A 57671-nucleotide genomic window follows, 5' to 3' on the forward strand; every position below is an offset into this window, starting at 1 on the left:
TTTTTTGATTGCCAACATTCCGAAGAACAGAAGACAATTTCGAATAACTCAATACCTGTGAATGTCCACACAGATTACTTGATAAATTGTTAAAGAGCGTGATGTCAATTTTTCAGACATCGCCGTAAGACGCTAGGTCGTTGGCTTGGGCTGCGTATTCTACGCAATCCCTTTATGGCGTCAAGTGTTTTTTCAAACTTCTTTTTGCCTGTTATCAACACCACTAAGTGGTTGCTCATAACGCTAACCGGTTTTTGCTTTCGCTGTCTGCCGTGTCAGTGGATGCGCATTATAGGCAGCTTAAGATTTAGTGCAAGCGCTTTTATTAATGAAATCTTTTGAATGCCCAACTTTTATGCAGATTGATTCTTTTTTAACTTTTCCGGTTAAAGAAGCATCTTTAACTAAATAGCAAAATGGTTATTTTTGATATTAAAGTTACTTTTGAGCTCAATTTTTCAACAGTAGTCTGGTTTATCTGGTAATTTTTAATTAGTATGTAATAGTATTTAACAGTTATTTATCATTTTTATATTCATTAGAGATTATTTTATGCAGAAATCATTCGTGATTGTTTTGATTGCGGCGCTTCTTGGCGCTTTTGTTTTTTTTCAGTTTAACGGTACACCATCTTCGGTTGCGTTTATTGCTGGTGTAGTCGTTGCGACGTTAATTTTCACCTTTATACCTTCTAGCGGTTCAAGCTCGTCTGATGAACCTTATGTTGGTCCTACTATGACACTATATGTAGGTAACTTGCCTTACCGTGTTCATGAAGGAGAAGTAAAGGCATTGTTTGGCGAATACGGACCGGTTAACTCAGTTCGTTTAGTGCGAGACCGTAAAACAGGGCGTCGTAAAGGATTTGGTTTTGTTGAGATGTCTGAATCAGGTGCACAGAAAGCCATGTCGAAATTAAATGACTACAGCTTTCAAGAGCGCACATTAAAGGTAAGAGAAGCTAAATCACAAGAATCTGATTCAGAAAATAGCTAATCGCTATTGAAGCTGATTCTTAGTACTCCTTAAGCACTGTTGTTAGTCGGTTATGGTTACCAGCGAAAAATCACTAAAACCATAATCGACTAATGTTGCTTTAAGCCCTTGGCTAATCTGTTTGGTATAACATGCCTGTAGTTGTTTATTACCATTATGTTCTTTACTCAGTAGAAACCTCACCCGCTTTGCTATCGCCTCTCCAGAATCTAGTAGTGTTACCCCATCACCGAGATAATGACTAATTTCTGCTGCTATCATTGGAAAATGAGTACAGCCCAGTACGAGTACATCAATATTCGATGCAGCAATGGGTGCTAGGATATGATTGAGTTTGTCTATATCAATTGGTTGTTGAGCGACATAAAGCTCTGCAAGTAAGACTAAATCTGACGTGCCAAATAATTCAACCTTACAGTTTCCTGCAAATTGATTGATTAACGCTTGAGTATAATCGCGTTTAACCGTACCTGGTGTGGCCAATAAACCAATGTGTTTTTTCTTTGATAACATGGCTGCTGGCTTGATAGCGGGAACAACCCCAACTACTGGTATAGTTAATTGTTGACGTAATAATGGCAATACTAGGGTACTGGCAGTGTTACAGGCAACCACCACAATACTGGCATTAAGACGCTGAGCATGATGGGTGATCAATGCAACACAGCCTGTTATTAACTCTTGCTCTGACAAATTGCCATAAGGTAAACGTGCATTATCGAATAAGTAACAATAATCATGCTGTGGCAGTTGTTTTCTAATTTCATTCAATACCGACAATCCGCCGATACCAGAGTCAAATACTAAAATAGGTCCAGACAATATGGGCTCCCAATATGAATGTGCGCAGCATTAATGTTCATGATATTTTATACTTAGGTGCGTAGCACTAGACATCAGCGTCATTTAGTATAATATTTGCGCCCTTTTTTACAGCCTTTGGTGGACGATATGAATTTAGCTGCAATGGATCCTAAAAACTACGATGCACAATTACAACAAAAGCGCATCAAGCTAGAAAAGACCTTTGCCGATTTCAATCCACCAGCGCTTGAAGTCTTTGCTTCTGAGCCTATGCATTACCGCATGCGTGCTGAGTTTAGAATGTGGCATGATGGTGATGACTTATATTACTACATGTTTGATAAAGCACTGAATGCAAAAGTGCGTTGCGATCAATATTTACCCGCAGGTGTGATCATTAATGAAATGATGGCAGAGCTGATTGCGGAGTTAATCCCCAATCCAGCGCTACGTTATAAGCTGTTTCAAATTGATTTTTTATCGACCTTGAGTGGCGAAATATTAGTGTCTTTATTGTATCACCGCCAGCTTGATGAAGAATGGCGTGAGCAGGCGACGCTCTTGAAAGCAAAGTTATCGGCTCAATTTAATGTCAATATTATTGGCCGTGCGCGTAAGCAAAAAATCGATTTAGACAAAGATTATGTCACCGAGACGCTAACAATCAATGCTAAGCAATTACATTATAAGCAGATAGAAAATAGCTTTACCCAGCCAAACGCTAAAGTATCGGTAAAAATGTTGGAGTGGGCTATCGATGTCACTCAGAATAGCCAAGGTGATTTACTTGAACTGTATTGTGGCAATGGCAACTTTACCATTGCATTAGCGCAAAACTTTAAGCGTGTATTAGCAACCGAGCTGGCAAAACCTTCGGTTGATGCAGCGCAATATAATATCGATATTAATCAAGTAAATAATGTTCAGATTATACGGATGTCAGCAGAAGACTTTAGTGATGCAATGGCTAAAAAACGTCAGTTTAGACGCTTAGAAGGTATCGATTTAGACAGTTACGATTGCAATACGATTTTTGTCGACCCACCACGTGCAGGCATTGATCCTGAAACATTGAAGCTGATCCAAGGTTATGAGCGGATTTTATATATCTCTTGTAACCCAGAAACACTCAATGACAATTTACAGACCTTAAGCCAAACCCACAAAATTTCTCGCTTCGCGTTATTTGACCAATTTCCTTATACCGACCATATGGAGTCGGGAGTATTGTTAGAACGCAAGTAACGCAAATTAACCAAACAGGGCGCTAATGATTAGCGCCCTGTTTGTTTCTGATGTGCTTAGAGTGAGTTTATATCGTAATCGTTTATGCTCGGTTATCCATTTTATGCTGCAAAGCTTCAGCACCAGTAGCAACCATACGCAGTTGTAACACTAATTGGTCAGCCAAAGCTCTTCGCTCGCTGCGTTTTGAATCTAACGCTGATGCTCCAGCATTAAAGACTAAAATAACTAAAGATTCAGCTTGAGCACGCGCAAGTAAAGGTGTGCGCTTAGCTTGTGCTTCAGTGTAATGAGCAAGCTCAGAAATAAAATGTTCAATTTCACGTTCAACTGCAGCTCTAAATGCAGCAGAGGTGCCAGAACGTTCATGTAACAATATTCGAAACACGTTTGGATTTGATTCCAATACTTCCATAAAAGTGTCAACAGAAATACGGATTACACTGCCACCAGCCTCAGCACGTTGGCGACCTTTTCGCATCATTTGCCGTAAGGTTAATCCACCTTCATCAACCATGGTTAAGCCAAGCTCGTTCATATCTTTAAAATGACGATAGAATGATGTGGGGGCAATACCAGCTTCTCGCGCAACTTCACGTAAGCTTAAGCTGGAAAAACTTCGCTCTGCACTAAGTTGATTAAATGCTGCGTCTACTAATGCACGACGGGTTTTTTCCTTTTGTTGCGCTCTTACACCCATTTACTAATCCATTCAGTCAATATTAATTCAACGATAATACCGTTTTTAAAACAGAAACACAGCCCTGTTAAGCTTGACCATGACTAGCCGCCCAAGTTAAATTAGCGTACAATTGTACGCTCAACTTATTTAAACCTATTATTGGAACCCTATTAAATGAAAAAACCTCCAATCATTTGGCTTAATACCTTGTTATTTGCCATTACTTTCATCGGCGCTGCGGTATTAATCCCTTGGCGTGGTTTTACCCATGGCTTTGATGGCATTGAATGGATTGCATTTGTTGTTTTCGCTTACGCAAGTGGTCTATCGATTACTGCGGGTTACCACAGATTATGGTCACATAAAGCTTATAAAGCTCACCCATCCGTGCGATTTTTATATGCATTAGGTGGAGCATTAGCATTACAGAACAGCGCACTACATTGGTGTAGTGATCATCGTATTCATCATAAACATGTTGATAATAATGATAAAGACCCATACTCCGCTAAAATGGGATTCTGGTACAGCCACATAGGCTGGATGCTGCGCGAATACCAAGCCAGCCGTTACAGTGACTACAACAACGTACGTGATTTACAAAATGACCCTATCGTTATGTGGCAACACAAGCACTATTTAGCCTTAGTGATTTTAATGAATATTGCTTTGCCTGCATTTATCGGCTGGTTGAATGGCGATATTTTATCAATGGTACTCATGGCAGGCTTATTGCGTTTGGTGGTAGTACATCACTGTACCTTCTTTATCAACTCATTAGCTCATATCTGGGGTAAACAACCATACACAGATAAAAATTCCGCCAAAGATAATGCTTTTCTAGCATTGCTGACATATGGCGAGGGCTATCACAACTTCCATCACATTTTTGAAAATGATTATCGTAATGGCATTAAGTGGTGGGACTATGATCCAACCAAATGGCTCATCAAACTAATGAGTTGGTTTGGCTTGGCAACTGATTTACGTAAAGTGTCGCAAGAGCGTATTGAAAGTGCACGTTTGCAAATGCAGTTGTTACAAGCACAAAATAAGGTGGCTCACTTACCAAACTGCGATGAAATTATAGAAAGTTTTCAAGCAGAGTATGAGCTGATGAAGCAACACTTAGTTGACTATTATCAAGCTAAAAAGAGCTTGTTAGAGGCGAAACGCAAGCAACTTACAGATCACAATCTGAAACAACAAGTACAATTATTGCGTAACCAATTTCTTGAACAACAACGTAATTGGAAAAGCCTAACAGCTGCTTATACGTCGTAAGTTTTTAACAATATACAAAAGGTCACGCATATGCGTGACCTTTTTTGTTTTGAGCAACTAAACTCGAACATAGTGTGTTAATTAAATTGCTGTGTCACCTGCTGTTGCAACACTTTACAATTGGTGAGACTGCCATCAACGGAAGGCGCAATACTTACCGAGACTTTAGACCAAAAACGTTTAGGTAAAGTAGTAAGCGCATGCCCGCCTTTATGGCTAAAATAAGATCCCCACAATCCAGTTAATGCTAACGGTATAACAGTAACGGGATCACGTTGTAATATTTTGTCTATACCAGGTCTAAACTCACCTATATCTCCATCTGGGGTTAACCTGCCTTCAGGAAAAATACACACCAACTCATCATTAGCCAGTGCTTGGTGTATCTGTTCAAACGCATTAAGGTATGTCGCCTCACACTTCTTAGGTGAACAAATCGGGATCACGCCTGCATGTCTAAAGACATACTTTAATAATGGGATCTCGCTAATCGACTTATCCATCACAAACCGGATTGGCCTTGTGGATGCGCCCATAATAATAAGAGCATCGACATAACTCACATGATTACTGACAATAATGCCAGCCCCCTGCAATGGAATATGCTCTCGGCCAGACACTCTCACCCGGTACATCACATGACTGAGTAAGTAACTAATAAAACGTTGGGTAAACTCAGGTACTTGTGAATACACATATAGCAGCACAATAAGGTTTAGTGCACCTATGAGTGTAAACAACTCAGGTATGCTCCAATTGAATACACTTAATAGCACCATAGATAATATGGCAGACCCCACCATAAAAAATGCATTGATAATATTATTTGCCGCAATCGCCTGAGCACATTCTTGCTTCTCTGCACGAGTTTGTATAAAAGCGTACAAGGGCACAATAAACAAACCACCACTTAAACCAACCAGAAATAAATCAATCATCAACCGATAATGTTGGGCGTTAGCAATGAAGGCTTCAAAACTGTACACAAACCCCAATTCAACCGATGCAGTTGGAATGGCGCTGATCATATCAAAACTGAATACGCTCAGGCCCAAAACCCCAAACGGTAATAGTCCCAGCTCAACATGGCCAAAAGAGAAACGTTCACACACGAATGAACCAACGGCAATACCAATAGAAAAAAGCGCTAATAACAATGACACTACCGTGACATCTGCATGTAAATGCAATTTGGCAAAATTAGGAAACTGAGTCAGATAAGTCGCACCCAAAAACCAAAACCAACTAATGGCTAAAATGGCCATCCAAATTGAAGTGGTTTCACGAGCTTTATTGATGCAGCGCCACGTACCAGAAAACAGAGAGAACTTATTAGGGTTAAGCTCCCCTTGCGCGGGCAATGAAGGTATAGCACGACTAGCAAGATAACCTGCAACGGCTAATACGGTTACCGTTATGGCGGCCCAAACTAAACCATTTTCGTTTGACACTACGAGGCCGGCGCTTAACGTCCCAATGAGAATCGATAAGAAGGTACCCATTTCAACTAACGCATTACCTTTTACCAACTCTTGTTCACTAAGTGCTTGTGGTAGTAATGAATACTTTACTGGGCCAAAGTACGCCGACTGACTGCCAGTTAAAAACAGGAGTACTAACATAATCATGTAACTTTGGGTCACGATCGCAATCGCGGCGGTAGACATGATGATTAACTCTAACAGCTTTAATCGTCTTATCAGCTTTGCTTTATCCATATTATCGGCCACGATACCGGCATGGGCTGAAAACAGAAAAAACGGTAAAATAAATACCCCTGCCGCTAAGTTAACAAATAAATTAACATCAATTGGTAATGCACTTAATTGGCTGTAGGTCACCAATAACAGCAACACATTCTTATAAAAGTTATCATTTAACGCACCTAAACATAAGGTGGCAAAATAAGGGAAAAATCGTTTCGTTAGTAACATGTAAATTCCTTTTTAATGCTCATTCCTGCGATATAACTCTGTACATGACTGATGAGCATGTCCTGTAAACACGATTGCTCCTCAAATAATTTACCATCTAGTGCTAAAGATGTTAACCCATGAATAGCGCCCCACAATACTCTGCTCATCATTTCAATTTTTTGGCTGTCGGCCTCTGGAAAGTATTGTAATAATTGTGATTCAACTAGACCAAACAATGACTTTATTAAGCTTAAATGCGCAATTGGTAAAGGCTGATCATCGGGCATACTTAACTCAAATACTAAACGAAAACAACGCCGATTCTGCAAGGCAAACTCACTATAAATTGTCGCCATCTGCTGAATATTCAACAGTGGATTATCATTCATCTCCAACGATAACTTGTTGGCCAGCTGCGCTAATGTCTGCTCTGACACCGCTAATAATAGATAATGATAACTACCAAATATATTAATCAGTGTACTTGGTACATAGCCTATTAGACTGGCCACCTTCCTTAAACTCAACGTTTCAATATTGTCATGCTGCAGATGCATTACGACGGCTTCAATAGCCATAGTCTTTATTTGCTCATGAGTATGTTCTTTACGTCTTGCCAAAGTAATCACCTAACATCAGTTATCTTGATTGGAAGGTAAGTTAACAGCAAACAAAATAAAAAACAACGTTCACAATAATATTTTTATCCATTTTAAATGGTCGACTAAATTTGATAAACGGCTAAAAAACAAGATATTTGGGCCAATAGTGATTATAATTACCGCTCAATACGCCATCAAAGATCAACCAATATGTCTCAGCAAGCAATTAAACTTACCGAATATAGCCATGGCGCAGGCTGCGGCTGTAAGATTTCTCCTAAAGTGTTAAGTACCATTCTTGCATCACAACTCCCCGTCTTTACTGATCCTAATTTATTAGTTGGTAATCAAACTCGTGACGATGCTGCCGTTTATAAGCTTAACGAACAAACTGGCATTATCAGTACTACAGACTTCTTTATGCCTATTGTGGATGATCCGTTTACCTTTGGTCGAATTGCAGCCACTAATGCCATAAGCGACATATACGCTATGGGTGGTACTCCGATTATGGCAATTGCCATTTTAGGTTGGCCTATTAATATATTACCCGCAGAAATTGCCCAACAAGTTGTTGATGGTGGACGCCAAGCCTGTGCAGATGCAGGTATTATGCTGGCTGGCGGTCACAGTATTGATTCTCCAGAGCCGATTTTTGGTTTAGCTGTAACAGGACAAATTCCGCTTGAGCGAGTAAAGCAAAATAATACTGCTAAAGCAGGCGATCGTTTGTACCTCACTAAACCCATTGGTATTGGCATTCTGACTACCGCACAAAAACAGAAAAAACTTCGAGAGGAAGACAGTCAAATTGCACCTGATGCTATGTGTCAGCTCAATATGATAGGGGTTGATATCGCTAAAATAGATGGTGTTAACGCGCTAACTGACGTAACAGGATTTGGACTTGCTGGCCACTTGATTGAAGTCTGCCAAGGCGCACAACTTAAAGCTAACTTAGTGTTATCCAAAGTCCCTCTTCTTGCTAAAGTCAGTGACTACCTTGCATTAGGTTGTATACCAGGCGGGACCCATCGTAATTTTGACAGTTACAGTGAGTATTTACCGCCCTTAACTGATCATCAAAAAGCCATTATCTGCGATCCACAGACTAGTGGCGGGTTATTAGTTAGTGTCAGTGCAGAGGCTGAACATGAACTGACACAATTATTAGAAACCAATGGCATTGAAGCGATTTGTATCGGCATGCTCAATACCTATGAACCTCATACTAGCGGACACAATATCCTTGTGGAATTAAGCTAATGAGCATGGTCATCCCCAGCTCAGAATATGGCAGACTTTTATTAGAAAATCGTTCATTAATCGACGTACGTGCACCCATTGAATTTACTAAAGGAGCCTTTAGTCACTCGATTAATTTACCATTAATGCAAGATAGTGAGCGCGAAAAAGTCGGTACTTGCTATAAAAAGCATGGCCAAGATGCTGCTATCGCATTAGGTCATGAGTTGGTAAAAGGTAATGTTAAGCAACAGCGTATAGATGCTTGGCTCACTCAGTTGACACAACATCCGGACAGTTATTTATATTGTTTTCGTGGTGGCTTACGCTCAAAATTATCCCAGCAATGGATTAAAGAATCTGGCATGCATATCCCTTATATTGAAGGGGGTTATAAAGCCATGCGTACTTTTTTAATTAATACTATTGAGCAAGCACCCAGTCACTCTAAAGTACTTATCTTGAGCGGCATAACCGGCAGTGGTAAAACGGAAGTGATTAATCAACGAGATGAGTCGGTCGATCTTGAAGGTATTGCTAATCATAGAGGATCGAGCTTTGGTAAGAATATCGACCCTCAACCCAGCCAAATTAACTTTGAAAATACCTTAGCAGTGGCACTACTCTCGCATCAACAACAGCATCATCGTCATTTATTATTAGAAGATGAAAGTATTCTGATTGGTCGCTCTGCACTACCACACAGTTTTTACCATGCCATGCAACAAGCTGATATTATTTTGCTTGATGAGCCATTAGACGCACGTTTGCCGCGTTTACTCCACGACTATGTAGAAAGTAAACTCGCTGATTACGTGTCTCTTTTAGGTGAACAAGCTGGCTTCGATGCATTTAAAGCTTATTTGACTCGAAGCTTATTAGGGATCCGTAAACGTTTAGGTGGTAAACAACATCAAGAATTACAGATCTTGGTTGACGATGCACTTAATATGCAACAAAACCAAAATGATACCAGTAAACATTTAGACTGGATAAGCCTGTTACTCGATATTTATTATGATCCTATGTATCTGTATCAACTTGAAAAGAAACGCGACAGAGTTATCTTTCAAGGCGACAGACAAGCGATACATCAATGGTTAGATAGTCATCAATCAACCATTTAAACAAAATGCCCTCAAATGAGGGCATTTTTGTGTGTATCTGAGCGGGTATAATTAAATCTAGTCACAGTAGTGGCAAGCACACTGGTATTAACGGATAAAACCTCACACTGCCATCAGTGTTTACACCATATGGTTGCATTTTATGGTTTCGGATGACTATCGTTGTATGTTGTTACTGATATCGTTGCTAAGTATGTTACTAATAAATTAACACCTGTTCGAAAAAACAACACATCCAAAGAACCAATCAACACCCATTAAAAAACATATAAATTAATTAGTTAACAATATATCCCACGGAAGATTAGCGCTACCTACTACGATGAAGTTTGGATTTTCAAGTGTTTCTCGTTCATTATAGGTCAAAGGCTGTAAATTAATATCAATCAAGGCTCCACCCGCTTCTTCAATAATAATCTGCGCAGCACCAGTATCCCACTCACCTGTCGGCCCTAAACGGACATAGCAATCGGCACGCCCTTCTGCAACTAGACAACTTTTTAATGCTGCACCACCCATTACCACTAACTCACAACGATTGGGTTTGTTAAGCAGCTTTAATACCGATTGCGGATCTTGGCGACGACTGACCGCCAAACGTAAATTCTCAGGTTCATCACCGGTTAATTGTTTACTGGTAATACGGATCTCATTTTTACCATCTCGCTTATAAGCACCTAAGCCCGCAATAGCGTAATAGCACACTTTAGTCATCGGCACATAGACCACTCCCATGATAGGTCGGTTATGTTCCACCAAAGCAATAATGACAGAAAAATCACCACTTCCAGCAATAAATTCGCCAGTGCCATCTAATGGATCAACTAACCAATAGCGCTTCCACGTTTCGCGGACACTCAAAGGAATATCAGCGGCTTCTTCACTTAGGATGGGGATATCAGGAGTTAGCTCAGCTAACTTACGACAAATAAGATCGTGGGCAGCTAAATCTGCAGACGTTACAGGGGTATTGTCTGACTTAGTTTCGCGTTTAAAGTTACCTTTGAGGTAAATTTCGCGAATCGTTTGCCCAGCTTCCGTTGCAATGTCTATGACTTGCTCGATTACATCTTCTGGCTTCATTACTACTCCAATTGCTGGATTCGATAAGGATGACCTGACAAGGACACCTATAAACAAGGCTATCGCCTACTGTATGTATGGTTATATGCAGAATTAATACACCAAATGAATTGACTCATTAGTTAGCAAAATTCACCCTCAACTATTTTCATCGGTAAGGTTATGCATTGATATATTCAAATATTGCTGAGTTAAAAAAAGTGCGCTCACACTGCGAGACTCTGAAAAGTCGACATTATCGAGTAATAGCTGCCAATCAGATAGTGGCCAAGGGATCACGTCAATCGGTTCAGGTTCATCACCTTCTAAACGACTAGGATACAATTTTTCAGCAACAAAAATATGCATTTTGCTGGAAAAGTAGCCTGGCGCAAGCGATAGCTCTTTTAGATGGGTTAATTGATAACTGCCAAAACCAATTTCTTCTTGAAGCTCACGATTGGCGGCTTCAACTGCCGTTTCACCGGGATCGATCAACCCTTTAGGAAAGCCTAGTTCATAATTATCAGTGCCGGCAGCATATTCGCTAGCTAATAATAAATTACCTTGATGAATAGGCACAATCATCACAGCACCTCTGCTACCGCCTTTCATTCTTTCATATTGACGTTCTACGCCATTAGAAAACTTAAGGTGTACCTGCTCAATTTGAAACAGTCGGCTTTTGGCAACAATTTCGGTATGCAGGATTTCCGGCTTTTTATGCCGCTGTGTCATTGAAGCCTCGTCAAATGATGTCGTTTTCGCAAGCTTCAATCTTATACCAAACACAAAAATAATGTGACCTGTTTTTATCGGCAGAAAACGTCTTACACAGCGATAAATGGTGATGATATAAGCTGATAACGACTCAAAACAGAGAGAGAATAACGACATAAAAAATATCCTCTTATCTAAGCATTAGAAATAACATGCTGATAAGAGGATATAAAAACCACTAAAAATTAGAACTGATAGCGAAGATTGAATTGATAGCTCAATATATCGTTAGGTGCCAAAGCGATATAATCCATCCCTAAACCTGCAGACCAGTTGCGAGTAAATTGATAATCTAAATGCATACCTGTGTACCAATCTGTGCCGTCAAACTAATGCACACCCGCAAAGTTTAGCGCTTAAGTTAATCCATACCAACTTAGACCAAGGTTTAGACCTGATGCTGTCTAGCCATGAAAGCGGTTATCCCAAAGAACACCCGCAATTTTGGCAATATGCATTTGATAAATTTAACTTAAATCCATCGCGGTGTTTATTTATTGATGACAGTGAAGTGATTTTAGCTGCATCGAAAAAAGCAGGCGTGGGTTATCAACTCGGAATTAGCAATCCAGACAGCCAGAAACCTCATATTGATTTTAATGACTTTCCTGCGATTACTGATTACCAATTATTATCATCGGCACTTTTATTGCTGTAGCCCGCGATAACATTGAATCATCACCATATAAAAGCAGAGTTCTCTCAAAGTCGGTTTATAAACCAAATGTATAGATGACTTATCATTGATATAAAAAAACGCCTTGATAGTGATATCAAGACGTGAGTTTTTCATTACTCAAAACATTATAAACCAGGCACAACACCTTGATAGTTTATAGGATAATATCCTTGGCTATCTTGTCGGCCCAAGAATGATAACGCTTCACGTAAATCTTTAGGTTGGGCATCTGTCGGTTTAATTTTAGCACTGACTTTAACCAAGTTTGACTCGCCTAAAATAGCGCTCCCAGTTAAGCCTAATACGTTTTGGGTTTCATCTGTGGCTATTTTTAACTGGCCATCAAGACAACTCAATCCTAATGAGATGTTACCCAAAGGGTAAACACCATATTGATTTTTAACGTTGGTGTTATTTAAAAATAATTTACCGCTTAATTGCTCACACCATGGCTTACCTTGCTCTAAGATTTCAACCATTAAACTTACATCGCCATCAATTTGGGTTTTAAATGGTAAACGAGCGCCTGCGAGTAAAAAACTATCCGGCAGGTCAAAACGAATATTGTTTGCTCTCAGTCCAGAAAATGACCAACTAATACTGCCTTTACCGCTCACTGGCGTAGCACGATTGCCGATTTTAAAATCAATATCAGCTTTACCAACTAATAATCCCCAAGGACTTAATTGCCAACTGACTTGCTCTATCTGGCGCTGGTCGATGGTAACTAAGGACGCTTGCCCTTGCCAAAGAGTACCTTCTGCACCACTGATGGCAACATTATTGGGTAACGGAGCAATACTGACTAACCAGTTTGCTGGTAAATAAACCAATAAAAACACTAGGTAAATAATGACGCCAATGACTATTTTTGAAAATAAACTCACAAAGAACCCTTACTGAGAAAGCTGAATACGTCTTACTTTTACAAAGCCAGCAACGTCTGATTCCGTTAAATCAACACTGTCTAACGTTAACCCTTTTTGCTCGACTAAGTCATGTAAGTAACCCAGTAGCGCATCAAATGGTACATCATCCATCCATAGCTGGATCTTATCGCCTTGCGGCTGCATACGCGTGATCTCTAATTTATATAATCCAGCGGTTTGATTAACAATGGAACTTAAACTTCCGCGAACTTTCGCTTGTGCACCCGCTTGTTTCAGACCAGCAATTTTATTGGCCGTTTGTTTTACATAATTTAACGTTTGTTGAGCGGCGCTATTATTGCGCTCTGCTGTTTCTTGGGCATTGGAAATCGGTGTCCAAATGCCCCAATAAAAAATACCGATCACCAGTATTGCGGCACAAAAACCAACCAGCTGTTGCTCTCTAATGGCTAAACTTTGCCACCAACTACGCATATTTTCCATGTTATTTAATCCTTAACGTCAGCGTACTGGTAACGCTTTCTTCGTTACTGTTCATGGCTCCACCTTCGAGGAGGTAGTCTTTCATGACAATCTCTTTAAACTTATCGATTTGAGCATAATTTTTTGCAGTCACTTGCATCCGTAATTCATTACGATTGGCCTCATAACGCAAAGTATTGGGTTTTAATTCTGGCACCTTGCTAAATGCAGGCTTTAATCCATCTAGCATTTCAAAAAATACTGCACCACCGCCTTGGCCTTGCATGCTGCGCAATTCACTGCCCATTTGTGAGCGCATATTAACGATACGATTAACCCCAGGGACAGATTGTTTAAAAAGCATTTCGCTTTGAGCTTCTATCTCAGCGGTATGTTTATTAAGTTGATGAATAGCTAAACCTTTATTCGTCAATGCTAAAACAATCGCCACCACCACCACAATCGCAGTATTTTTCCAGGTTAATAGCTGTTTGCTGTACTCACTCTTAGGTTTATAAATGCCACTTAATAAGTTCATTGGCGCATTTAAGATGCCCTTGGCTAATATCATCATGGGTAAATCTAAACGCTTGGCTTCAACTGTAACGCCAACAAAATCAATATCATCACTATAACCCGCTACCAAAAGAGGATCTGCATCGGTGTGGTTTAGCATCGTTTGAGCTAATAACTGCGGTAATGCAAATTCAGCCCATGCTTTAGGTACGCTAACACCGCCGCCTTCTGAAGTTCTGATTAAATATTCACTACCAACACTCATTGCTGCCCAACGACATTGATCTAACGGTAATGCTAAACAATCTGGCACGATGCGTTTCACTTTCAAGCCTGCATCATACAACCATTGAAGCCATGTTTGCATTTGCTCATGCGCAACCGCAGCCACATTGAGTAGTTCACCTTCACGAGGGCCCACCACAAAGTGCATGTTATCGACATTAGTCGCTAATGATTCTTCAAGCATGTAAGGCAATGCCTTTAATGCTTGGCGTTGACCTTTTTCGGGTAACATAATTTGTGTCAATGTCATGTTGGCCGCAGGCACAAGTACATCAACAGGACGATTACCCGCGCGATCAGCTAAAGTGCTGAGACTTGCAGCATAAGATAACTCACCAGAAGCGATAATTTCTTGCTCTTGTTCAGACCATACCAGCCATGAACATGGGTGTTCTGATGTTTTTCCTAACCGGATAAATAGCCGTTCAGACACTGTTATTCTCCACCGATCTCAATACGTATTGTTACGCAATGAATTTGTTATTATTGTTGACCACCGTACTGCCTAGTGAGCACATCTAAATCTTTACCATTGCGCTTAAGTACGCTTTCCATTCTAAATATTGCATTATCGACTTTGGCGCCAGCTTTTAATAAAAAATACTTGCTATCGACCACAAAACTCGACTTTACGTTCGCTTCTGATTTGATGCCACTCAGAGACGAACTTTCCCAAAAGTCATCAATTTTTTCATATCCATCAGCTGGGCGATTATTAATAATATTTTCAGCTTCACTGACTGAAATTTGATTTTCTAACATCCCGGCGAGTAAAGCGGCTTGCTCAACTTTAATGGTGTTCACATTCAATAACTGGGTATCTTCGCCCGGTATTGCACACACATAAGGCAAAATGTTCAGATAAACATTTTGGCTAAAGCCCATTACAGCACGTAGCTCACTTCGATGTTGCATCAAGGTATTGGCTGCACGATATGGCACGTTACGCGACTCATATTCGGCATCCTCAGCCCCGTATGGGCCAGATAACGTATCTTCGTCAATATAGTCTTTTAGAGTATACGTCAGCTGCTCTGCACCAAACTCATCGACACCTAAACTGATCAGTAACGATTGGAACTGTTTAGCGGCTACGGTCATTTTGGGCTGACCATTGTCATTCTCTTTTGATGCTTGCCCAACAGCATTAATGTTAAAACATGCCCGCATATCTTGTATTTCACCGACGATTTCACCATATTCAGCCGGAAATGCCACATTCGCTAGCGCCCAGTACTGTTGTAAATGTACTGTACCTTCTGAATCTTCAAAATCTTGCTTGAGCACTTTCATCGCCAACTCTTCGGCAGAAAGCGCATACCAATAGGCCTGATCATATTGGGCTAAATTAAGCGTTCGGCGCATAGAAAGCTGATTACGACTGGTAATATTGGTCGCGATAATCACTACCATAGCCACAATCAACATAACCACGATGAGCGCCACACCACGCTGCTTTTGGCCACCCATTATGAGTTTTTCCCATTATCTATTTTAGGATCAGTTTCGCTATTATTGTCTTCTTTATTATTTGAATCGTTAGGATCGTCTTTATCAGACTTAATCGCTGGTGCACCTTTGGGCAATAAAAATCGACGCTGGATTTTACCTAAACCTTCTAATTCTATTTCCATCGCAATCCCTTTTGGCATTACGCTTCCATCAACTTGTTTCTGCCATTTATCATCAATATAAAATGAATACTCAATTGATAACACATGATCAATGACCACACTTTTTAGTGGCTCTGCACCCGATACGGGTTCAGGATAAGGATAATACCAGCGCTCTAGACGACCATTTTGAACCACATAGGCAACCGACTGTAAACTGCCTCTGGGTAACATGCCATCAGGGTTTAACCAGCCTAAACGGTAAAATACCAATGCTTGGGTTTCTGAGTCGAGAATATTGTCACCAACTTGGAAAAATCGATTGTTACGTTCGCCTTCAAATGATCGCGGTGTACGCGCCACCATTTGGCCCAGATCACGTTCTAGCGCGCCAAAACCTTGCTGTAATGACTTAAGTCGAGTCGCAAACCCTTGGGTCACTTCATCATTTTTCATCACCGCCGACAATACCGAGTTAGCCGCAATCCCCAGCATGGCAAATATCGCAATCGCAATAAGCATTTCCAGTAACGTAAAGCCGCTTGAATGCTTAGGCTTTGTTATGTACATAACTACTCACCTGGGCAACAACACGCTTAAATTTATCATCGTCACTGACGCTAATACGGATCATCCTGAACTTATCATCTGTCGTTTTAATCACTTCTTGACGCCAATACCATTCACGGCCTGCAAGTTCTGACTGACCGGTTTTTTGGCCAATGTCTGGAAAAGTACCTGGTAATCGCACATCAACCATTTGGTTGCTGGCCACCCATTGGGCTAACGTACGCTCTTCTAAAATGGGCATATTCGCCATTTGTTCACCCAAACTTTTGGTGACCGATACTGCTGCAATAGAAAACACTGCTAGGGCAACAATAACTTCAAGTAATGTCATACCACGGTTTCGAGTCGATAAACGCTTATTACTTAGGTTTAGCGGGCGTCGATATGCTGTGAATTTACTCATCTACACGCCCTAATGTTAAGCGGCCTAACGCATCACCAACAACCAGCACATTAACGGGCTGAAGGTCATCATTAACCGTATTAAAACCTAGCTCAAAGGGGGTCATCTCACCGCTGGGAAATAATAAAATTTGCGGTTCAGGGTGTTTCTTTTTTTCTTCTTCGCTCGGTTCATCGATAAAAGGTTCATCAAACCACGACTCATCTTGCTCGTCTTCTTGAACTAATGGCATGCCATCAATAACCACATCTAAGGTAATACCGGCCTCCATTTTTTTAGCCGATAACAGCCGGTCTTGATCAACAGGCATCCATTTGCCTTCTTTGTAGAACACAAACTGATATTGATCTTCGTCAATCACAATCCCAATAAACTGGCCACTTAATACACTTTCATCTAGCACCATCTCGGTGGCAGACATAAAACGTTGCGCCTGTTTTTTGAGCATTTGTTCCGGCCCAGCAACACTAATCGATAAGGTTACCGCTGAGGCAACCAAACCCATTAGCAATGCCACAATTAACACTTCTAATAAAGTGAAACCGGCTTGACGATGTTGAGCCATTTTATTGAAAATCTTGTAAATTCCAGCTTCCGATATCATCTTCAGAACCTGGCTGTCCGTCTGGGCCAGCACTGAAAATATCAATTTTGCCATTTTCACCAGGGCTTAAAAGTAAATAGTCATTGCGCCATGGATCTTGTGGTAAACGCTTAACATAGCCACCTTCGCGGAAATTACGCGGCTCTGGCGACGAGCTAGGCTTTTGCACTAAAGCATCAAGCCCTTGCTCTGTTGTTGGGTAAATACTGTTATCTAACTTGTACATATCCAATGCATTTTCTAGCGCAACAATATCTGACACCGCTTTTTGTTGATCTGCTTTATCTTTGTTCCCCATCAAATTCGGCACAACCATTGACGCTAAAATACCTAAAATAACAATCACCACCATTACTTCGAGTAAGGTGAAACCACGTTGTTTATTATTATGTTGCATTGATTACTTCCTCTAAAAATTGTCTATATATTCATGCGTAAAATCGGTGTTAAGCTTGGTTTACCCAAGCAAGGTCAAGGTTAGTCCTAGCCGCTGATCAAGTTGTTTAACTCTAAAATAGGCTGCAGAATAGCCATTACAATAAATAATACAACCGATGCCATACTCACGACTAGCATGGGTTCAAACACCCCCAAAGCAATGTTGACGTTAGACTCAAACTCTCGGTCTTGGTTATCAGCAGCCCGTTCAAGCATATTCTCTAATTGACCACTTTTTTCCCCTGACGCAATCATGTACAACATCATTGCAGGGAATAGCTTAGTATTAGTCAACGCAGCCCCCAAACTAGTTCCTTCGCGGACTCGCGCCGTCGCCTCATCAACGGCGGCACGCACTTTGACATTCTGTAATACTTCGCTGGCAATACGCATACCATCAAGTAACGGCACTGAGCTTGCTGACAAAATACTTAATGTACGCGCAAAACGTGCGGTATTTAATCCTTTACTGACTTTACCAATAACGGGCATTTGCAATAAGGCGGTGTCGTATTTCATTCGCAGTTGCGGATTAGTCAGCATACGCTGAAACACAATCATACAACCGAAGATAATCAGTACCACCACCACGCCCCAATGCTGCACAAAATCCGATGCGAGTATTAAAAACTGGGTCGTGCCAGGTAACTCTTGGCCCATATGTTCAAATTGGCCAACAACCTTAGGTACTACAGCCGCCAATAACACGGCTATCACGCCAATGGCGACCACAGTCAATACGATGGGATATATCATGGCTTGTGTTAGCTTTGTTTTGAGCTGTTGACGGCGTTCGGTGTAATCAGCTAAACGATTAAGTACCACTTCTAGATGGCCTGATTTCTCACCGGATGCCACCATTGCACGGTATAAATCATCAAACACATGCGGAAATTCAGCCATTGAGTCAGCTAAGGTGTAACCCTCAACCACTCGAGATCGCACCGCCATAATCATGCTGCCTAAACGATCTTTTTCAGACTGTTGTCCAACCGCTTTTAGTGCTTCTTCAATCGGTAAGCCCGCAGCTACCAGTGTCGCAATTTGGCGCGTGATCAGGGCCAGTTCGGCAACAGATATACGTTTTTTAAACACGTTCGCGAGATTAAACCCACCACGCTGTGAGCGAGCTTCTTTCTCGTTAACCGGCAGAAGTTCCAGTGGCATAAGACGCTGCTCACGCAGCTGGCTTCTTGCATGGCGTGCCGTATCAGCTTCAATCACACCTTTTTGTTGTTTGCCTTTGCTATCAAGGGCTTTGTATTCAAACGCCGCCATTGATTACTCCTCGCGTGTCACTCGCAATACTTCTTCTAGGGTGGTCACACCGGAGAGTACTTTACTCATACCGTCATGGCGGATACTTGGAATCGATTTACGCACATATTTTTCAATGGCTAATTCGCCCCTGCCGCCATGAATTAACTCGCGGACATTGTCATCAACGATAAGTAGCTCATGAATACCGGTTCGACCTCGATAACCATTTTGGCCACAAGCCTTACACCCTTTAGCGCGATAAATAATACGGGTGTCGTTCGCAGTAATACCCAGTAACTCACGTTCACGCTCATCTGGCTCATGTGCTTCTTTACACTGTGGGCATAATGTACGAATTAGACGCTGAGCGAGTACGCCAAGCAAACTAGATGACACTAGAAAGGGTTCTACCCCCATATCTTGCAAACGGGTAATAGCCCCTGATGCGGTATTGGTATGTAAAGTTGAAATCACTAAGTGACCGGTTAATGATGCTTGCACCGCAATTTGCGCGGTTTCTAAATCACGAATTTCACCAATCATCACCACATCGGGATCTTGACGTAAAATTGCGCGTAATCCTCGAGCAAAAGTCATGTCGACCTTAGTATTGACCTGAGTTTGACCAACGCCCTCTAATTCATATTCAATCGGATCTTCAACCGTTAAAATATTAGTATCTTTAGAATTAATTTCCGTTAACCCGGCATACAAGGTAGTACTTTTACCAGAACCGGTAGGCCCTGTAACAAGAATAATTCCGTGAGGTTTACGAATTAGTTCATCGAATTTTTCACGAATGCCTGGTGTCATACCCAGTTGTTGTAAGTCTAAGTTACCGGTATTTTTGTCCAGTAAACGCATTACTACGCGCTCACCATGACTCGATGGCATAGTTGATACCCGCACATCGACAGCACGACCAGCAATACGCAGTGAAATACGTCCATCTTGTGGGAGGCGTTTTTCGGCAATATCTAAGCGCGCCATCACTTTAATCCGCGACACCAACAAAGATGACAACTTACGATTTGGCTTTAATACTTCTTTCAACACACCATCAATACGGAAACGAACAATTAATTGTTTCTCATAGGTTTCGATGTGAATGTCTGAGGCTTCTTCTTTAATGGCTTCAGACAATAACGCATTAATTAATTTAATAATTGGTGCGTCATCATCGCCTTCAAGCAAATCTTCGGTTTGCGGTAATTCTTCGGCCAGAGTGAATAAGTCCATCTCGTTACCGATATCTTCCATAAGCTGTTGAGCTTCAGAGGAGTTAGCTTGATATGCTTGAGTTAATTTAGCCTCAAACTTAGCCACTTCTAGCTTAATCAACGGTAACTCAACACCCGCATAGCGCCGTACTTCTAGCATGGCACTGAGCGGCGTTTTATCAGTATAAAAAAGACAAAGCTGATCGTTATCTTTCGCTAACACTAATTGAAAGCGATGTGAAAAGGCGAACGGCAAACGTTCTTTACTGTTGGAATGAAAAACCCCATCACCTTCGACCACTTCCATGGCAACGTCACTAGATACTTGGGCTAATGGCTCAGTTATCACGCTATCAGTCATTGTTTTGAGCCTTGTCCTTTTGCATGCTTTCATCGATGGTACGTAAAGCGGGATCTGAATCACGCATATCAGTACTCAATCCTTTGCCGCTTTTATAGCGATCAAGCATGTCGTTGACGTCGTCCGGTATATAATTTTCTTGGTTCCACTCATCTAATACAGGTACTTGAGTATTTGGCATTAAGTTAATACCACGCGCTTGTTGTTCCATCTGCAATGCTCTGAAGTAATTATATTTGCGCCCGGCAATACCTTCCATTGTAATGCCATCACGGATAATAGTGGGCTTGATGAAAATCATCAGATTCTTTTTGGTTTTCTTGCTAGAAGAAGACTTAAATAAATGACCAATAAAAGGAATATCACCAAGAATTGGAACTTTTTGAATACTTTCTTGAACTTCTTCGTTAATTAAACCGCCCAAGACGACAATTTGGCCTGAATCTGCCATGACAGTAGTGGTTAAACGGCGTGTAGAGAAACTGATGTCTACGCCAGTGTTACCATTAACACCCGACACTTCTTGTTCGATAGTTAATTTAACCGATGAACCTTCGTTAATTTGCGGTACGACTTTCAGCTTAACCCCCACTTCCTTTCGCTCTACCGTTTGGAAAGGGTTGTCATTATTAGAGCTTGAGGTTGAACCGGTAATAATGGGCACTTCATCACCAACTATAAACGACGCCTCTTGGTTATCGAGCGTAGTAATCGACGGTGTGGCTAATACGTTTGAATTAGTATCACTTGAAACGGCTTGGATTAACGCGGCAAAGTTACCTGTCGTCACGCCCCAGGCCATACCATTGACTTTACCGAGTGCTTGCGCGATCAACGTAAAGTCGCCTTCAGAGGTTGGATTAGTGGTAGTAACTGGATTGCCATTACCATCAATAGTCGTCACGCTAGTGCCATCGGTTTTACGTGCAGCCCAGACCCCAGCACCCACTTCACCAATCGTTGGACCGATATTGTTAAACTGAGTCAGCCCGCCCGCTTCGCTACCCCATTGCACGCCAAAACCAACGTTGTCGCCTTCGGCTATTTCAACAATAATGGCTTCAACGAGCACTTGCGCACGGCGAATATCAAGCTGATTAATCACACTTTCAATAGTACGCAGTTGATCGGGCTCAGCACTAATCACCAAAGAGTTAGTGTCACTGTGGGCCATAATATTGATATCACTACGACGCTTACTTGAGTTGCCTTGCTGGGCACTAGCGCCCTCTTTATTGTCTTGTAAATTTTGTGCAAAACCAGTTAATACTTCAACTAAGTCTTCTGCCTTGGCGTAACGTAAATAACGGACTTTGGTGTTACCTGTACTCGCTTGTTCGGCATCGAGACGCTTAATCAGTTCAATCACACGCTGGCGGCTTTTCTCATCGCCGCTGACAATAACCGCATTCATGCGTTCATCTGCGACCACTTTAGGTGCTTGACCTGGAAGTTGTGATTGATTAGCACTGGAACGGTAAAGAGTATCTACAATACGAACTATCTCGCCTGCAGAGGCATAGTCTAATGCCACTACTTGCACATCTGTATCGCCTTGCTTATCGACTCTACGAACAATTTCTACCAGCTTGTTGACTACCGCAGCACGGCCAGAAATCATTAGTACATTTGATTGGTCATAGTTGACGACGTTACCGCCACCAGCATTATCATTTAACTGTCGAAGTAATGGTGCGAGCTGCTTAGCTTCAGAATTGTATAAAGGCACAATACGGGTAACCATTTCATCGCCGACACCTGGAGCTTTGTCATCGGCAACGCGAATAGCAGCCATTTTGGCGTCTTTGTCTTTAATGACTTTAATGACATGGTTTTCCATTTCAACCACTGCATAACCATACACTTGAAGTACGTTAAGGAAGAATTGGTAATATTGATCATCATTGAGTAAATCGTAACTGCGGACATTAATTTTGCCACGTACTGTTGGATCTACAATAATGGTTTTATTGAGGTTTTTACCGACAATATTAATAAATTCTTGAATGTCAGTGCCCTTAAAATTGGCGGCATATTGTTCCGACCAAGCACTTGGTGCTGCTATCATCGCAGCTCCCATCAGCATTCCAGCAATAATCTTATGTCGGATCCCTTTATTATTCATTCTACTCAATCCTCTAACGCCAAATTATTCTGGCAAACTAAACATGATTTCGACCAACTGCCCTTCACGCTCAACCATGACAGCCATTTCGGTGAGCTCAGGCAATTGTGCCATCACTTCTAATGCCTGACCCATATCGGTCAGATCAAATCCATTTATTGATTTGGCTAAATCATTAGCCTGAAAACCCGCTTGCTTAAACAATGCGACGTCTTTGCCAGGGTTTAAACGGTAACCCGCTAATTCATCACCATTACGTACCGGTGAAATAGCCAAAAAGTCTGTAATTTTACTGGGGTCTGCTAGCAACTCGTCACGAGAATTAGACAGATCTTCAGAAAAACGTTCATTATCGCGACGATCAACTCGAGTGACCTGTTGATCAGCTTTAGCTTGTTGTAGCTGGGTGTTTGCCGCACCTTGTGTGGTGTATTGAAGCCCATCAAGCATTAAGGTTTCATAACGGCCACTGTTACTGATAATGATCCTGTCAGCATAAACCTCTTTTAAAGAAGCCGAAGTACCTTTAATTTTATCGCCTAAGCTATACGTTTCTTGTTGACCACTTGATTCAATGACGGCTAAGCCTTGAGCTTCCTCGGTGGATGCAACAACTCCCGTCAATTGAATTGACAAGTTTGTTTTAGGTGCATCTGTTATTTGCTCTACGACTTCGACTTTAGGCTTGTCGTTATTATTGTCTAAGCGGCCAAAAAGAAATAGATCACGCACACCGGCAAGCTCAATACGCTTTGCAGTGCCCGCAGAGATGGGGGATGGTTGCCACACCGCAGATTGCGATGATACTGGCATCAACTTCCATGTGATTTGTGCTGCGAGTAGCAACACAATGATCAATCCAAGCCAAAATACAATCATACTCAATCGTTTATGCGGTATTTTTGCTGCGTTGGTGATCAGTTTATCTAATAAATCCATATGTTATTGGACCCTCTATACGCCTTGGTACAGGTCTCTGTTCTAATTGTTAATAAAATTCGTTAAATATATGTGAAGTCGTCATGCTAACTCACACAGGATAAAGCGACAACCCCAGAGCATATCGATTGGCGAATCTCCATCAAATATGCTAACTTTGCGACCATAAAAGAGCCATAATATTGCCCTCTATTACGATAATACACACATTGTATGGCAGTTAGGTTACTCAGTCTGTGAAATCATCCCTGTTTTGGAGGTCATTTGACTCAAACTCAGCCCGAAAAAAGCGTTATTCGGCTCGACAAATGGTTATGGGCGGCACGTTTTTATAAAACCCGCGCTATCGCAAAAGACATGATCAATGGCGGTAAAGTACATTACAACGGCCAACGGACTAAATCCAGTAAGAATGCAGAAGTCGGTGCAAAAATCCGTCTTCGTCAAGGTAATGATGATAAAGAGGTTTTTGTCATCCAATTATCTGGTCATAGACAAAGCGCCAATGTAGCGCAAACCCTATACGAAGAAACACCAGAAAGCATCAGTAAACGGATTATAAACGCTGAAGCAAGACGGTTAAATATATTGAACAATCCGGCCCCAGATCATAAACCGGATAAAAAACAAAGACGACAGATTATGCGCTTTAAAGACTACTAAGCGCCCAAAGAGTAAGAGAATACAAATGAACAACGATATTTTACATCGCTACATTTTTGATAACGTCGATGTGCGTGGCGAAATAGTCCAATTAGAAAATAGCTACCAAGAAGTGCTTTCTGCACATACTTATCCCGTGGCAATAGAGCATCTAATTGGTGAGTTAATGGCGGCAACATCATTACTGACCGCCACCATTAAATTTAATGGCGATATTAGCGTGCAGTTACAAGGCGATGGCCCGGTTTCTTTAGCGGTAATTAATGGTAACAATAAGCAAGTTTTACGTGGTGTTGCCCGTTGGAATGATGATATTGCAGATGATGCGAGCCTGCAGGAAATGTTTGGTAAAGGCTACATGGTGATCACCTTAACACCTGATGAAGGTGAACGTTATCAAGGTATCGTATCACTAGACCATGTCAATCTAGCCGCATGTTTAGAAGAATATTTTAATCAATCAGAGCAATTACCGACTCAAATTCAGTTATTTGCTAACGGCAAACAAGCTGCAGGTATGCTGCTGCAAGTATTGCCATCGAAATCAGATCAAACGGATGATTTTGAACATTTAGCAGCATTGACCGCTACAATTAAAGCAGAAGAGCTATTCACACTGGATGCTGAACAGGTATTACATCGCTTGTATCATCAAGAAGAAGTACGTTTATTTGACCCTGTTGATGTTACCTTTAAATGTAGCTGTTCATATGAACGCAGTGGCGCTGCTATCAAGACCTTATCACAACATGAAGTTGAGGCCATTTTGGCTGAAGATGGCAAAATCGAAATGGATTGCGAATACTGCACAGCAAAATACGCTTTTGACGCAATAGATATTGCCGCACTATATTCGGGCAGCCATAGCAGTCAGTCAAAACAGTAATCCATACCGTTACAACCTACGTAACCCATGACAAAAAAGCGCTTAATGCGCTTTTTTTGCCTTTAAAATCACTAAAAACCCCCTCAAAACAAAATAACTTTCAAAAATATTACCAAACTGTTCGTTACCAAAACATTAACTTGCGTTACAATCCCTGACATTAGCTTATAGCCTCAGCGCAAAAAATAATATCAAGCTAAGTTTGAACACCTAACCCCAATAGCGATTCACTGCGAAACACGACCTAAAAGACATGGAGATCAACACTATGGCGGATGTATCTAACCGCGTTCACCTTAACCCTACGACAGCACAGCTGGTAGAAATAGCGCTTCTTCGTGGAGAAGGTCAGCTCACCGCGAATGGTGCCTTAGTGGCCAAAACAGGAGAAAGAACAGGTCGCTCGCCTAATGACCGTTTTATTGTCAAAGAGGCAAATACAGAAGCGGATATTGAATGGGGCAAAGTAAACCGTCCATTTGAAGCGGGTAAATTCGATGCATTATGGGGCCGTGTAGAAGCTTACCTTGCAGACAAAGAGTTATTTACGTCTGAACTTGAAGTCGGCGCTGATGATGATCATTATATTCCAGTGCGTGTAACCACTGAATATGCTTGGCATCAGCTGTTTGCTCGTAACTTATTCATCGCGCCAGAAAGCTTTAATCGTGGCAACAAAGACACATGGCAAATTATCAATGCACCTGGGTTTGTGTGTGAACCTGATCGTGATGGCACCCATTCTGACGCGGCGGTTATTCTTAACTTTGCCGAGAGAAAAGTGCTGCTTGCGGGCTTAAAATACGCTGGCGAAATGAAGAAGTCGATGTTCTCAGTACAGAACTTCTTATTACCTGCTAAAGGTGTATTACCAATGCATTGCTCGGCCAATGTTGGCCATGATGGTGATACCACATTATTTTTCGGTTTATCGGGTACAGGTAAGACAACCCTATCCGCTGATCCAAAACGCTTCTTAATTGGTGATGATGAACACGGCTGGGCTCCGGGTGGCGTGTTTAATATCGAAGGTGGTTGTTATGCTAAATGTATCGACCTGAGCCAGAAAAATGAACCAGTGATTTGGGATGCGATTCGTTTTGGAACTGTGTTGGAAAACGTCGTACTGAATGAACAGCGAGTGCCTGACTATAAAGACACTAGCCTGACCGAAAACAGTCGTGCAGCCTATCCTTTAGAGCATATCGCTCAGCGTAAAGAAGATAATCGTGGTGCCGAACCTCATGCCGTTGTGTTTTTAACCTGTGATGTCTCAGGTGTATTACCGCCAGTGTCAGTGTTAAGCAAAGAGCAAGCAGCGTATCACTTCTTATCGGGTTATACCGCAAAAGTGGGCTCAACAGAAATGGGCTCAACATCGGCTATCCAGTCAACGTTCTCAACATGCTTTGGTGCACCATTCTTCCCACGTCCTGCAGGTGTGTATGCCGAGCTGCTAATGAAACGCATTGAGTCATTTGGTAGTCAAGTTTACCTTGTTAACACCGGCTGGACAGGTGGTCCACACGGTGTAGGCAAACGTTTTGATATTCCAACCACTCGCGCCATTGTTGACGCGATTGTAAGTGGTGAATTAAAAGATGTTGCCACAGTGCATATCGATAAACTCAACCTAAATGTACCTGTTAGTGTATCGGGTGTAGATACCGCTTTACTCAACCCAGTTAATACATGGGAAAATAAAGCTGACTATGACAAATACGCACAACAACTAGCACAAGAGTTCAGTGACAACTTTGCTAAATATAAAGTGTCTGAAGCAATCAAAAATGCTGGCCCAAACGTCTAAATAAGCCAGCAAGAATTCGCAATTAACATAATGCGATGTCATGCCTAAAATCCCAACTTCGGTTGGGATTTTTTATCTGTAAAATTACAGCATAAAGCCACTGAAACTGTTGATAGGCAATGCTATGATGTTATTACCGTTATTATGTCAACACCATCACCATTTACAGGGATATTCATGCGCCGCTTTTTGCTTGCAAGTTTAATGGTTAGTCCGTTACTGATTTGTTCTTCTTTCACTCATGCTGATGATGCTGCATCTTCGACGCCCATAGTCGCAACAGAGCACACTGCACATTTTGAAAACGACAATATACTGCCGCCAATTCACCCTTGGTCTGGTGCAAGTGAAACCTTGTTATTAAGTGCAGATCAGCCATGGATCACTCCATTTGAGCAAAACGGTTACGTTTCTAGCCCGAACTATCATGATACGGTGCAATGGTTAAACAAACTCGTCGACAGCAGCGATGTATTACAACTGGTTAGTATCGGCAAAAGTCCCCAAGGCCGAGATATATGGATGATTGTTGCGTCGCAAGATGGAGCATCAACTGCGCAAGCATTGAGTGATAATGGTAAAGCGACCGTGCTAGTGCAAGCGGGCATTCATGCTGGCGAAATTGACGGGAAAGATGCTGGGATGATGTTATTGCGTGATATCAGTCATAACCACAAACGCGAGTTACTTGAAAACGTTAACTTACTGTTTATCCCTATTTTCAGTGTTGATGCTCACGAGCGCAGCAGCAAATTTAACCGCGTTAATCAGCGTGGACCTGTGAACATGGGTTGGCGTACTACGGCTAAAAACCTTAATTTAAACCGTGATTATGCCAAAGCTGATGCACTGGAAATGCAGCACCTTATTCGCACTATTAATATTTGGCAGCCAGATTTATACATAGATGTCCATGTTACCGATGGCATTGACTACCAATATGATGTCACCTTTGGCTACAACCTCGCTCAAGGTTACAGCCCGAGCATTTTTAAATGGCTAGAGACTATTTATCGTCCAGAGGTAGAACAAGCCTTAACAGAACAAGGCCACATACCTGGTCCATTAGTTTTTGCTAACGACAATACCGACATGAGTAAAGGTATATCACTTTGGAACCCTAGCCCACGATTCTCCAATGGCTATGGCGATGCCCGTCATTTACCCACCATTTTAATTGAAAACCATAGCCTTAAGCCCTACAAGCAACGCGTACTTGGCACCTATGTCATGCTTGAACAAACCCTTAAAACAGTGGCCCAAAATAGCACTAAGCTAAAATCTGCCATCAATGAAGATAAATACCGAAATCCAAGCAAGTTAACACTAAGCTGGGAAAACCAAACATTAGCACAAGGGCGAGACTTTAAAGGTATTGATTACCGTATTGAGCAAAGCCCAATCAGTGGCGACAAAGTAGTACGCTGGACAGGTGAACCTAAGTTATATAAAAACTTACCGCTTGTGGCTAATACCAAACCGATTGTGACAGTGACGCGTCCTGTGGCGTATTATATTCCACCACAGTGGGCTGATGTGATTGATCGTCTCGCTTTACACGGCATCAGAATGACGCGTCTTAATCAAGTCACCACAGTAACCGCACAGCAATATCAATTCAACGAGCCCATGTTTTCTAGTGCTGATTACGAAGGCCATCAAACAGTCACCGCCAACACGACCATTCACAAAGTTACTACTGATCTTCCTGCTGGTACTGTGCGTATTCTAACCGACCAGCCTTTGGGTGATTTAGCCATGCTGCTGCTCGAGCCACAAGCCGAGGATTCACTTTTTTACTGGGGATTTTTTAATCCTATTTTCACCCGCACCGAATACATTGAAGATTATGCGGTTGAACCTTTAGCGGCAAAAATGTTACAAGAGAATCCCGGCCTACAAGCTGAATTCAATCTCGCACTAAAGAACCCTGATTTTGCCAAAGACAGTGAAGCAAGACTCCGTTGGTTTTATGAACGCAGCCCATATTATGATAACCAATACATGAAATATCCTGTGTTAAGGGTATCTAAGTAATCTGCTCGTCACTCTACAAGCATGTTATCGCTGGTAGAGTGACGCCCTAGTCGCTGATGCTGTTCAATTAACACTAACTTTTGCTGGCGAGACAGTTTTTTAATCGCACTTTCGCGTTTTGATGCCTCACTTCGATCCGCTAAGGATTCTTGGTAAACCAGGGTTAACGGGCCTTTACCTTTTAAATATTTAGCCGCTTTTGGACTGCCTGTTTGATGCTCAGCAAAGCGGCGCGCAATGTCCGTGGTAATACCTGTATATAAATGTGAATTTGCACAGCGAATAATGTACAAGTACCAACCAGCATTGGCGTTATTTTTCGGCATAAAATTTAAAACCTTAAGTGTGATCATAAAACGCTTGTGCCATCATGGCATACTAAGCCCCATGAAAATGCAAACACCTATTTTTTCAGCCAAAATACGCTATCTCGTATTTTAGCATTTCATTAAGGAAGTTCTGATGTCTAGTAATCAAGACCCTTGCGCTCAACCAACATTGCTGCATCCCGATCAAGCGATTGAGCAACTTTTAGCTCAAGTTGAAGCAACTCAAGATACCGAAATGGTAACATTAACCCAAGCTATCGACAGGGTTCTTGCCGAAGATCTGTCCTCAAGTATTGATTTACCCCCTTTTGATAACTCTTCTATGGACGGTTATGCATTTCGGTTTGCAGACTTAACGACATCACAAGATAAAACAACTTTCACATTAGTGGGTAGCTCTTTTGCAGGCCACCCATTCAGTGGCAAAGTGCTACCTAATAGTTGTATCCGCATTATGACCGGTGCTCCTATTCCCCCAGGTTTTGATACCGTACAAATGCAAGAAAAAACTCAAGCAAACCAAAACCAGATTAGTATTGAACATCCACATCGCTTAGGCGCCAATGTGCGCTGTCGCGGTGAAGAACTGCTGGCTGGTACAAAAGTATTACACCGTGGTGTCATTATCCGCGCGGCAGAAATGGGGGTACTCGCCACCATTGGTATCAGCCAAGTAAGGGTGACACGCAAATTAAAAGTGGCCTTCTTTTCCACTGGCGATGAACTACGCCCGGTGGGAAGCGAATTGGCGCCAGGACAGATTTATGATTCTAACCGCTATTCAATCCAAGGCTTACTGAGTAAAAGTAATGTTGAATGGATTGATTTGGGCGTAATAGCCGACAATAAAGAAGCGATTCGCGGAGCATTTAAAGAAGCGGCTAGCCAAGCGGATATGGTGCTCACATCAGGCGGTGTCTCTGTTGGTGACGCTGATTTTACTAAACAAATCTTATCTGAAGAAGGAAAAATCACCTTTTGGAAACTGGCCATTAAACCAGGAAAACCATTTGCTTTCGGTAAAATAGATAATGCTATTTTCTGTGGTTTACCCGGTAACCCGGTCTCTTCGATGGTGACTTTTTATAAGCTCGTATTACCTATTTTGAAAAAGATGCAGGGACTCAAACCGGTTACGCCTTTATTTTGCCAAGCCAAGTTACTGACGGATATACGTAAACATCCTGGCAGAGTCGAATACCAACGCGGCATACTCAGTCGCAATGAAGCGGGCGAGCTTGAAGTGGCCATCACAGGTGGCCAAGGATCGGGTATGCTGACATCAATGAGCTTAGCTAATTGCTTTGTAATATTAGATCAATTCCAAGGCGACACATCTAAGGGTGTCCAAGTGACTGTAGAGCCTTTTAATAACGTGTTGTGTTAGGAATATTATGGACTCACTTGAGCAAGAAATACTGACCGACACTGAAATGCTGCGTTATAGCCGGCAGATTTCGATTAAAGCTATCGATATAGATGGCCAAGAAAAACTTAAACTTGCCAAGGTGTTAATTATTGGCGCTGGCGGTTTAGGTTGTGCTGCAAGCCAATATCTTGCTGTGGCGGGGGTTGGTGAAATCACCTTAGTTGATTTTGATACGGTGGAGCTTTCAAATCTACAACGCCAAGTATTACACCATGACGCCAATATTGGTCAGCCGAAAGTGGCGTCTGCCAAACAGGCATTGATGCAGCTAAACCCATTGATTACTCTCAATACCATTAATGCGCAATTAGATGATAATGAGATAAATGCCTCGGTAAGCCAGCACAGCTTAATTCTTGACTGCACCGACAACATGCTTGTTCGAGAACAGCTCAACAAAAGTTGTTTTGAGCACAAAGTCCCCTTAGTATCTGCTGCTGCAATCAGAATGGAAGGCACGGTAACCGTCTTTGACTACCGAGAAGATAGCCCGTGTTATCAGTGTTTTAGCGCTTTATTTGGCGAGCAGCAATTAACCTGCGTCGAAGCGGGTATTCTTGCTCCAGTGGTTGGCATGATAGGCTGCATTCAAGCAACTGAAGCGATAAAAGTCATCACAGGTATCGGTCAAGCGTTAACTGGGAAGTTGCTAATGATAGATGCCATGACCATGGAATTTAGACAAATGCGCTTGCCTAAACAACCCCAGTGTAAAATCTGTGGTGTACATGCGTAAGTGAAACGACATCGCGAGTTCATGATACAGATGCTACTGGATAGTATCTGTATCACTTGATTCACTGTCAGCTAAACCTACTGTTGGCGCGGCTATCAATTGCGCTTGCATAAGCTTTTCGCGATCGGCTTTGGCAATATAAGGAGATTTATTGGCTGCATGGAGTTTAGCATTGGCCTTCTTGGCTTTAGCTTTCAGGGTTTGATTAATTTTCTTTTTACGATTCATGTTGGTCACTTAATAGCATTTCTACCAAGCAATTATAATCTTAAAATGATTGAAACCCTATCGATTCCAACTTATCAGCGACTCAGCGGCATCATATACTAGCCTTTACTCTTGTAATACTACCCACAAAGCATGAATAAGCCCGGGGACAAAAAAGAAAATACATAATAGGATATTAATTAATAAATCCTTGCCCATACCTTTTTTGAGCAATACCGCCACAGGTGGAAGCAAAATCGCAATAATCACTAGTAATAATTTATTAGTATCCATTTTCGTTGCCTTATTTAAATTGATTAATTTAGCTATAACTATTATAAAAAGAGTATACGATACAAGTTGTTAACTAGAATAATTATCCTATTATTTTGTTTGTATATTGATATTGCATCATGGAACCGTCTTCTTCCCGATAGTAATGAGTCATATGGAAAATAGCCAGAGTATTGTTTTTGTACAATTTTTCAGCTTAATTGCGCTTAGCTGTGCAATAGCTTGGACATTGCTTGCCACTCTATTACGCATAGCACCCAAAGCCAGTTGGTGCTTCGCTGCGGCTAACACTTTCACTGTTATCGGCATTTTACTTTACACTCAACGCACTGAAGCAATTAACTATTTATACTGGTTTGTTGCTGACATGACAATACTCTTGGGATTTGCTCTGGTGCGTTGGGGCTGCCAATACTTATTTAAACAAGCTTTATCCTACCGTTTTGATCTAATATTGCTGACAACTGCGGCACTATTAATGCTGTTAGTACCTCCCTCAGTGATCTATGCCGTTTACTTAGTCATTGTGATGAGCATGACTGCAGCTATCTTCATTTCCCTCAGTGGTATTGATAATTTTCGGGCAGTAAAAAAACACTTACCGCTTTATTATGCCGCCTTACTTAACGTGCCCTTTTTTACTATTGGTTTATTATTTATCATCCGAGCAATTGTTTTGTTATTTTCTCCACAACAACTTGCGCATATTTCTGCCGCCGACAAACTTAACTCACCCTTAGTATTATGGAGCTATATCATACTGTTATTATTAACTAATCTAGTATTATTTGGTAATGCTCTGGCTCGATTAGTGTTCAAAGTGGCGCGGTTAGCTAACAAGGATCAATTAACCGGCTTATGGAATAGGCATGCATTACTGGACAAACTCAAGCAGGTTGATGCCTTGTGGTTACGAAATGATTTAGCTTATAGCTTAATGGTACTCGACTTAGACCATTTCAAACGTATCAATGATACATATGGACATTTAGCCGGTGATAAAGTGCTCAAGCACACAGCTGAAACGTTACAAAACACACTGCGTAAAATCGATTTTATTTGTCGTTATGGTGGTGAGGAGTTTCTCATCATACTGCCGTTAACTGATAAAAAAGAGGCTCAAATTGTGGCCGAAAAGATACAACAAAAAATCAAAGAAAGCGTCATCGTGTGGCAAAAAAAACACATCAGCACCACCCTCAGTATTGGTTATGCGACCTGTAAAACTCACCTCAGTATTGAACAACTATTACAGCTAGCTGATGATGCTATGTATCTCGCAAAAAGTAGGGGGCGTAATACGATTTGTTCGCTTGACTCGATAGAGCAAGCCAGTGAAATAATCTCCACAACCCGGCAATAGTCAGTACGAGCCCTTTTGCAGATTTAGTTCACACTAGCGCAGGCGCATGAAATGGCTTTACGATGTCAGCAAGAACTTGCAGAACTGGTAATTGATACTGGTGAAGAGAGGCTTAGTATAACGGCAAGCATTGGTTGCGCTATTGTCCCCCCAAAAAACCCATTAAGCACATTTTAGCTCAAGCCGACAAAGCCATGTATGATGCAAAAAAAGCCGGCCGCAACTGTATTGCAACAGCAGGTTAGATAAACCTCAACTTGGGTAATAGAAATGCACCGATATTCTTATTAATAGAAAAAACTATCACTTACTTGGCCAAGACAAATCACTCGGCGATTGCCACTGATTACCAATAAGTTGTTGGCATTGAGGCAATAGAAAGTGTTCTCCGAATGATGGCACATGTTGGAAAACATAAGTCTTATCTAGATAACTAAAATGCAAACTGTACGCATGCAAATAGCACCTATCACTGAGCTCATTACCATAAAGTTGATCGCCTAAAATAGGCACGCCAATACTGGCTAAAGCCACTCGTAATTGATGAGTTTTACCACTGAGCGGTTTGAGCAAGTACAGCCGTATTCCTTGGGCAATGCTCTGACTAAAAAACTGTGTAACTGCGGGGTTATCAGTGGTTCGCAGTAATTTATACATGCTGCGACGCGACTTAGCCATATCGCCAATAATCCAACCTTGCTTCTTTTTAGGCTTACCACAGGCAATGGCTAAATAATATTTTTGTACTTGATGCTGAGTAAACATCTGAGTGAATACATTGGCCGCTTGTGGCGATTTAGCCACAATCAATAAACCAGATGTAGGCGTATCGAGGCGATGAACCGGATAAAGCTTATAGCCTAAATCAGCCTCAGCCTGAGCAATCACTCCAGCAGTGCCATCTTGGCTGTGAAAATGGACATTGGCAGACTTACTGATAATAATAAAATCTGTTTGATCACTGAGCAGTTGATACATAAATTATCCAACCAGGATTAAATGCCGAGTGCACTATTATTTAAAGTGAATACTCACCAGCAAACCCGGATTATTATCGTGTAGTGAAATGGTCGCTTTATGGCGCGATAGAATGGCCTTCACCATCGACAAACCTAACCCAGTGCCTTTGTAATGACGACTAGGGTCTAAACGGACTAAGCGATCAAATACTCGCTCTTTATCTTCGTCAATAATACCCGGGCCATTGTCGCTAATTTGAATATGCTTCCCCTGTTGGATAATGCTAATTGTTGCACCGTCTGGGGAATACTTGATCGCGTTATCAACCAGATTAAACAAGGCTTGGAACAGCAAATACTTGTCGCCATTAACCTGAATATCATCTTCTAAGCTGATTTTCAGCACTTGGTCGCGACTCTCGGCAATCACTTCCGCCATTTCGAATAAATCTTGACAGATTTGCTGCAAACTCACAGGCTGTAAATCTAGCATTTGCTGGCCTTCTTCGATGCGAGTTAACGATAACATGGCATCAAATGTTCCCAAGCAGTGATCTAACTCTTCGAGTAACTCGGCGGTGGCATCAGCAAGTTCAGCGGTAGGTTTTTGCGATAATAGCTCAATCCCGATACGTAAGTGTGACAACGGGGTTCGTAAATCATGGGCAATATTATCGGTTACACCCCGAACCGCACGCAAGTTTTGCTCTAATGTGTCGAGCACCAAATTAAATTGCCGCGCAAGCATATCAAACTCATCTTGGCTTTCACTTACCGGCAAGCGCGTCTCATAGTGTCCAGCTTCAATTTGTTCACTTAAGCGGTTGTATTCGACCAGTCGTCTAAGAATGGCTTTTGAGAATATATACCCTAATGCCAGTGTCAGTCCTAAGGTAAATGCCACCGCCCAGAAAGCAGCATTAATGAATTTCTCAATTAGTGCCGCTAACTGATCAGTTCGCGTCGCAATAAGGACTGGACCATAACGGGTAATAACTAGGCCACCGGTGAGAATATGCAGCTTATCTGGACCGCCGGTAAAAATAGGGAAATCTCTGGTTTCAGGCAGTTGCGGCATGTTTTCAGGTAAAAAAGTCAGTGCGCCGACCATATCAACGCTGTTGCGCCAGGCAATCAAGGCTGTTTTGGGATCGGCAGCACGAATTTGAGCAGCAAAACTACGGCGATTGACTGTTAAAGCCAACTGCTGATAACGTTGCATTTCTGCAGCAAGATGTTTATCTACCTGATTTTGTTGCTCAATCACTAGCTGTCGATAGAGACTAAGCACCAACATAACAATCAATATTGTTACTAATGTAGAGAAGATCAGCGTGATCCGCCACGCACTACTTTGGTAAGGCTTAATGCCTTTTGCAAAGGCGATATCCAGCCCCTCTTACGGTTTCAATTAGCTCACCATGCCCAAGCTCTTCAAACTTGCGACGTAACTTGGCAATGTGCACATCAATCACGTTAGTACGAGGATCAAAATGGTAATCCCATACTGCTTCAAATAGTAATGTGCGGCTAATGACTTGATTAGGATGCTCCATTAGATATTTAAGTAATTGGAATTCTTTGGGTTGTAGCATTAACTCGCTGTCATCAAGGGTAACTTTACGGGTTAATAACTCCATTTTTAGACTACCCACTTCAATATCAGTGGCAGCAGGTTCAACCACATTACGTTGAGCAAGTTTTTCCGCACGCACTAATAGCTCTGCAAACGCAAATGGCTTAGTCATGTAGTCATCACCACCGGCACGTAAACCTTTTACGCGTTCATCAACATGGCTCAAGGCCGATAGAATAAGTACCGGTGTCTTGTTGCCACTGGTACGCAGAGCTGATAATAACGTTAAGCCATCTAACTTAGGCAACATACGGTCGAGGATCAATAAATCATATTGATTATGTTTGGCTAACGTCAGACCTTCCTGACCATCCGTCGCACTGTCGACTTGATATTTCTGAGCAGTAAATCCATCAGCTACATACTTTAATGTAGTAGCATCATCTTCAACCAGTAAAATACGCATAGTCATAGAGTCTTTAATCCCATTTGAGCAGAGGTAGAGGACGTAGAGTTTCAATATCGAAAGCAATGGTACTTCTACTATCTTGATTGAGTAATTTTAATTCGAGATAACTAATTGATAAATCGTGGTCCAATTCTGCCTTTGTTAAATATCCTTGCTGATTTTCTATCGCAAGAGTCACTAATTCTGAAAACTTCATATGTTTAGCTTCGAGCATTTTAGCAGCATTAACTTGACCAGTATCATCACTTGCGTAGGCAGACGATTTTTCAGTTAATAATATACCGTCTAAGGCACGATATTCGTATTTATTGATTCGGTGGGTTTCTACGTTAACCATAGAAATTTTATATACCAGCAAGCCTTCCTCAACGTCAACATCAAAGTCACAAATTGTACCTTGATCTTGTTGTTCTAATTGCTCCATGACAGAAATGGGCTTTAAAAAGTTACCATTTATCAATAAGGAATGCATAGATGGGGTGGCCATCACGACACAAGGAAGAAAGCATATTGCTAGCAGCAACCGAACCATCACGAGCCTCTATATAATTGAAAATTCTATTACCTGCCCACTTTACCTAAGAGCAGCCAAAGTCCCAAGAAATCTAAGATTAATAATTGATCATAAATACCATTTTAAATGATGCTGAAGCGCCATTTTATGACATAAAATCAGTATAAAAGATCGAATAGAGTGATCAAACTCGCGCCAATAGTAGGCTGTGTTATCTTATTCGGCACTGATGCGTCTCACAAGCTAATCGGCGCAGCAAACTGAGCTAAAAAGTTATTTAAAATAAATTAACGATCCAAGTTAAGACAAAGGGCTGTTGAACATTGATGGCTAAATTGGGTTCGAGATAAACAGTTTCTAATACGACATAAGTTGTGGCACTTAGCCATTCTGAGAAAATACCTTATAACTAAAGGGAAAAATCGTTTAGCCGTCCCCTTCTGGCTGCATTCATCTTAAAAGATCAACTGTCTCTGATATTTAAAATATGAATTTGGTCTGACTTGAGCGCTATGGTCGTTTGCACTCCTGCCGCGATTGATAACTTTTGCACTAAATGAGTTGGTACATCAGCATTAATGATTGACCCTATGCCAACAACTGATGCGATCACCCGAGAGGATTCGCCCATTATCAATACAGATTCAATGAAGACCTCTAACTTATTTATGCTCTTGCACAGACGACCACTGCTAATGGCATTAAAGCGAATCCCTTGATTGGGAATAACCCAACGAATAGCTTGACCAATCTCTAATGTGGGGGCGCTATCACAGACGATGAGTTCATCACCCAGTGTAAACTGAGTGATGTTGCGTTCAATATCTTGTGACACAACTTGGCCATCAAAAATATTTCTCAAGCCCATCTGTCTCGCAACCGCCTCATCATTAGGATGAGATAACACCTCAAAGGGCTTGCCTTGTTGCAGCATCCTACCCTGACTAATTAATATCATTTTATCGGCCAGTAACAAGGCCTCGTGAATATCATGGGTTACCATAATTACCGGTATGGATAGTTGTTGCTTCAAACGCGCTAACTCTATGTATAAGCGCTCACGAGTTTCTTTATCTACCGCAGAAAAGGGCTCATCTAATAACAAAATAGCCGGCTCACGTGCCAGCGCTCGCGCAAGCGCAACTCGTTGGCGCTGTCCACCCGATAATTGTGCGGGTAAACGATCAGGTAATCCATGCAAATTGACACGTTCCAACCAATCTAGTGCACGTTGCTTTCTTAAGGCTTTGGGCACATGATCAAGCCCAGAAATGACATTATCTAACGACGATAAATGCGGAAACAAACCAAAATGCTGCGGCATATAACCAATATGTCGTTGCTGTGGTGTGAGTGAAATAGACTGTTGTGCATCAAACCACAACTGTTCACCACAATGAATCTGCCCCTGTTGCGGTAATGTCAAACCAGCAATCATTCTCAGTAGTGTTGTTTTACCACCACCCGATGGGCCAACAACCGCTAAGACCTCACCCGCTTGGCAACTAAAATGCGCTTTTAATGGAATAGGTAGTGTTTGTGAAATATCACAAGTAAGATCAGCGTGGCGAGGCATTATAATGCCCTCCTAAACGCCTCGACATACTGGTAGTGAGTGCTAATGCGCTTACCGCAAACAACAATAAGACTAAAGACATCATCCCTGCCGAATCAAAATCGAATGCCTGCACACTATCATAAATGGCTATTGAGATAGTTTTAGTTTCACCCGCAATGTTACCGCCCAGCATTAACACCACACCAAATTCACCCAGCACATGGGAGAAACACAGTACTAGGGCGGTTAATACACCAGGCCAAATCATGGGTAACTCAACTCGAAAAAAAATCCGTAATCGGCTCATACCACAACAAGCCGCAGCGTCGCGAATATCGATAGGAATAGTTTCAAACGCACGTTGAATAGGCTGAACAGCAAAGGGAATATTAACAATAATAGAGGCTATGACTAACCCTGAGAAATGAAACACCAGTTGTTGACCTGTTAATTGTTCAACCCACTGGCCAATCATGCTCTGATTGCCTAAACCGACCAATAAGTAATAGCCAATAACAGTCGGGGGCAATACTAATGGTGCCATGATCAGAGCCTCAAGCAATGACTTGCCCTTAAACTGACGGTACGCTAACCATCGCCCAACCACTATGGCCAGCGGAATTAACACTACAACGGTAAAACAACTTAATCTTACCGACAGCCACAGCGCTTGCCAATCCATTAGTCACCCTGCTTAACGACAGGCTTAGGTAAGTTAAATCCAAATTGCGTTAACACTTGCCGCGCCTCATTAGATTGCATGTATTGATAGAATCGCTCGGCCGTTTCAGATGCCTGTGGCATCAATGCCATCCGTTGATTAAGAGGTTGAAATAACACGTCTGGAATAATCACGTAGTTACCGCGCTTAGCAAACTCAGGTGTTAACACCAAGGATAACGGCACTATACCGCCTTGAGTGGAACCACTAATGGTAAATTGGGTCGCTTGTCCGGCATTCTCACCTAAGATCAGCATCGGCTGGAGTGCATCCCATAAACCTTTTGCTTTGAGAACTTCACGGGCACTCACTCCATAAGGTGCATGATCTGGATTGGCAATGGCGAAACGAGATAGCTTTCCATCATCGATTAACTGCCTTAAGCCCACTAGCTCAGGGTCTAAAATCAATGGCGAAGCCTTAGGAGCAGCAAGAGCTAAACGTCCGATGGCATAAACAATGCCCTCGTCTTGAGTAAAGCCCGCTTGATGTAACTTATCAATATAACCTTCATCAGCACTGAGCATCATCTCAAATGGAGCGCCATGCTGAATTTGGGTAATAAAATTACCCGATGAACCATAACTAATCCGCAGTTCCAAGCCTGTTTGCTGTTGAAAACGCGTCGCGATTTCATCTACTGCAAACTTAATATTAGCCGCTGCAGCAATGGCCGGAGCATCGCTGGCCAAGCTTGCGGAACTGAACCCAATCACACCCACCGTCGCCAGTAACGCCGCCATACCACTTGCGTTAATATACTTTACCAGCCGACAAAAAATTGGAGTAATGCTATTAATGAAAGGCATTGAGAGATTATCCTTACTGTATACCAGTAATACGGAACAATATTACTTTTTCCACATTTGAGCCGCTTGTTGATCGCTATCACGCGCTTCAACCCACTTACTGCCAGTATCGCCCGCTTCCAGTTTCCAAAAAGGGGCTTTGGTTTTTAAGAAGTCGATTAAAAACTCACACGCTGCAAAAGCGGCTTTACGATGGGCACTGGTGACACCGATAAAGACTATTTGCTCACCAAGTGTTAGCGTACCCACTCGATGAATAATGGTCACTTTGTTTAACGGCCACCGCTCACAAGCCTGCTGGCTAATCTGTAATAAAACCGACTCTGTCATTCCAGGATAATGCTCTAGGGTTAGATCGGTTACGGCGCAGCCATCATTAAAGTCACGAACTTTGCCAACAAAATTGACTACTGCACCATCCTGATTATCGCAAGCCAAGAGCGCATACTCATCGGCAACGCTAAAATCTTCAGCATGCACACGGACAATAATTTGATTGCTCTGTTCCATATTACCCTCCTGTGACCGGAGGGAAAAAGGCCACTTCATCACCGTCATTTACAGGCGAATCCCATTGGCTCATGGTTTGATTAATCGCCACCAGCAATTTGTCTGATGCCAACACTTTAGCCCACTTATCATCAGTGGCAGCAAGCGCAGCGCGTAATGCTTCGGCGGTGTCTATATTGTCGGCACTGTGTTCGACTTTAGCGGTATCGAGTAACTCGCGAATTTGCGCAAAAAATAACACTTGGATCATAGTGGTCTCTCAATGCATTTATTCATAAAACATACTGGATGAACGTTAGCTCATATAAGGCAGCTTAAGCTTGAAAATGGCCAGATTTACCGCCGCGTTTTTCAAGCAAACGAACTTGAGAAATAATCATGTCTTTTTGTACAGCCTTACACATATCGTAAATGGTTAAGGCGGCGACAGAAGCAGCCGTTAGCGCTTCCATTTCTACACCAGTTTTACCCGATAGCTTACATAAACTGGTAATGCGCACACGATTGTGCTCAGGCTGAGCTTCAAGCTCAACTTCCACTTTAGTCAGCATTAACGGATGACATAAAGGTATTAAATCAGCAGTTTTTTTAGCCGCTTGAATACCAGCAATACGTGCGGTAGCAAACACATCACCTTTGTGATGGCTGCCATTCATAATCATCGCTAAGGTAGTGGGAGCCATATCAATAAAGGCTTCTGCGCGGGCTTCGCGCTCAGTGACGGCTTTTTCAGTGACATCAACCATATGGGCATTGCCATCGGCGTTAATATGGGTAAAACGATTGCTCATGCTGCTACTGCCTTAATAAAAATTCAATGTCTATCGACTGAGCGTCACAAAAATGTCCGCATCAGTCGGTTTAGCTCAATAACCGCTTAACCACCAATAGAGGCAAGATGCTGAGTCACACCGGTAATACCTTGATGTAGATAATGGGTTTCTTTTTTCTGCGCTAATTGACCGTGTAACCGAGTGATTAACTCATCTTGCTGTGAAGTGTCTTGCAATAAATCGCGCAAATCTAGGCCATTTTCAGTAAATAAGCATAAATGTAATTTACCTTTGGCAGATACGCGCAAGCGATTGCAGCTGGCACAGAAGTTTTTAGCATAGGGCATAATTAGCCCAATACGACCTTGGTAGTCGGCATGACTAAAGTTCTGTGCAGGACCATCATCAACGCTCGGTAAATCGTATAACCAGCCTTGCTGCTCAAGTTGTTTTTTGATATCAACGCCAGCTAAATGATGCGCATTAAAGTAGTCGCGACCCAAGCCCGTTTCCATTAACTCAATAAAGCGTAAATCAATAGGTATATGTTTAATCCACTGTAAAAACCGTGGTAAATCTTTATCGTTTAAGCCTTTAAGTAATACGGCGTTGACTTTAACCCGCTCAAAACCCGCTTCCAATGCAGCATCAATACCGCGCATAACAAGATCAAACTTATTTTCGCCGGTAATTTGATAAAACATTTTAGGATCTAAGCTATCAACGGAAACATTAATACGCCGTAAACCAGCTTCATACCATTCTTTAGCATTCTGCTGTAAACGATAACCATTGGTGGTCATTGCTACGGTATTAATATTGGGATTCGCCGCAACAATCCGCACAATATCAGTGAAATCTTTGCGCAGAGTGGGCTCACCACCAGTGATACGAACTTTTTGAGTGCCAACGGCGCCAAAGCCTGCAACAAGATTTTCAATCTCATTGAGGGTTAAAAAGCTCGGTTTGCCATCGGGTTTATACCCATCTGGCAAACAATAGGAACATTTGAAGTTACAAACGTCAGTGACTGACATTCGTAAATAGTGAAACCTTCGACCAAAACTATCTTGTAATTGGGACATGTTAACCTTTCCAAGTGTGGGAGGTGAATGCATTTCTTTACTCACCCCGGTGGCAAAATTACCACGGCTAACTGCCCATATCATTGACTTAGGACACAAAGCTCGGAGAACCGTCAGATCCAATTATAGGCCTAATTGCCTTTTAACAAATACCCCTTTAGTGAATATCTTAATGAAAAAGATTATATCGTTAACTATTTGTGACTCGTCTCACCCTGACAAGATTATGTTTGCTACTGTGACAAAAGTGAATTTTGCGGTAAGGTAACTAAAAAGATAAACGATCGTTTAGTTATCGTTGTAGAAAAACAATAAACCCGCGATGAACGGGAAACTTTGAAAGGTGACAACATGGAACGCGAGTCAATGGAGTTCGACGTAGTAATAGTCGGTGCTGGCCCTGCAGGTTTAGCAACAGCTTGTCGTTTAATGCAAATATCTAAAGATGCCGACAAGGAAATCACCGTTTGCGTGGTAGAAAAAGGCTCTGAGGTTGGCGCACATATTTTATCGGGAGCGGTATTTGAAGCGGATGTATTGGACGAATTATTTAATGATTGGCGTGAATCTGATATCCCGCTAACGACTAAAGTCACTCATGACGAAATTTATCTGCTTAACTCAGAGAATAAATCGCGCTTAATACCAAACAGCTTTGTGCCTAAAACCATGCACAACGATGGTAATTACATTATTAGTGTCGGTAACTTAGCCCGTTGGTTAGCCAATAGAGCTGAAGCACTTGGCGTAGAAATTTTCCCCGGGTTTGCCGCCAGTGAATTACTGTTTAATGAAGACAATAGTGTCAAAGGTATTTTAATTGGTGACATGGGCGTTGGCGAAAATGGTCAACACAAAGACAGCTACATGCCAGGCATGGAATTACATGCTAAATACACCGTTTTTTCAGAAGGTTGTCGGGGTCACTTAGGTAAACAGCTGATCCAAAAATACCATTTAGACAATGGTAAAACACCGCAGCATTATGGCTTAGGTTTTAAAGAAATTTGGAAAATCCCTGCTGAACAACACCAACAAGGTAAAGTCGTTCACACCGGCGGTTGGCCTCTAGTGAATGGTTCATCTGGAGGGGGATTCCTATATCATATGGAAGACAACCAAGTTGCAGTGGGGTTAATTATTGATTTAAATTACCAAAACCCTCACCTCAGCCCATTTGATGAATTTCAACGTTATAAAACTCACCCAGTGATTGCCAAAACATTAACTGGCGGTGAGCGCTTAACTTATGGTGCACGTGCCATTGCTAAAGGTGGTTTAAATTCACTGCCTAAAATGAGCTTCCCTGGAGGGTTAATTATTGGCTGTAATGCAGGCACACTTAACTTTGCTAAAATTAAGGGCACCCATACCGCGATCAAGAGTGGGATCATCGCAGCCAAAGTGTTAGGCGAAGGCTTGATGGCTGGTATCGAAGGTGGTAAAGATCTCGATTGCTTCCAACAACGTTTTGAAGAAAGCTGGCTGCACGATGAACTGTATCAATCTCGTAATTTTGGTCCTGCATTACATAAGTTTGGCACCATAGTCGGTGGCGCTTTTAATTACATTGACCAAAATTGGTTTGGTGGTAAATTTCCGCTGACCTTTAGGGATACCACCCCTGATTACGCAACTTTAGGCCTAGCCAGTGATTACAATAAGATTGATTATCCTAAACCTGACGGTAAATTAAGTTTCGATAAGCTGTCTTCAGTATACCTGTCGAATACTTATCACGAAGAAGATCAACTGTGCCATTTACACCTTAAAGACCAAAGTATTCCGATTTCGGTCAACTTAGTTAAATTTGATGAACCCGCGCAACGATACTGCCCTGCTGGCGTATATGAAGTGATTGAAGAAGCCGGCGACAAAAAATTTGTGATAAATGCTCAGAATTGTATTCATTGCAAAACATGTGACATCAAAGATCCGAGCCAAAATATTACCTGGGTCACTCCAGAAGGCGGCGGTGGGCCAAACTACCCAAATATGTAAGCTAACCAATAGTTAAAATATTAGCTCCGCCGAAAAACGCACTTAAATATAGGTGCGTTTTTTTTGTTTTATAGACTATTATTACTCACATAAAATCAGAACAACCTACGCAAAAAGACTATTTTGTTTACTTAATTAACTTAAGAGCAAAATAACTATCAATTTATTGGCATTGTGTCCGATATATCATAGATATACCCCAAGAGGCTGTTGTAGATGAGCACATTTAATACCCTTACCATTAAACAAAAAATATTGCTGACAGTGACAGTTGCTGTACTGCTATCAACAATATTAGTCGGATTACTGAGTCAACGCAGTGCGAAGCAAATCGTCGAGCAGCGTATGCTTAATTCAGAAATGCCAAGCATAGTCATGCAAATCCGCAATGACGTAGACCTGCAAATTAGCAGTTTAATGAATGCCGCGGAGCAACTAGCCAATAGCAGAATGTTGCTTGGCTGGCTCCAAAATGGTCGCCCAGCGGACCAAGAAAGCCTAGTCATCGCACAATTAAATGACCTAAAAAATCAGTACGGCTTAGCTCAAGCGTCTTACGCCGATCGCGAAACCGCAGCTTACTATACACAAGACGGCTTTTTACGGGTATTAACCCCTGAGCAAGACGGTTGGTTTTTTGATTACCGCGACAGTAAACAAGAGCGCATGCTCAATGTTTTTACCGAAGCCAATGGTGAAGTCAAACTGTTTATTAACTATCAGCAGCCAAATGGTCGTGGGCTTGTTGGCTTAGCTAAATCACTAGATGATATGGTTAACTTATTAGATTCATTCAAAATTGAAGACACTGGATTTGTCTTTTTAGTGGATGCTAAAGGTGACGTAAAACTATATCGAGATACCAATAAAGTAGGTAAGGCTAAGCTCAGCACTTTATACCCTAATGCCAATACTAACCAACTGCTAAATAAAAGTGACTTTAACTTAGTTAAAGCAGAAGTTGATGGCCAACACATGTTGATTGCCAGTAGCTATATTGAATCGATGGATTGGTATCTAGTGGCTCAAGTGCCTGAAGCTGAAGTCTTTGCCTTACTACAAGAGTCCGCTTATCAGATCTTAATATGGACCATTCTTATTGCAGTGGTATTTATAGCCATCTCGATTGCGGTTGCAGGTTCCGTCAGCCGCCCTATTGCTCATATTGCCGAGCTATTTCGCAACATTGGTGAAGGCGAAGGCGATTTACGTCAAAGACTACCCGTTAATGGTGATGATGAAATTGCTCAGCTTGCTCGTGGTTTTAATAGCTTTATCAGTAAGATCCAAGATACGGTCCTGGAAGTTGCCAGCACAAGCCAACAGCTAGGTTTATCTGCTATTGATGTATCAAATCAGTCACACCAGACGTTAGATGACAGCCAGTTACAAAAAGACCGTACGATTATGGTGGTTACCGCAATTAACGAAATGGGCGCTACGGTTAATGAAATTGCAACTAACGCTGCTCAAGCCGCAGTCACAGCCCGCGATGCAGATGCGGAATCAATTGAAGGTCAGAAAGTCGTAACACGGGCACGTGAAACCATTAATCAACTATCTAAAGACGTCGAACAAGTCGGTGACGTGATTGAATCATTAGCGACGCACACTAAATCGATTGGCAGTATTTTAGATGTTATTCGTGCAATTTCAGAGCAAACTAACTTATTGGCACTGAACGCGGCAATTGAAGCGGCTCGAGCCGGTGAAGCAGGACGAGGCTTTGCTGTTGTTGCAGACGAAGTCCGTAACTTAGCTTCTCGTACGGCAGCTTCGACTAACGAAGTACAAACTATGATTGATAAACTTCAATCAGAAACGACGCGAGCAGTCAGTGCTATGGAACAATCGCGCAGCCGCTCGCATGAGGGTGTTACAGCTGTTGATGAAGCGAGCCAGTCATTAAGCGGCATTAGTGAACGTATTGCACTGATTAGCGATATGAACATACAAGTTGCAGCCGCGACGGAAGAGCAATCAACTGTGGTTGAAGACATTAATCGTAATGTGACTGAAATCAACGATATTACTCAACGTACCGCAGAAACAGCTCATGCCGCTGCACATGCAAGTGAATCATTGAACCAATTAGCCACTCGACTAGATACCCTAGTTGCTCGTTTTAAAGTGTAAATGCGATAAATCGTTTTAACAAAACGCCACTCATTTGAGTGGCGTTTTTTATGCTCATGGCTGTTGCCGATCACGATATATTTATCATGCTAGTTATTTCAGAAACCGAATAGTCAGTGGATACTGATAAGCTTTGCCATCGCTGGCTTTCACCATTGCGATAATGGTACAAACAATGTCGAGTAATGCTAACGCTGCCAGTAGTAATACGCCCACACCAATAAAAATCAATATCCCAGACACTAAGGCATAAATCATTAAACTTAGTTTGAAATTAATGCAGTTCTTTCCGCATTGGTTTACAAACTCAAACTCGTCTCGCTTCATTAACCAGATAATTAACGGCCCAAGAACACTGCCCAGAGGGAAAATATAACCGACAAAACTGGCGGCATGTACTAATAATCCCATATTTTTAGCGTCTTTGGATAATGTGTCTGTTAGTTCGGTCATGTGATATTCCTTATCAAGATTTCTTATAATATTATGGTTAACTAACTGACATTGCCATACAAGCGCATCGCCCAATCTTCTATACTTTGTTGATCAAGTCGGCGCTGTAATGAGTTAACCCAAGTTTGCGCTAAACCTTCACATTCAAGCAGTATCTGATATTGCGCAGCATCAAATTCTGCTAAAAAATATATCTGCATCGCTTTAGCTACACTGATATCCGTTTTTCTTTCTAACAAAACAATACTGTCATTCGGATTAATATCGCCTTCCGATAGCACTCGGTAAAACCAGCCACACATGCGACTTTCTTGCATTGCTAAAGCAAATTTAGGGTGACCAAATTGCAAGTTGAGTTTAAAACAAGGTGATCGCGGCTGGGTAACTTGTAATGTCACATCGCCAATTTGGACTATATCACCAATATAAACTTGCGCCTCATTAAGGCCGACAGTACTGATATTCTCACCCATTGAAGGTGCATCAAAAAAGGTCGACATTAAATCCCAGCGACGGTACTGACCATAATGCTCTCGCGGGAAATGATGCAGCACTCTATCGAGGCCGCCATGATGCTTAGGATCAGCCTCGCTATTACCGATAACTCGATCAAATTGCACGGTCAACTGCTTAGCGATATGTTTTTGGTTAATACAACTGGCAACACCATTATGCATTTGCACTTGGTCACCTAAATATAACCCAGAAATACTTTTCACCCATAGCTTACTCATCCAGCGGGTCCTTGCTTAAACATGATTACAGAGTGCCAATATACCCAATTTTCAGACAAAAAAAAGCCTTACTGGGGAAGAGTAAGGCCATAAATATAATGGGAGATAATACTTAAAAACATAGTGAAAAATGATCTTAACCATCCGACACTATAAAAGTTGTTTAGACGGGCTTATCGTAAGCGCTAACAATGACACTAAAATGACAATCGAAGACTATTTTAGTCATGTGCATAGACATTTATTCATCCTCAAAGTTAATCATTACTCATAGCCGTTAACTTAAGTACTGTTTTAAGGCCTCGCCAGGAATTGAGCTTTGGGTGGCAACGGCAAATGAGGCCCACAAAGCGCCTTCATGCATCGCATCGATAATTGACATCTGCTGACATAAACCATGAATAACCCCAGCAGCATAAGCATCGCCGGCCCCTGTGGTGTCAATAACGTCAGCAATAACCGCGGGCACATGTTGTTCATCGTCGGCACTGTACACCATAGCCCCCTGGTCACCATCGGTGACAATAAAGTACTCCAATGCATCACCCGCAATCGCGTAAGCAAATAGCCATGGGTCTTGATTACAGCGCCCTTGCATGTCGGTAATCGACGCGATGAGTACATGACAAGGACGGTTACGTTCATCTTTCGCCAGTTGAGATATCACTTTGCAGTTAGGATTGGATGCAATAGCATTTGCCGCCCAAACACCAGCACCTTTTGCCGAAGAGTTAATATAAAAGGCATCCCAATGATGCCATTTAGGCGGCACTGGCAGTTCAAAAATAGGTCGCTGAGGGCGAATAATGGTGCGTTCACCATCCGGGGTCATCACCAATAGCATCTCACACGTATTGCCATTAAAACGATGCACTAAGCGACAATCAAGCCCTAAAGTGCTGGCCTTAGCTAAAATCCAATCGCCAATATCATCACTGCCAACCTCACTCACCAATGACACATTGTGCTGGGCCCATACTAAACCTAAGCCAGTGTTCGCGCCGCCACCGCCTAAACGTAACCCACCGTCTTGATAATGAAATCGACCACCGGTTTGTAAGGGTTTATCAAGCATTAGAATGCGATCACAATTAATATTGGCAAGCAAAAGAATATTAGCCATGCAACTCACCTAAAAAAGTGTAGTGAAAAAGAACCTTGAGTATAACAAAAAGGCCGTGATTAACACGGCCTTTGGTGGTTGATCACAGGATCACATATCCGCTTCAGCAAGTGGTTGACGTAATTGGGCGCGCACATTGTCCATACCCGAGTAAAACTCCTTCATCATCAATAATCCGAGCATTTTGCCATTGTCGGTCACAATCAGTTTGTCAGGATTAATAGGATCATTTTTCAGTGCCCCCATGGCTTTCATTGATGCCATTTCTTTAAACAAGGCGGTATCTAGATTAACGTTAAAAGTATCGCGAAAATATTGACGCGATAAACGCCCAGAAAACATCCCCAGTAAAAAACGATACTGCATGACTTCTTTTAGCTGATATTTTTTCTGTTGCTCAACAGCCATTCGACCTTCTGCAATACGTTGTTGATATTTCTTTAGCGAAAAAGTATTTACATATAAGGTGTCATTTAAAAAACTAAATGAGCCTGAACCGACACCAAGATATTCATCATAGTCGATCACATACTCATCAAAACCTTCATCATTGGTTTTACCAAACGCCCATGCAGACAATTGAGTATATTGCCCAGTTAAGCGATTTAAAATTTGGCGGTACTGATTAACCATTTCACCATGAGGTGCTGCCAGATCTGCTTTGACACTTTTACGCGTTTGATGGGTGATCATCAATGGATAAGTGGTAATTTGGCGCGGATCGAGTTTAGACGCCATTTCAAGGTCAGACCGAATAATCTCTTCTGTTTGCCCACGAAAGCCAAAAATCAAATCAACGTTAATGATCGGAAATAGCTCTTTAGCTGCCATAATGCGGTCAAAGGTTTGCTGGCCTGAACCAAACTTATCTAATCGATCAGTCATTTTTAAAATGCCGTCGTCAAAGCTTTGTACCCCAATCGACATTCTGTCGACCAAACCTTTTAACTGCTTAAACTCAGGGCTGGCTAAATGTTGTGGATCCGACTCACAAGAGACTTCTTTAATGCCAGGAAAGAGATTTTTTGCGTGTTCAATTGTGCGGGCTAATTCATCTTCAAGTACGGTAGTCGTTCCACCACCAATGTACATAGATTCAAACTCGTAGCCTAAATCTTTAGCCATTTGCATTTCTTTGCGCAGCGCCACAAAATATTCGCGCGCTTTGTCTTCACGAAATAAAAATCGGTGAAAAGTACAAAATGAACACAAGGTATGGCAAAACGGAATGTGTGCGTACAACATGTATTTTTTGCCTTCAACGGGCTTAGGCATGCGGTCTGTTGAGATGGTGTCGAGACGCAAATTCTTATCAACATAATATTGCATCACCCGCTCCATAGAACTGATCATCCAATTGGGTACCGTAATATTTGACTGATAAGGTTTAATCAGCTCATGACTGGCTGATTGAATAATTGGAGACATAAAAAATCCTAACTGAATGAGTCACTGGGAGCAAAACCATTGATAAAAAGCGCTAAATAAAAGACGCACTGTCGATGCAGGAAATCAAAATAACACTTTATAAATTGCTAAAATGCGAACTCGCCAACAAATACATAAACTAACACGCTTATCCTTACCCATTTGTTAAGCAGATCATGTTTTAGACACTGCTGTTGGAGCGCAAATGAAACAGTTTATGCAGCAACCAAAACAAACAGATAAAATAAAGGCTTGATCGCGCACTATCGAATAATTGGTTAGGAATAAAATAGAATCTGGATACTCTTAGTCTTAGTCTTAGTGCAGCATTTAGGGAAATAATAGCGATTAAGCAGCAACCAATTTAAATGAAATCATAAATAATGTTGGCTGATTAGGATAGACCTTCTGAATAAGCAGCTTTAACTCTGCTAATGGCAAGCTTTCTTGGGCGGCATGAAACTCATTAATGTCAGCAAAGGCTAATGGCTCAACCGCCAAAATCATAATGTCACACACTTTAATATGGTTTTCGAGAGTGAACACCTCAACTTGGCTACCAGGTTGGTAATGGCTCTCGCTTATATCGCGGATAGTAATGGTCTTTAGTCCAGATGCGACTAACGGCGTTAAAAATTCAAAAAAGGTAATTTGCGTTGGTGCAGCTGACATAAGGAAACCTTAACAGAAAACATAAGATGGGTTTATAGCACCTTATCGATATAAAATATTATAACCTAGCGCACTCGCCCGGGCTTTGATCAAAGTAGCGTTTAAACTCACGACTAAACTGGGCAGTACTTTCATAACCCACTTGTGTCGATACCTCTTTGACCTTGAGTTTTTGCAGTTGCAGTAATGCTTTGGCCTTATTCAGGCGAATTTTCTTCAGGTATTGTATCGGTGAAGATGCGGTGACTTCTTTAAAGCAACGATGAAATGCAGACGGGCTCATATTAACTAGGCTGGCTAATGTGTCGACTTCGACCGACTCACCATAATGTTTATGAATATAACTGAGGGCTTTTTCAACCCTAGATAAACGTGTGTGGCTTAAAGATAATGCATACAATGGCGCTGCGTTAGGTGAGTCTAACAAACGATATAACAGCTCAAGCACTAACGCCTCACCCATCACTTTAGCCTCAAGCGGGGATTGCAATGCTTGCAATAGTCTAATCACGCTACAATCCATGTCTTCAGTGTTGTCTGCAACAAAAAAACCACTCTGACGCGATTCATTTAAATCTTTGGGGATTTGATTATGCTCGTCCATCAGCCGAATAATATAATTAAGCTGTACTAAGTCGATATCAACCATCAACACTAATACCGGTTCTTCAATACTGGCGAAGGTTTCACACTCTACCGGCAATGGTACCGTCATCACTAATGAACGCTGGCGATCGTAATCGAAGCTTTGATTGTCTAAGTAAACCCGCTTTTTACCTTGGCCAACAATGAGTACACCTTGCGAGTAGCACATTGGTCCACGCGCGCCATACTGCGAGCTACGAAATACATTAACACCCGCTAAATGAGTATGATTAACGCCTTCTTTAGGCGCAAGCGGCGCCATTAATCTTGCTATCTCACTCATACCCTTCCCCTCAGAATAAATCATGGTGATGATACTAGCAAAAAGCAGAAAAAGGTATTTAATTTATCTAAAAATCATCATATTCATACAATAAAGATAGGAATAGGCATGAACACGATAGTTCTGTGTATGTTTATTTTGACTCAAAGGGCTATCATAGCCAGATGATTTATCGTTGCTGTTGTGTATAAAAAACCTATATACACAAGAAGCCAACTCTTTGTTTCAGCGCAAAACCAAAAGGCGTCTATTATGCTTAATTTTGATTATCGTAACCCTACACATGTTGTTTTCGGTAAAGACCGTATCGCAGAGTTAGATCAGCTTGTTCCAACCAATGCAAGAGTATTAATCACTTATGGCGGTGGCAGCGTTCAGCGTTTTGGCACATTAGATAAAGTTAAAGCTGCATTAGGTGACCGCGTAGTATTTGAGTTCGGCGGCATTGAAGCGAACCCTAAGTACGACACACTCATTAAAGCGGTCGAAGTTGCTCGTAAAGAAAACATCGACTTCTTACTCGCTGTTGGTGGTGGCTCAGTGATGGACGGTACTAAGTTTATCGCTTTAGCGACTCAGTTTGATGGCGACACGGCAAGCTTATTACATCACGGCTTTACACCGGTACCCGTGGCTAACGACAAGGTTATTCCACTGGGAGTTATTGCAACGCTTCCTGCAACGGGTTCTGAAATGAACGCCTTTGCAGTAGTCAGCTATAAAGGTGGTAAATTCCCGGTAAATCATCCATGCGTTTACCCAACGTTTGCCATGCTTGATCCAGAATTGACTTTTAGCTTACCAAAAATCCAAGTGGCAAATGGTGTAGTCGATGCCTTTGTACACGTACTTGAGCAATATGCGACCTATCCTGTTGATGCCCGTGTACAAGACCGCATGGCTGAAGGTATTTTACGTACCCTAATCGAAGTTGGTCCTATTACGGTTGAAGAACCAACCAATTATGATGCTCGTGCTAACTTAATGTGGAGTGCAACATCGGCCTTAAACGGCATGATCGGCACTGGCGTTCCTTTAGATTGGTCGACGCACATGATTGGCCATGAATTAACTGCATTATTCCATATTGACCATGCGCAAACCTTAGCCGTTGTGTTGCCATCATTATGGCGCGTATTGAAAGAGCAAAAACACGCTAAATTAGTGCAATACGCTGCACGCGTTTGGGATATTACTGAAGGTGATGAAGGCAGCCGTGTAGATCAAGCGATTGATAAAACAGAGGCGTTCTTCAAGCAAGTAGGGTTACCGACACGCTTGCGCGATCATGGTGTCACTCAAGATCAGCTTGGCCTAGTGATAGATGCTTTAGAAGCACACGGTATGACGGCATTATCTGAAAGCGGCAAAGTGGATTTAGCTACCAGTCGCAAGATTTTAGACATGGCGTGGTAATAGTACTGATAACCCAAACGATAAACTCATTGATCGTTTGGGTTTGAGTTACCACTGATACAAAAAAGGGCTTAACAATGACGATCATTGTTAAGCCCTTTTTATTGCCCCGAAACGGACGACGAATGAACACCATAAGTTGCTAATCAATACCGTTACTTAACAGACCAGGGCTCAATAGCTCATGCCTACTTATTAGTTAACGCGCTAATGCGGAGTCACATTTGAGAATAAATTCATCACAACGACACCGACTAAAATGAACGTCATCCCCACCAGTGCACCTAAATCTAATTTTTGCCCATACATCACCCAAGCGATAAGTGTAATTAATACGATACCCAGTCCAGCCCAAGTAGCGTAAGCAACACCGACAGGAATGCTTTTTAGTGCGAGTGATAAAAAATAAAAAGATAATACGTAGCCGACAACAACTACGATTGAAGGAGCTAATTTTGAAAATCCATCACTGGCTTTTAGCGCTGAAGTGGCTACCACTTCAGTTAAAATGGCTACACTTAAAAATATCCAACTTTTCATGTTTTACATTCTATAAAGACAAAACAGCCGGGAAGTATAAAGCCTAAATAATAAAAAAACAGTCTAGTCTTTTATCTCCTCTTCTGTGCCACAGTAGATTTAACAACCACATAATACGTGGCTAACATCGCCATTTATTAAGCGATAACATTACGGTTCTAAGCAGAAAAACATTAAGCTGCTATCTTGATCATTGTGCCTGTGACCTATCGGCGATAAAAACGATGAGCGACAAGATGTGAAAAATATGGCTGGCGACACCTAGAATCCATAGCTGGAATCAATGAGCGAAAAATTATAATTCAGCGATAAAGTTAACCCTAAACATACAGCCAGCATAAGCTAGCCATTGTGGCTCGTAGCAACTTTAACGACAAGCCAAAGCATAAATATCAATGTATTAAGCAAACAAAAACTATCAACAAAGCTACACGCCCATCTCAATGGCTTTTTTAGGCGTAAAACTACTGCCGATAGAAGCGATAATCACTAAACCGATTGCGGCCCACTGGAGCAAGGTCAATTGCTCACTTAAAATAATAAAACCCGCCAATGCGGCAATTGCAGGCTCTAAACTCATCAACACACTAAAAGCTTGTGTCGGCATATTTCTCAAGGCCACCATTTCCAAAGAATAAGGCAAAGCACTAGATAACACCCCGACTAATAATCCAAGCGGTAACACTTCCCAGCTCAGTAATGCCATGCCTTGGCTAACTGCACCAATAGGTACCAGAACGACTGCAGCAACAGTCATGCCTAAGGCAACGGTGATGCCACCTGATGCTTGCTTGCCTGTGCGAGTTCCAAACAAAATGTAACCAGCCCAACATGCTCCGGCGCCTAATGCCATTAATGCACCAGTAAGATCAAGCCCTTGTGCGCTAGATAAATCAGGCATTAACAGCAAAATCCCCGCAATGGCACAAGCAACCCAAAATAGATCGCTTTTACGCTTAGAGCCAAATAAAGCGACCGCTAAAGGGCCGGTGAACTCCAGCGCAACAGCTATCCCCAGAGGAATGCGATCAATAGCTAAGTAAAACAGGATATTCATCCCACCTAAACATAGGCCATAAATAATAATACTCTGCCAATCTCGGCCTTGTGGTAATGCTCGCCATGGGCGAAAAACCAACCAAAGTACGGTAGCAGCAAAGCCTAAACGCAAAGCGGTGGTGCCTTCTGGCCCAACCAAAGGGAAAAGTTGCTTTGCTAAAGAAGCGCCGGATTGAATGGTCACCATAGCCAGTAAAACACTACCGACAGCGGTCAGAAGTACACGATTGATTTGCATTTAGAGGATATCCAAAAATAAAAAACGAAGTGCTGGGTCGGCATTCTACCTGAGACAGATAAAACCCTGCAGCAATAATTACCGTCTGTCACACAAGTTATATCATTCAGATACCGAAAAGATAACTACAGAGGTTGATGATATGTGAGGCTGTCGACCGGCTAAGCAAAAATTCACAGAGTTAATTACCTACTCGACATAAAGACTGGCACAACGATGGTTAAATGTAGATAAGTTAACTGAGCATCATCCTTTTGGTTGACTCCCTTTGTCGTCTGGAGATTGTCCAATGTTACCTAAAGATAGTATTGATTATGCGGTTAACATTAACCCCAGCATACCAAGGCAAAACCCTAATACAGCTCCCATTGGCGGTGCCCAACGTTGTTCTAGTTTTACCTGAGGAGCTAAATCTTGAAATATTGAATAGAGAATACCGCCAGAGGCAAACAGCATGACTGCGGCAATCACTTTTGGCGACTCTGAAAGCCATAAATAGCCAGACATGGCTGCTATGGGGCCCAGCAATGCCATAAAACAAAACATAAGAATAATTTTATGGGGCCGAAAAGCAGAAGAGCCATTTAACTCACGATAAGCACTAAATCCTTCTGGCACATTTTGGAGCGCGATTAACCCTGCAAGTAAAAATGCATTACTGCTGCCCGTTGCAAATGCGGCTCCCAGAGCAATGGACTCAGGAATAAAGTCAGCCAGCATTGCAGCAAGCTGGCTAGCAGGCGTCGCTATTTTTTGCAGGTAAATATCAAGGGCCATAAAGCTCAGCCCACCGACCATAAACCAGATACAAGCAGATAATGGCTTAAGATGCGCTATACCCTCTGGTACTAAAACCAAAGCAACGGCAGACAATAGTGCCCCACCGCCAAAAGCTATGACACTGTGCCTAAACTCCTGCTCAAGCCACTCACTGCTGACGTTCTCAAAACGGGCAATTAAGGCCCCTAATGGCATAGCCAAACCAGCAAGCAATGTGGTTGCTAAAACCGTTAGCAGCAAAGACATGATTAAATCCTTAAAAGAGTATTACGCTGCTGTAACCTGCATAACAGGACTAAGCTATGTGAGACGATATGGGGACAGCCAACATCGTCATCATTTAAGACAGGTGCTGACTCATTATAAATCAAGCGCCTGATGAAATGGCTCCAATAAATCATATAAAAACAACCACGTCAGCCATGTTGAGAATAGACAACATCACTTGTTTCAATATGAAATTTACATTTCTTCTCTAACTTGGCCATAAGCTAACATGGCGAACAGCCCTGTACCGCCAATAATATTGCCCAGTAACATGGGACCGATATGGTGTGATAGCGCAGTGAACATATTCATCTCCCCATTGACAACAAGGCTAAATATTTCATTGGAGCCAGCAATAACATGAGTAAAGCCTCCAGCTGCAATTAACCATGTAAACATAATAATAACCAGCACTTCAGACCCTTTTGCCGAGGGCAACATCCACACCAGTACGGCTATAAAAAAGCCCGCCGGAATGCCGCGCATCAGTGTCTCTGCCGGCGTTAACTCGGCGACATGGCGTGATATCTGGAGAACCGCGCTAAGGATCTCTTCTGTTAAAACGCTACCGTGAACGAAAATAGCCGCGGTAAACAAAGTGCCAACGAAATTAGCGGCCAATACCACAGCCCACAAGCGAGCAGTACACAGCAGACGACGCTGTGTTGTGCTGGCTAGCAGCGGCAGTACAACTGTGATGGTGTTTTCAGTAAACAGCTGCAGTCTTGCTAAAATGACGAGTACAAAACCAAAAGTGTATCCAAGGCTTTCAATAAGCGACAAATAAGGGTGATCGGAGCCTAGATTACTTCGGATGATACCTTCAGCCAACACCGATGATGAAATACCGATACCAGCCGCGATACCAGACCACCACAAAGAGAGTAGCGGCCGCTGCAGTTCCTCCTGACCTTCACGCAGAATAATAGAATAGACGGTGAGTGATGAAAGACTGCCATGCTCATCCACAGCTTCACGCTCTGAGCCTGTCAACGCTATCTCTACTTTTGTTGACTGCTTCTGCCGCTCTTCACGTTTAACAGCCTTGTTGTTTGGCTGT

Annotated in this window: 57 protein-coding genes, 1 pseudogene and 1 riboswitch (1 of these 59 running past the window's edge); of the genes and pseudogenes, 16 read left to right on the forward strand and 42 right to left on the reverse strand. The window is 42.0% G+C overall.

Annotated features, from left to right (window positions below):
* Nucleotides 1–552 precede the first annotated feature (552 nt).
* On the forward strand, nt 553–996 hold the full coding sequence (locus GW828_RS15910) for an RNA recognition motif domain-containing protein (RefSeq protein ID WP_124017703.1): 444 nt from the start codon (nt 553–555) through the stop codon (nt 994–996).
* A gap of 42 nt (nt 997–1038) precedes the next feature.
* Here the strand turns inward: GW828_RS15910 and murI are convergent, their stop codons facing one another.
* Nucleotides 1039–1818, reverse strand: coding sequence for a glutamate racemase (gene murI / locus GW828_RS15915; RefSeq protein ID WP_124017704.1), 780 nt, complete (start codon nt 1816–1818; stop codon nt 1039–1041).
* 129 nt (nt 1819–1947) lie between these two features.
* Between murI and trmA the strand changes: the two genes are divergently transcribed.
* Nucleotides 1948–3045, forward strand: a complete 1098-nt coding sequence (gene trmA, locus GW828_RS15920; RefSeq protein WP_182698741.1) for a tRNA (uridine(54)-C5)-methyltransferase TrmA — start codon at nt 1948–1950, stop codon at nt 3043–3045.
* Between the two features lie 82 nt (nt 3046–3127).
* Here the strand turns inward: trmA and fabR are convergent, their stop codons facing one another.
* Nucleotides 3128–3745: an HTH-type transcriptional repressor FabR gene (gene fabR / locus GW828_RS15925; protein WP_124017706.1), complete on the reverse strand. Its 618-nt coding sequence runs from the start codon at nt 3743–3745 to the stop codon at nt 3128–3130.
* A 156-nt stretch (nt 3746–3901) separates the two neighbouring features.
* Between fabR and GW828_RS15930 the strand changes: the two genes are divergently transcribed.
* The gene (locus GW828_RS15930; RefSeq protein WP_124017707.1) at nt 3902–5011 is read left to right on the forward strand and encodes a fatty acid desaturase; all 1110 of its coding nucleotides are present in this window, start codon (nt 3902–3904) and stop codon (nt 5009–5011) included.
* Between the two features lie 77 nt (nt 5012–5088).
* On the opposite strand, the gene GW828_RS15935 is transcribed toward GW828_RS15930, so the two are convergent.
* A complete protein-coding gene (locus GW828_RS15935) occupies nt 5089–6945 on the reverse strand; it encodes an MFS transporter (RefSeq protein WP_182698739.1) in 1857 nt (618 codons plus the stop codon).
* Nucleotides 6936–7547, reverse strand: a complete 612-nt coding sequence (locus GW828_RS15940) for a TetR/AcrR family transcriptional regulator (protein WP_182723767.1) — start codon at nt 7545–7547, stop codon at nt 6936–6938. Before GW828_RS15940 ends, GW828_RS15935 begins: the two co-directional genes overlap by 10 nt.
* 192 nt (nt 7548–7739) lie before the next feature.
* On the opposite strand from GW828_RS15940, the gene selD reads away from it, so the two are divergent.
* The gene (gene selD / locus GW828_RS15945; RefSeq protein WP_182698737.1) at nt 7740–8795 is read left to right on the forward strand and encodes a selenide, water dikinase SelD; all 1056 of its coding nucleotides are present in this window, start codon (nt 7740–7742) and stop codon (nt 8793–8795) included.
* The gene (gene mnmH / locus GW828_RS15950; RefSeq protein WP_273058967.1) at nt 8795–9901 is read left to right on the forward strand and encodes a tRNA 2-selenouridine(34) synthase MnmH; all 1107 of its coding nucleotides are present in this window, start codon (nt 8795–8797) and stop codon (nt 9899–9901) included. The genes selD and mnmH overlap by 1 nt, the downstream gene beginning before the upstream one ends.
* A gap of 273 nt (nt 9902–10174) precedes the next feature.
* Here mnmH and cysQ read toward each other — a convergent pair whose 3' ends face one another.
* A complete protein-coding gene (cysQ, locus tag GW828_RS15955; RefSeq protein WP_124017712.1) occupies nt 10175–10984 on the reverse strand; it encodes a 3'(2'),5'-bisphosphate nucleotidase CysQ in 810 nt (269 codons plus the stop codon).
* A gap of 138 nt (nt 10985–11122) precedes the next feature.
* Nucleotides 11123–11701, reverse strand: coding sequence for an ADP compounds hydrolase NudE (gene nudE / locus GW828_RS15960; protein WP_124017787.1), 579 nt, complete (start codon nt 11699–11701; stop codon nt 11123–11125).
* A gap of 370 nt (nt 11702–12071) precedes the next feature.
* On the opposite strand from nudE, the pseudogene GW828_RS15965 reads away from it, so the two are divergent.
* A pseudogene (locus GW828_RS15965) lies at nt 12072–12401 on the forward strand (HAD-IA family hydrolase); the annotation flags it as partial.
* A gap of 146 nt (nt 12402–12547) precedes the next feature.
* Here the strand turns inward: GW828_RS15965 and GW828_RS15970 are convergent.
* The 12 genes from GW828_RS15970 to gspC form a co-directional block, all read right to left on the reverse strand.
* Nucleotides 12548–13309 carry a type II secretion system protein N gene (locus GW828_RS15970; protein WP_124017717.1) on the reverse strand — a complete coding sequence of 254 codons (762 nt, stop codon included), beginning with the start codon at nt 13307–13309 and terminating at the stop codon, nt 12548–12550.
* Between the two features lie 9 nt (nt 13310–13318).
* Nucleotides 13319–13795, reverse strand: a complete 477-nt coding sequence (locus tag GW828_RS15975) for a type II secretion system protein M (RefSeq protein ID WP_182742323.1) — start codon at nt 13793–13795, stop codon at nt 13319–13321.
* A 1-nt stretch (nt 13796) separates the two neighbouring features.
* Nucleotides 13797–15008, reverse strand: a complete 1212-nt coding sequence (gene gspL / locus GW828_RS15980; protein WP_273058970.1) for a type II secretion system protein GspL — start codon at nt 15006–15008, stop codon at nt 13797–13799.
* A gap of 50 nt (nt 15009–15058) precedes the next feature.
* On the reverse strand, nt 15059–16045 hold the full coding sequence (gene gspK / locus GW828_RS15985; protein WP_124017720.1) for a type II secretion system minor pseudopilin GspK: 987 nt from the start codon (nt 16043–16045) through the stop codon (nt 15059–15061).
* Complete coding sequence (gspJ, locus tag GW828_RS15990; RefSeq protein ID WP_182742326.1) at nt 16045–16758, reverse strand: type II secretion system minor pseudopilin GspJ; 714 nt, start codon at nt 16756–16758, stop codon at nt 16045–16047. The genes gspK and gspJ overlap by 1 nt, the downstream gene beginning before the upstream one ends.
* On the reverse strand, nt 16739–17161 hold the full coding sequence (gene gspI, locus GW828_RS15995; protein WP_259395340.1) for a type II secretion system minor pseudopilin GspI: 423 nt from the start codon (nt 17159–17161) through the stop codon (nt 16739–16741). Before gspI ends, gspJ begins: the two co-directional genes overlap by 20 nt.
* Nucleotides 17154–17726, reverse strand: coding sequence for a type II secretion system minor pseudopilin GspH (gene gspH / locus GW828_RS16000; protein ID WP_124017722.1), 573 nt, complete (start codon nt 17724–17726; stop codon nt 17154–17156). The genes gspI and gspH overlap by 8 nt, the downstream gene beginning before the upstream one ends.
* A gap of 1 nt (nt 17727) precedes the next feature.
* Nucleotides 17728–18162 carry a type II secretion system major pseudopilin GspG gene (gene gspG, locus GW828_RS16005; protein ID WP_124017723.1) on the reverse strand — a complete coding sequence of 145 codons (435 nt, stop codon included), beginning with the start codon at nt 18160–18162 and terminating at the stop codon, nt 17728–17730.
* A gap of 86 nt (nt 18163–18248) precedes the next feature.
* Nucleotides 18249–19481, reverse strand: a complete 1233-nt coding sequence (gspF, locus tag GW828_RS16010) for a type II secretion system inner membrane protein GspF (RefSeq protein ID WP_124017724.1) — start codon at nt 19479–19481, stop codon at nt 18249–18251.
* 3 nt (nt 19482–19484) lie between these two features.
* On the reverse strand, nt 19485–21044 hold the full coding sequence (gspE, locus tag GW828_RS16015; protein ID WP_124017725.1) for a type II secretion system ATPase GspE: 1560 nt from the start codon (nt 21042–21044) through the stop codon (nt 19485–19487).
* The gene (gspD, locus tag GW828_RS16020; protein WP_273058974.1) at nt 21037–23169 is read right to left on the reverse strand and encodes a type II secretion system secretin GspD; all 2133 of its coding nucleotides are present in this window, start codon (nt 23167–23169) and stop codon (nt 21037–21039) included. Before gspD ends, gspE begins: the two co-directional genes overlap by 8 nt.
* A 24-nt stretch (nt 23170–23193) precedes the next feature.
* A complete protein-coding gene (gspC, locus tag GW828_RS16025) occupies nt 23194–24108 on the reverse strand; it encodes a type II secretion system protein GspC (protein ID WP_273058976.1) in 915 nt (304 codons plus the stop codon).
* Nucleotides 24109–24372: 264 nt separating this feature from the next.
* Here gspC and hslR point away from each other — a divergent pair, with 264 nt between their 5' ends.
* The 4 genes from hslR (at nt 24373) to GW828_RS16045 (ending at nt 29504) form a co-directional block, all read left to right on the forward strand.
* Nucleotides 24373–24771: a ribosome-associated heat shock protein Hsp15 gene (gene hslR / locus GW828_RS16030; RefSeq protein ID WP_124017728.1), complete on the forward strand. Its 399-nt coding sequence runs from the start codon at nt 24373–24375 to the stop codon at nt 24769–24771.
* 25 nt (nt 24772–24796) lie between these two features.
* Complete coding sequence (hslO, locus tag GW828_RS16035) at nt 24797–25657, forward strand: Hsp33 family molecular chaperone HslO (RefSeq protein WP_124017729.1); 861 nt, start codon at nt 24797–24799, stop codon at nt 25655–25657.
* 253 nt (nt 25658–25910) lie between these two features.
* Nucleotides 25911–27467: a phosphoenolpyruvate carboxykinase gene (locus tag GW828_RS16040; RefSeq protein ID WP_124017730.1), complete on the forward strand. Its 1557-nt coding sequence runs from the start codon at nt 25911–25913 to the stop codon at nt 27465–27467.
* 177 nt (nt 27468–27644) lie between these two features.
* The gene (locus GW828_RS16045; protein ID WP_182742329.1) at nt 27645–29504 is read left to right on the forward strand and encodes a M14 family metallopeptidase; all 1860 of its coding nucleotides are present in this window, start codon (nt 27645–27647) and stop codon (nt 29502–29504) included.
* Nucleotides 29505–29512: 8 nt separating this feature from the next.
* Here the strand turns inward: GW828_RS16045 and GW828_RS16050 are convergent, their stop codons facing one another.
* Nucleotides 29513–29830: a GIY-YIG nuclease family protein gene (locus tag GW828_RS16050; RefSeq protein WP_259396219.1), complete on the reverse strand. Its 318-nt coding sequence runs from the start codon at nt 29828–29830 to the stop codon at nt 29513–29515.
* Nucleotides 29831–29966: 136 nt separating this feature from the next.
* Here GW828_RS16050 and moeA point away from each other — a divergent pair, with 136 nt between their 5' ends.
* Nucleotides 29967–31220 (forward strand): molybdopterin molybdotransferase MoeA, encoded by a 1254-nt coding sequence (gene moeA, locus GW828_RS16055; RefSeq protein ID WP_182742331.1) that lies wholly within the window; start codon nt 29967–29969, stop codon nt 31218–31220.
* Between the two features lie 7 nt (nt 31221–31227).
* Nucleotides 31228–31998 (forward strand): molybdopterin-synthase adenylyltransferase MoeB, encoded by a 771-nt coding sequence (gene moeB / locus GW828_RS16060; RefSeq protein ID WP_182698729.1) that lies wholly within the window; start codon nt 31228–31230, stop codon nt 31996–31998.
* 33 nt (nt 31999–32031) lie between these two features.
* Here moeB and GW828_RS16065 read toward each other — a convergent pair whose 3' ends face one another.
* Both GW828_RS16065 and GW828_RS16070 read right to left on the reverse strand, forming a co-directional pair.
* A complete protein-coding gene (locus GW828_RS16065) occupies nt 32032–32226 on the reverse strand; it encodes a DUF2986 domain-containing protein (RefSeq protein ID WP_182742332.1) in 195 nt (64 codons plus the stop codon).
* A 105-nt stretch (nt 32227–32331) separates the two neighbouring features.
* Nucleotides 32332–32499, reverse strand: a complete 168-nt coding sequence (locus tag GW828_RS16070) for a YqaE/Pmp3 family membrane protein (RefSeq protein ID WP_124017736.1) — start codon at nt 32497–32499, stop codon at nt 32332–32334.
* 154 nt (nt 32500–32653) lie between these two features.
* On the opposite strand from GW828_RS16070, the gene GW828_RS16075 reads away from it, so the two are divergent.
* The gene (locus GW828_RS16075) at nt 32654–33862 is read left to right on the forward strand and encodes a GGDEF domain-containing protein (RefSeq protein WP_182742333.1); all 1209 of its coding nucleotides are present in this window, start codon (nt 32654–32656) and stop codon (nt 33860–33862) included.
* Nucleotides 33863–34165: 303 nt separating this feature from the next.
* On the opposite strand, the gene GW828_RS16080 is transcribed toward GW828_RS16075, so the two are convergent.
* The 11 genes from GW828_RS16080 to moaA all read right to left on the reverse strand — a co-directional run bounded on the left by GW828_RS16080 (nt 34166) and on the right by moaA (nt 42836).
* Complete coding sequence (locus GW828_RS16080; protein WP_182742334.1) at nt 34166–34840, reverse strand: TIGR01621 family pseudouridine synthase; 675 nt, start codon at nt 34838–34840, stop codon at nt 34166–34168.
* A 36-nt stretch (nt 34841–34876) separates the two neighbouring features.
* Nucleotides 34877–36118 (reverse strand): sensor histidine kinase, encoded by a 1242-nt coding sequence (locus GW828_RS16085; protein ID WP_182698724.1) that lies wholly within the window; start codon nt 36116–36118, stop codon nt 34877–34879.
* Nucleotides 36119–36185: 67 nt separating this feature from the next.
* Nucleotides 36186–36863, reverse strand: coding sequence for a response regulator transcription factor (locus GW828_RS16090; RefSeq protein ID WP_182698745.1), 678 nt, complete (start codon nt 36861–36863; stop codon nt 36186–36188).
* 13 nt (nt 36864–36876) lie between these two features.
* A complete protein-coding gene (locus GW828_RS16095; RefSeq protein ID WP_235781676.1) occupies nt 36877–37353 on the reverse strand; it encodes a hypothetical protein in 477 nt (158 codons plus the stop codon).
* 490 nt (nt 37354–37843) lie between these two features.
* Nucleotides 37844–38956 (reverse strand): ABC transporter ATP-binding protein, encoded by a 1113-nt coding sequence (locus GW828_RS16100; protein WP_273058981.1) that lies wholly within the window; start codon nt 38954–38956, stop codon nt 37844–37846.
* On the reverse strand, nt 38940–39620 hold the full coding sequence (gene modB, locus GW828_RS16105) for a molybdate ABC transporter permease subunit (RefSeq protein WP_124017743.1): 681 nt from the start codon (nt 39618–39620) through the stop codon (nt 38940–38942). Before modB ends, GW828_RS16100 begins: the two co-directional genes overlap by 17 nt.
* The gene (gene modA, locus GW828_RS16110; protein WP_273058983.1) at nt 39620–40468 is read right to left on the reverse strand and encodes a molybdate ABC transporter substrate-binding protein; all 849 of its coding nucleotides are present in this window, start codon (nt 40466–40468) and stop codon (nt 39620–39622) included. Before modA ends, modB begins: the two co-directional genes overlap by 1 nt.
* 42 nt (nt 40469–40510) lie before the next feature.
* The gene (gene moaE / locus GW828_RS16115; protein WP_182698721.1) at nt 40511–40978 is read right to left on the reverse strand and encodes a molybdopterin synthase catalytic subunit MoaE; all 468 of its coding nucleotides are present in this window, start codon (nt 40976–40978) and stop codon (nt 40511–40513) included.
* Between the two features lies 1 nt (nt 40979).
* Nucleotides 40980–41228 (reverse strand): molybdopterin synthase sulfur carrier subunit, encoded by a 249-nt coding sequence (moaD, locus tag GW828_RS16120; RefSeq protein ID WP_124017746.1) that lies wholly within the window; start codon nt 41226–41228, stop codon nt 40980–40982.
* Nucleotides 41229–41292: 64 nt separating this feature from the next.
* Nucleotides 41293–41769 carry a cyclic pyranopterin monophosphate synthase MoaC gene (gene moaC / locus GW828_RS16125; protein WP_124017747.1) on the reverse strand — a complete coding sequence of 159 codons (477 nt, stop codon included), beginning with the start codon at nt 41767–41769 and terminating at the stop codon, nt 41293–41295.
* An 86-nt stretch (nt 41770–41855) separates the two neighbouring features.
* Nucleotides 41856–42836 carry a GTP 3',8-cyclase MoaA gene (gene moaA, locus GW828_RS16130; RefSeq protein WP_124017748.1) on the reverse strand — a complete coding sequence of 327 codons (981 nt, stop codon included), beginning with the start codon at nt 42834–42836 and terminating at the stop codon, nt 41856–41858.
* Nucleotides 42824–42956: riboswitch (molybdenum cofactor riboswitch) on the reverse strand. (Overlaps the previous gene by 13 nt.)
* Before the next feature lie 231 nt (nt 42957–43187).
* Here moaA and GW828_RS16135 point away from each other — a divergent pair.
* Both GW828_RS16135 and GW828_RS16140 read left to right on the forward strand, forming a co-directional pair.
* Complete coding sequence (locus GW828_RS16135; protein ID WP_124017749.1) at nt 43188–44837, forward strand: electron transfer flavoprotein-ubiquinone oxidoreductase; 1650 nt, start codon at nt 43188–43190, stop codon at nt 44835–44837.
* A 216-nt stretch (nt 44838–45053) separates the two neighbouring features.
* Complete coding sequence (locus GW828_RS16140; RefSeq protein ID WP_182742579.1) at nt 45054–46973, forward strand: methyl-accepting chemotaxis protein; 1920 nt, start codon at nt 45054–45056, stop codon at nt 46971–46973.
* Nucleotides 46974–47066: 93 nt separating this feature from the next.
* Here the strand turns inward: GW828_RS16140 and GW828_RS16145 are convergent, their stop codons facing one another.
* From GW828_RS16145 to GW828_RS16170, 6 genes are all read right to left on the reverse strand, one after another.
* On the reverse strand, nt 47067–47426 hold the full coding sequence (locus GW828_RS16145; RefSeq protein WP_124017751.1) for a DUF4870 domain-containing protein: 360 nt from the start codon (nt 47424–47426) through the stop codon (nt 47067–47069).
* Nucleotides 47427–47467: 41 nt separating this feature from the next.
* Nucleotides 47468–48160 (reverse strand): MOSC domain-containing protein, encoded by a 693-nt coding sequence (locus GW828_RS16150; protein WP_273058987.1) that lies wholly within the window; start codon nt 48158–48160, stop codon nt 47468–47470.
* A 277-nt stretch (nt 48161–48437) separates the two neighbouring features.
* On the reverse strand, nt 48438–49283 hold the full coding sequence (locus tag GW828_RS16155; RefSeq protein ID WP_182742580.1) for a PfkB family carbohydrate kinase: 846 nt from the start codon (nt 49281–49283) through the stop codon (nt 48438–48440).
* 90 nt (nt 49284–49373) lie between these two features.
* Nucleotides 49374–50711, reverse strand: coding sequence for a coproporphyrinogen III oxidase family protein (locus GW828_RS16160; RefSeq protein ID WP_124017754.1), 1338 nt, complete (start codon nt 50709–50711; stop codon nt 49374–49376).
* A gap of 348 nt (nt 50712–51059) precedes the next feature.
* Nucleotides 51060–51383: a N(4)-acetylcytidine aminohydrolase gene (yqfB, locus tag GW828_RS16165; RefSeq protein WP_124017755.1), complete on the reverse strand. Its 324-nt coding sequence runs from the start codon at nt 51381–51383 to the stop codon at nt 51060–51062.
* Nucleotides 51384–51441: 58 nt separating this feature from the next.
* A complete protein-coding gene (locus tag GW828_RS16170) occupies nt 51442–52311 on the reverse strand; it encodes an AraC family transcriptional regulator (protein WP_124017756.1) in 870 nt (289 codons plus the stop codon).
* A gap of 252 nt (nt 52312–52563) precedes the next feature.
* Between GW828_RS16170 and GW828_RS16175 the strand changes: the two genes are divergently transcribed.
* Nucleotides 52564–53727 (forward strand): iron-containing alcohol dehydrogenase, encoded by a 1164-nt coding sequence (locus GW828_RS16175; RefSeq protein WP_273058990.1) that lies wholly within the window; start codon nt 52564–52566, stop codon nt 53725–53727.
* A gap of 207 nt (nt 53728–53934) precedes the next feature.
* On the opposite strand, the gene GW828_RS16180 is transcribed toward GW828_RS16175, so the two are convergent.
* The 4 genes from GW828_RS16180 to GW828_RS16195 all read right to left on the reverse strand — a co-directional run.
* Entirely contained in the window at nt 53935–54267 is a 333-nt protein-coding gene (locus tag GW828_RS16180) for a DMT family transporter (RefSeq protein WP_273058991.1), read from the reverse strand.
* Nucleotides 54268–54694: 427 nt separating this feature from the next.
* Nucleotides 54695–55564 carry an EamA family transporter gene (locus tag GW828_RS16185; protein WP_182723747.1) on the reverse strand — a complete coding sequence of 290 codons (870 nt, stop codon included), beginning with the start codon at nt 55562–55564 and terminating at the stop codon, nt 54695–54697.
* Nucleotides 55565–55876: 312 nt separating this feature from the next.
* On the reverse strand, nt 55877–56590 hold the full coding sequence (locus tag GW828_RS16190; RefSeq protein ID WP_273058993.1) for a ZIP family metal transporter: 714 nt from the start codon (nt 56588–56590) through the stop codon (nt 55877–55879).
* Nucleotides 56591–56806: 216 nt separating this feature from the next.
* Nucleotides 56807–57671, reverse strand: the 3' portion of a protein-coding gene (locus GW828_RS16195; RefSeq protein WP_273058995.1) for a formate/nitrite transporter family protein. It continues 59 nt past the right edge of the window; the window shows 865 of its 924 coding nt (coding positions 60–924); its start codon lies beyond the right edge, outside the window; the stop codon is at nt 56807–56809.

Origin of the sequence: Shewanella vesiculosa (assembly GCF_009994065.1) — a bacterium.
GTDB lineage: Bacteria > Pseudomonadota > Gammaproteobacteria > Enterobacterales > Shewanellaceae > Shewanella > Shewanella vesiculosa.

Excerpts from the sequence above, each read along its gene's own strand:
- gspE (WP_124017725.1), bottom strand. The coding sequence starts at position 21,044 with ATGACTGATAGCGTGATAACTGAGCCATTAGCCCAAGTATCTAGTGAC.
- GW828_RS16065 (WP_182742332.1), bottom strand. The coding sequence starts at position 32,226 with ATGAATCGTAAAAAGAAAATTAATCAAACCCTGAAAGCTAAAGCCAAG.
- GW828_RS16100 (WP_273058981.1), bottom strand. The coding sequence starts at position 38,956 with ATGCCTCGCCACGCTGATCTTACTTGTGATATTTCACAAACACTACCT.
- gspI (WP_259395340.1), bottom strand. The coding sequence starts at position 17,161 with ATGAGTAAATTCACAGCATATCGACGCCCGCTAAACCTAAGTAATAAG.
- GW828_RS16145 (WP_124017751.1), bottom strand. The coding sequence starts at position 47,426 with ATGACCGAACTAACAGACACATTATCCAAAGACGCTAAAAATATGGGA.
- GW828_RS16180 (WP_273058991.1), bottom strand. The coding sequence starts at position 54,267 with ATGAAAAGTTGGATATTTTTAAGTGTAGCCATTTTAACTGAAGTGGTA.
- GW828_RS16040 (WP_124017730.1), top strand. The coding sequence starts at position 25,911 with ATGGAGATCAACACTATGGCGGATGTATCTAACCGCGTTCACCTTAAC.
- GW828_RS16185 (WP_182723747.1), bottom strand. The coding sequence starts at position 55,564 with ATGCAAATCAATCGTGTACTTCTGACCGCTGTCGGTAGTGTTTTACTG.
- moeB (WP_182698729.1), top strand. The coding sequence starts at position 31,228 with ATGGACTCACTTGAGCAAGAAATACTGACCGACACTGAAATGCTGCGT.
- modB (WP_124017743.1), bottom strand. The coding sequence starts at position 39,620 with ATGGATTGGCAAGCGCTGTGGCTGTCGGTAAGATTAAGTTGTTTTACC.
- trmA (WP_182698741.1), top strand. The coding sequence starts at position 1,948 with ATGAATTTAGCTGCAATGGATCCTAAAAACTACGATGCACAATTACAA.
- GW828_RS15930 (WP_124017707.1), top strand. The coding sequence starts at position 3,902 with ATGAAAAAACCTCCAATCATTTGGCTTAATACCTTGTTATTTGCCATT.
- GW828_RS16095 (WP_235781676.1), bottom strand. The coding sequence starts at position 37,353 with ATGGCCACCCCATCTATGCATTCCTTATTGATAAATGGTAACTTTTTA.
- GW828_RS16080 (WP_182742334.1), bottom strand. The coding sequence starts at position 34,840 with ATGTATCAACTGCTCAGTGATCAAACAGATTTTATTATTATCAGTAAG.
- gspH (WP_124017722.1), bottom strand. The coding sequence starts at position 17,726 with ATGGCTCAACATCGTCAAGCCGGTTTCACTTTATTAGAAGTGTTAATT.
- hslO (WP_124017729.1), top strand. The coding sequence starts at position 24,797 with ATGAACAACGATATTTTACATCGCTACATTTTTGATAACGTCGATGTG.
- GW828_RS16090 (WP_182698745.1), bottom strand. The coding sequence starts at position 36,863 with ATGCGTATTTTACTGGTTGAAGATGATGCTACTACATTAAAGTATGTA.
- gspD (WP_273058974.1), bottom strand. The coding sequence starts at position 23,169 with ATGAATAATAAAGGGATCCGACATAAGATTATTGCTGGAATGCTGATG.
- yqfB (WP_124017755.1), bottom strand. The coding sequence starts at position 51,383 with ATGTCAGCTGCACCAACGCAAATTACCTTTTTTGAATTTTTAACGCCG.
- nudE (WP_124017787.1), bottom strand. The coding sequence starts at position 11,701 with ATGACACAGCGGCATAAAAAGCCGGAAATCCTGCATACCGAAATTGTT.
- mnmH (WP_273058967.1), top strand. The coding sequence starts at position 8,795 with ATGAGCATGGTCATCCCCAGCTCAGAATATGGCAGACTTTTATTAGAA.
- GW828_RS16160 (WP_124017754.1), bottom strand. The coding sequence starts at position 50,711 with ATGTCTCCAATTATTCAATCAGCCAGTCATGAGCTGATTAAACCTTAT.
- gspG (WP_124017723.1), bottom strand. The coding sequence starts at position 18,162 with ATGCAACATAATAATAAACAACGTGGTTTCACCTTACTCGAAGTAATG.
- gspC (WP_273058976.1), bottom strand. The coding sequence starts at position 24,108 with ATGGATTTATTAGATAAACTGATCACCAACGCAGCAAAAATACCGCAT.
- GW828_RS16050 (WP_259396219.1), bottom strand. The coding sequence starts at position 29,830 with ATGCCGAAAAATAACGCCAATGCTGGTTGGTACTTGTACATTATTCGC.
- GW828_RS15910 (WP_124017703.1), top strand. The coding sequence starts at position 553 with ATGCAGAAATCATTCGTGATTGTTTTGATTGCGGCGCTTCTTGGCGCT.
- GW828_RS16070 (WP_124017736.1), bottom strand. The coding sequence starts at position 32,499 with ATGGATACTAATAAATTATTACTAGTGATTATTGCGATTTTGCTTCCA.
- GW828_RS16045 (WP_182742329.1), top strand. The coding sequence starts at position 27,645 with ATGCGCCGCTTTTTGCTTGCAAGTTTAATGGTTAGTCCGTTACTGATT.
- moaE (WP_182698721.1), bottom strand. The coding sequence starts at position 40,978 with ATGGAACAGAGCAATCAAATTATTGTCCGTGTGCATGCTGAAGATTTT.
- GW828_RS16135 (WP_124017749.1), top strand. The coding sequence starts at position 43,188 with ATGGAACGCGAGTCAATGGAGTTCGACGTAGTAATAGTCGGTGCTGGC.
- GW828_RS16085 (WP_182698724.1), bottom strand. The coding sequence starts at position 36,118 with ATGTTGGTGCTTAGTCTCTATCGACAGCTAGTGATTGAGCAACAAAAT.
- moaC (WP_124017747.1), bottom strand. The coding sequence starts at position 41,769 with ATGAGCAATCGTTTTACCCATATTAACGCCGATGGCAATGCCCATATG.
- selD (WP_182698737.1), top strand. The coding sequence starts at position 7,740 with ATGTCTCAGCAAGCAATTAAACTTACCGAATATAGCCATGGCGCAGGC.
- gspJ (WP_182742326.1), bottom strand. The coding sequence starts at position 16,758 with ATGTACATAACAAAGCCTAAGCATTCAAGCGGCTTTACGTTACTGGAA.
- moaD (WP_124017746.1), bottom strand. The coding sequence starts at position 41,228 with ATGATCCAAGTGTTATTTTTTGCGCAAATTCGCGAGTTACTCGATACC.
- gspF (WP_124017724.1), bottom strand. The coding sequence starts at position 19,481 with ATGGCGGCGTTTGAATACAAAGCCCTTGATAGCAAAGGCAAACAACAA.
- GW828_RS16150 (WP_273058987.1), bottom strand. The coding sequence starts at position 48,160 with ATGAGTAAGCTATGGGTGAAAAGTATTTCTGGGTTATATTTAGGTGAC.
- fabR (WP_124017706.1), bottom strand. The coding sequence starts at position 3,745 with ATGGGTGTAAGAGCGCAACAAAAGGAAAAAACCCGTCGTGCATTAGTA.
- moeA (WP_182742331.1), top strand. The coding sequence starts at position 29,967 with ATGTCTAGTAATCAAGACCCTTGCGCTCAACCAACATTGCTGCATCCC.
- cysQ (WP_124017712.1), bottom strand. The coding sequence starts at position 10,984 with ATGAAGCCAGAAGATGTAATCGAGCAAGTCATAGACATTGCAACGGAA.
- moaA (WP_124017748.1), bottom strand. The coding sequence starts at position 42,836 with ATGTCCCAATTACAAGATAGTTTTGGTCGAAGGTTTCACTATTTACGA.
- GW828_RS15935 (WP_182698739.1), bottom strand. The coding sequence starts at position 6,945 with ATGTTACTAACGAAACGATTTTTCCCTTATTTTGCCACCTTATGTTTA.
- GW828_RS16170 (WP_124017756.1), bottom strand. The coding sequence starts at position 52,311 with ATGAGTGAGATAGCAAGATTAATGGCGCCGCTTGCGCCTAAAGAAGGC.
- GW828_RS16155 (WP_182742580.1), bottom strand. The coding sequence starts at position 49,283 with ATGGCTAATATTCTTTTGCTTGCCAATATTAATTGTGATCGCATTCTA.
- gspK (WP_124017720.1), bottom strand. The coding sequence starts at position 16,045 with ATGGGTGGCCAAAAGCAGCGTGGTGTGGCGCTCATCGTGGTTATGTTG.
- GW828_RS16175 (WP_273058990.1), top strand. The coding sequence starts at position 52,564 with ATGCTTAATTTTGATTATCGTAACCCTACACATGTTGTTTTCGGTAAA.
- GW828_RS15975 (WP_182742323.1), bottom strand. The coding sequence starts at position 13,795 with ATGGAAAATATGCGTAGTTGGTGGCAAAGTTTAGCCATTAGAGAGCAA.
- GW828_RS16075 (WP_182742333.1), top strand. The coding sequence starts at position 32,654 with ATGGAAAATAGCCAGAGTATTGTTTTTGTACAATTTTTCAGCTTAATT.
- GW828_RS16190 (WP_273058993.1), bottom strand. The coding sequence starts at position 56,590 with ATGTCTTTGCTGCTAACGGTTTTAGCAACCACATTGCTTGCTGGTTTG.
- GW828_RS16140 (WP_182742579.1), top strand. The coding sequence starts at position 45,054 with ATGAGCACATTTAATACCCTTACCATTAAACAAAAAATATTGCTGACA.
- modA (WP_273058983.1), bottom strand. The coding sequence starts at position 40,468 with ATGCCTTTCATTAATAGCATTACTCCAATTTTTTGTCGGCTGGTAAAG.